The organism is Arthrobacter sp. 3Tela_A, from assembly GCF_049311025.1.
GTDB lineage: Bacteria > Actinomycetota > Actinomycetes > Actinomycetales > Micrococcaceae > Arthrobacter_B.
Genome location: NZ_JAXIOM010000035.1, coordinates 1 through 41875, shown reverse-complemented (window position 1 = coordinate 41875; position 41875 = coordinate 1). Strand labels below are relative to the sequence as shown.

The 41875-nt window shown below is 66.3% G+C and carries 39 protein-coding genes, 2 tRNA genes and 1 riboswitch; of the genes, 18 read left to right on the top strand and 23 right to left on the bottom strand.

All coding sequences use genetic code 11. The annotated features are described in order from the left end of the window. Positions 1–77: 77 nt before the first annotated feature. A complete protein-coding gene (locus TVC13_RS11415; RefSeq protein ID WP_422401320.1) occupies positions 78–566 on the bottom strand; it encodes a pyridoxamine 5'-phosphate oxidase family protein in 489 nt (162 codons plus the stop codon). 68 nt (positions 567–634) lie between these two features. Then, on the bottom strand, positions 635–1123 hold the full coding sequence (gene tadA / locus TVC13_RS11410; RefSeq protein WP_422401319.1) for a tRNA adenosine(34) deaminase TadA: 489 nt from the start codon (positions 1121–1123) through the stop codon (positions 635–637). Positions 1124–1202: 79 nt separating this feature from the next. On the opposite strand from tadA, the gene upp reads away from it, so the two are divergent. From upp to TVC13_RS11395, 3 genes are all read left to right on the top strand, one after another. After that, the gene (gene upp / locus TVC13_RS11405; protein ID WP_325791317.1) at positions 1203–1838 is read left to right on the top strand and encodes a uracil phosphoribosyltransferase; all 636 of its coding nucleotides are present in this window, start codon (positions 1203–1205) and stop codon (positions 1836–1838) included. Between the two features lie 513 nt (positions 1839–2351). Next, on the top strand, positions 2352–3206 hold the full coding sequence (locus tag TVC13_RS11400; protein ID WP_422401318.1) for a winged helix-turn-helix domain-containing protein: 855 nt from the start codon (positions 2352–2354) through the stop codon (positions 3204–3206). A gap of 142 nt (positions 3207–3348) precedes the next feature. Next, a complete protein-coding gene (locus tag TVC13_RS11395) occupies positions 3349–3876 on the top strand; it encodes a SixA phosphatase family protein (RefSeq protein ID WP_422401317.1) in 528 nt (175 codons plus the stop codon). A gap of 4 nt (positions 3877–3880) precedes the next feature. Here the strand turns inward: TVC13_RS11395 and TVC13_RS11390 are convergent, their stop codons facing one another. Further along, positions 3881–5305, bottom strand: coding sequence for a dihydrolipoyl dehydrogenase family protein (locus TVC13_RS11390; protein ID WP_422401316.1), 1425 nt, complete (start codon positions 5303–5305; stop codon positions 3881–3883). Positions 5306–5419: 114 nt separating this feature from the next. Between TVC13_RS11390 and TVC13_RS11385 the strand changes: the two genes are divergently transcribed. Then, entirely contained in the window at positions 5420–6217 is a 798-nt protein-coding gene (locus TVC13_RS11385; protein ID WP_422401315.1) for an alpha/beta fold hydrolase, read from the top strand. Between the two features lie 106 nt (positions 6218–6323). On the opposite strand, the gene TVC13_RS11380 is transcribed toward TVC13_RS11385, so the two are convergent. Continuing rightward, positions 6324–6399: transfer RNA gene (locus tag TVC13_RS11380), tRNA-Arg, on the bottom strand. A gap of 304 nt (positions 6400–6703) precedes the next feature. On the opposite strand from TVC13_RS11380, the gene TVC13_RS11375 reads away from it, so the two are divergent. Then, complete coding sequence (locus TVC13_RS11375; RefSeq protein ID WP_422401314.1) at positions 6704–8599, top strand: phosphoenolpyruvate carboxykinase (GTP); 1896 nt, start codon at positions 6704–6706, stop codon at positions 8597–8599. A 65-nt stretch (positions 8600–8664) separates the two neighbouring features. On the opposite strand, the gene TVC13_RS11370 is transcribed toward TVC13_RS11375, so the two are convergent. Together TVC13_RS11370 and TVC13_RS11365 are read right to left on the bottom strand one after the other, a co-directional pair. Further along, entirely contained in the window at positions 8665–9135 is a 471-nt protein-coding gene (locus TVC13_RS11370; RefSeq protein ID WP_422401313.1) for a hypothetical protein, read from the bottom strand. A gap of 4 nt (positions 9136–9139) precedes the next feature. Next, a complete protein-coding gene (locus tag TVC13_RS11365) occupies positions 9140–10546 on the bottom strand; it encodes a phosphomannomutase/phosphoglucomutase (RefSeq protein ID WP_422401312.1) in 1407 nt (468 codons plus the stop codon). A gap of 144 nt (positions 10547–10690) precedes the next feature. Between TVC13_RS11365 and TVC13_RS11360 the strand changes: the two genes are divergently transcribed. After that, a complete protein-coding gene (locus TVC13_RS11360; RefSeq protein ID WP_422401321.1) occupies positions 10691–12826 on the top strand; it encodes a RecQ family ATP-dependent DNA helicase in 2136 nt (711 codons plus the stop codon). 11 nt (positions 12827–12837) lie between these two features. Here TVC13_RS11360 and TVC13_RS11355 read toward each other — a convergent pair whose 3' ends face one another. After that, positions 12838–13509, bottom strand: coding sequence for a FadR/GntR family transcriptional regulator (locus TVC13_RS11355; RefSeq protein ID WP_422401311.1), 672 nt, complete (start codon positions 13507–13509; stop codon positions 12838–12840). A gap of 122 nt (positions 13510–13631) precedes the next feature. Further along, positions 13632–14456, bottom strand: coding sequence for a crotonase/enoyl-CoA hydratase family protein (locus TVC13_RS11350; RefSeq protein WP_422401310.1), 825 nt, complete (start codon positions 14454–14456; stop codon positions 13632–13634). 99 nt (positions 14457–14555) lie between these two features. Between TVC13_RS11350 and TVC13_RS11345 the strand changes: the two genes are divergently transcribed. Continuing rightward, on the top strand, positions 14556–15248 hold the full coding sequence (locus tag TVC13_RS11345) for a hypothetical protein (RefSeq protein ID WP_422401309.1): 693 nt from the start codon (positions 14556–14558) through the stop codon (positions 15246–15248). On the opposite strand, the gene TVC13_RS11340 is transcribed toward TVC13_RS11345, so the two are convergent. Continuing rightward, positions 15245–16264 carry an aldo/keto reductase gene (locus tag TVC13_RS11340; RefSeq protein ID WP_422401308.1) on the bottom strand — a complete coding sequence of 340 codons (1020 nt, stop codon included), beginning with the start codon at positions 16262–16264 and terminating at the stop codon, positions 15245–15247. The genes TVC13_RS11345 and TVC13_RS11340 overlap by 4 nt on opposite strands. 95 nt (positions 16265–16359) lie before the next feature. Then, complete coding sequence (gene lhgO / locus TVC13_RS11335; protein WP_422401307.1) at positions 16360–17565, bottom strand: L-2-hydroxyglutarate oxidase; 1206 nt, start codon at positions 17563–17565, stop codon at positions 16360–16362. Between the two features lie 138 nt (positions 17566–17703). Between lhgO and TVC13_RS11330 the strand changes: the two genes are divergently transcribed. Continuing rightward, the gene (locus TVC13_RS11330; protein WP_422401306.1) at positions 17704–18135 is read left to right on the top strand and encodes a serine O-acetyltransferase; all 432 of its coding nucleotides are present in this window, start codon (positions 17704–17706) and stop codon (positions 18133–18135) included. Between the two features lie 145 nt (positions 18136–18280). Here the strand turns inward: TVC13_RS11330 and TVC13_RS11325 are convergent. After that, a tRNA-Ser gene (locus tag TVC13_RS11325) sits at positions 18281–18371 on the bottom strand. 72 nt (positions 18372–18443) lie between these two features. Further along, on the bottom strand, positions 18444–20558 hold the full coding sequence (locus TVC13_RS11320) for a prolyl oligopeptidase family serine peptidase (protein ID WP_422401305.1): 2115 nt from the start codon (positions 20556–20558) through the stop codon (positions 18444–18446). Between the two features lie 173 nt (positions 20559–20731). Between TVC13_RS11320 and TVC13_RS11315 the strand changes: the two genes are divergently transcribed. From TVC13_RS11315 to TVC13_RS11305, 3 genes are all read left to right on the top strand, one after another. Beyond that, complete coding sequence (locus tag TVC13_RS11315) at positions 20732–21361, top strand: trimeric intracellular cation channel family protein (RefSeq protein ID WP_422401304.1); 630 nt, start codon at positions 20732–20734, stop codon at positions 21359–21361. A 125-nt stretch (positions 21362–21486) separates the two neighbouring features. Next, positions 21487–21903: a hypothetical protein gene (locus TVC13_RS11310; RefSeq protein WP_422401303.1), complete on the top strand. Its 417-nt coding sequence runs from the start codon at positions 21487–21489 to the stop codon at positions 21901–21903. Between the two features lie 87 nt (positions 21904–21990). Further along, positions 21991–22662, top strand: coding sequence for a DUF6766 family protein (locus TVC13_RS11305; RefSeq protein WP_422401302.1), 672 nt, complete (start codon positions 21991–21993; stop codon positions 22660–22662). A 21-nt stretch (positions 22663–22683) separates the two neighbouring features. Here TVC13_RS11305 and TVC13_RS11300 read toward each other — a convergent pair whose 3' ends face one another. From TVC13_RS11300 to TVC13_RS11285, 4 genes are all read right to left on the bottom strand, one after another. Then, complete coding sequence (locus TVC13_RS11300; RefSeq protein WP_422401301.1) at positions 22684–24237, bottom strand: bifunctional hydroxymethylpyrimidine kinase/phosphomethylpyrimidine kinase; 1554 nt, start codon at positions 24235–24237, stop codon at positions 22684–22686. Further along, on the bottom strand, positions 24225–24908 hold the full coding sequence (thiE, locus tag TVC13_RS11295; RefSeq protein WP_422401300.1) for a thiamine phosphate synthase: 684 nt from the start codon (positions 24906–24908) through the stop codon (positions 24225–24227). The genes TVC13_RS11300 and thiE overlap by 13 nt, the downstream gene beginning before the upstream one ends. Further along, positions 24905–25714 carry a hydroxyethylthiazole kinase gene (thiM, locus tag TVC13_RS11290; protein ID WP_422401299.1) on the bottom strand — a complete coding sequence of 270 codons (810 nt, stop codon included), beginning with the start codon at positions 25712–25714 and terminating at the stop codon, positions 24905–24907. Before thiM ends, thiE begins: the two co-directional genes overlap by 4 nt. After that, positions 25706–25795: riboswitch (TPP riboswitch) on the bottom strand. Its footprint overlaps the gene before it by 9 nt. Positions 25796–25841: 46 nt before the next feature. Continuing rightward, positions 25842–26324, bottom strand: coding sequence for a MarR family winged helix-turn-helix transcriptional regulator (locus TVC13_RS11285; RefSeq protein ID WP_422401298.1), 483 nt, complete (start codon positions 26322–26324; stop codon positions 25842–25844). Positions 26325–26514: 190 nt separating this feature from the next. On the opposite strand from TVC13_RS11285, the gene TVC13_RS11280 reads away from it, so the two are divergent. Genes TVC13_RS11280 through TVC13_RS11265 form a run of 4 tightly spaced genes read left to right on the top strand, consistent with a single transcriptional unit; the run spans position 26515 to position 28796 of the window. After that, a complete protein-coding gene (locus TVC13_RS11280; RefSeq protein WP_422401297.1) occupies positions 26515–26856 on the top strand; it encodes a PadR family transcriptional regulator in 342 nt (113 codons plus the stop codon). Next, positions 26846–27226 (top strand): DUF1048 domain-containing protein, encoded by a 381-nt coding sequence (locus TVC13_RS11275; protein WP_422401296.1) that lies wholly within the window; start codon positions 26846–26848, stop codon positions 27224–27226. Before TVC13_RS11280 ends, TVC13_RS11275 begins: the two co-directional genes overlap by 11 nt. Further along, positions 27223–28017, top strand: a complete 795-nt coding sequence (locus TVC13_RS11270) for an ABC transporter ATP-binding protein (RefSeq protein WP_422401295.1) — start codon at positions 27223–27225, stop codon at positions 28015–28017. The genes TVC13_RS11275 and TVC13_RS11270 overlap by 4 nt, the downstream gene beginning before the upstream one ends. Beyond that, positions 28014–28796: an ABC transporter permease gene (locus TVC13_RS11265; protein WP_422401294.1), complete on the top strand. Its 783-nt coding sequence runs from the start codon at positions 28014–28016 to the stop codon at positions 28794–28796. The genes TVC13_RS11270 and TVC13_RS11265 overlap by 4 nt, the downstream gene beginning before the upstream one ends. A gap of 12 nt (positions 28797–28808) precedes the next feature. Here TVC13_RS11265 and TVC13_RS11260 read toward each other — a convergent pair whose 3' ends face one another. The 6 genes from TVC13_RS11260 to TVC13_RS11235 are packed head-to-tail and all read right to left on the bottom strand — an operon-like array spanning position 28809 to position 36518. After that, complete coding sequence (locus TVC13_RS11260; RefSeq protein ID WP_422401293.1) at positions 28809–29483, bottom strand: response regulator; 675 nt, start codon at positions 29481–29483, stop codon at positions 28809–28811. Next, positions 29480–31984, bottom strand: a complete 2505-nt coding sequence (locus TVC13_RS11255; protein ID WP_422401292.1) for a DUF4118 domain-containing protein — start codon at positions 31982–31984, stop codon at positions 29480–29482. The genes TVC13_RS11260 and TVC13_RS11255 overlap by 4 nt, the downstream gene beginning before the upstream one ends. 3 nt (positions 31985–31987) lie before the next feature. Next, on the bottom strand, positions 31988–32584 hold the full coding sequence (kdpC, locus tag TVC13_RS11250) for a potassium-transporting ATPase subunit KdpC (protein WP_387011478.1): 597 nt from the start codon (positions 32582–32584) through the stop codon (positions 31988–31990). Between the two features lie 16 nt (positions 32585–32600). Next, positions 32601–34766: a potassium-transporting ATPase subunit KdpB gene (gene kdpB / locus TVC13_RS11245; RefSeq protein ID WP_422401291.1), complete on the bottom strand. Its 2166-nt coding sequence runs from the start codon at positions 34764–34766 to the stop codon at positions 32601–32603. A 1-nt stretch (position 34767) separates the two neighbouring features. Continuing rightward, the gene (gene kdpA, locus TVC13_RS11240) at positions 34768–36429 is read right to left on the bottom strand and encodes a potassium-transporting ATPase subunit KdpA (RefSeq protein ID WP_422401290.1); all 1662 of its coding nucleotides are present in this window, start codon (positions 36427–36429) and stop codon (positions 34768–34770) included. Beyond that, entirely contained in the window at positions 36429–36518 is a 90-nt protein-coding gene (locus TVC13_RS11235; protein ID WP_422401289.1) for a potassium-transporting ATPase subunit F, read from the bottom strand. The genes kdpA and TVC13_RS11235 overlap by 1 nt, the downstream gene beginning before the upstream one ends. A gap of 340 nt (positions 36519–36858) precedes the next feature. Between TVC13_RS11235 and TVC13_RS11230 the strand changes: the two genes are divergently transcribed. Both TVC13_RS11230 and TVC13_RS11225 read left to right on the top strand, forming a co-directional pair. Then, positions 36859–37044, top strand: coding sequence for a hypothetical protein (locus TVC13_RS11230; RefSeq protein ID WP_055239846.1), 186 nt, complete (start codon positions 36859–36861; stop codon positions 37042–37044). Positions 37045–37108: 64 nt separating this feature from the next. Then, positions 37109–39109 carry an FAD/NAD(P)-binding protein gene (locus TVC13_RS11225; RefSeq protein WP_055239847.1) on the top strand — a complete coding sequence of 667 codons (2001 nt, stop codon included), beginning with the start codon at positions 37109–37111 and terminating at the stop codon, positions 39107–39109. On the opposite strand, the gene TVC13_RS11220 is transcribed toward TVC13_RS11225, so the two are convergent. Then, complete coding sequence (locus tag TVC13_RS11220) at positions 39072–40553, bottom strand: aldehyde dehydrogenase family protein (protein ID WP_387011484.1); 1482 nt, start codon at positions 40551–40553, stop codon at positions 39072–39074. The two genes, TVC13_RS11225 and TVC13_RS11220, sit on opposite strands and share 38 nt — an antisense overlap. A gap of 765 nt (positions 40554–41318) precedes the next feature. On the opposite strand from TVC13_RS11220, the gene TVC13_RS11215 reads away from it, so the two are divergent. Then, a complete protein-coding gene (locus TVC13_RS11215) occupies positions 41319–41798 on the top strand; it encodes a hypothetical protein (protein ID WP_387011486.1) in 480 nt (159 codons plus the stop codon). The last annotated feature ends 77 nt before the right edge of the window (positions 41799–41875 follow it).

The window sequence follows — 41875 nt, the reverse complement described above, 5'->3', positions numbered from 1 at the left end:
AACTTTCGGGGGTGTTGGCCCCCCCCCCAAACCCCCCGGGGCCGGGGGGCGGCCGGGGCGGGGGGAACGGTTGCCGGCTAGAGGTCGACGACGTCGTTCTTGCCGATATTCGGGGTCTGGCCCGTCACTGCGCTCTTGCCGATCTTGAAGATGCTGGCGATCTTGGGCTCATCCGAAACCCAGTACTCGGCCGTCTCGCTGTTGACCTTGATCAGGGCGATGGATGGATCTTCCCGGCCCTGCTCGAACCAGGCTGCGGCCGACGCCTTCCACAGCTCCTGGATCTTCTCCTGGTCATGGCTGATCTCCGCGCGTCCGCTGACGGAGAGATAGCCCTCCTTGTCCTCCACTGACACGTTCACGTTCGGGTTGGCCCGGATCTCGTCCGCCTTGGGGGAGGGGTCCTGGGTGAAGAACCACAGGTTGCCGTCCGAATCGGTCTCCTGCAGTTCCAGCGGACGGCTCACCAGGTTGCCCTGCAAGTCGACGGTAGTCAGGTTGCCGATCTTCGCGTGTTCAAGAATCTTGACTACGCGGTCTACGCCCTCTTGGTGCTCTGAAGTCATGCCTGCTCCTAACTGTGGGGTTCCACGAAACTGTGAGGTTCCACGAATAAAAGCAAGCCTACTTATGGTTAAGTGCCCTGTGAACCGCGCGGCGTACGCCGTGAGCCGAAAAACTCGCGGAGCAGCCGGGCGCACTCTTCCTCGCGGACGCCCGGAAACACCTCGACCCAGTGATTCAGCCGTGGTTCGCGCAGGATCTCGAAGACCGAGCCGGACGCGCCGGCCTTCTCGTCCCACGCGCCGAACACCACCCGGGGAATCCGGGCGAGCACGATCGCCCCGGCGCACATGGCGCAGGGCTCCAGAGTGACCACCAGGGTGCAGCCCTCCAGCCGCCATTCCCCTAAGGCTGCGGCGGCTTCGCGGATCGCCACGACCTCGGCGTGGGCAGTAGGGTCCCCGGCCGCCTCCCGCTCGTTCCGACCGGTTCCAAGGATGGCCCCGTCGGGACCCACGACGACGGCGCCAATAGGGACGTCGGCGGTGTCCAGGGCGGCGCGGGCCTGCTCCAGGGCAAGCCCCATCCAGGTCTTATGCGCGGCTGTGGGGGATTCCATACGGCTATGGTCCCTCATTCACGCTGCCGGTCCGCAAATCCGCAGGGGTGCGGAGATGCCTCGATGGTAGTTTGGATGCATGCGCGTACTAGTAGTGGATCATCCCCTTGTTGCCCACAAATTGACGGTACTCCGGGATAAGGACACCCCTTCGCCGGTCTTCCGACTGCTCACCGAAGAACTCGTGACCCTGCTGGCGTATGAAGCCACCCGGAACGTCCGGGTTGAGCCCGTCAACATTGAAACCCCCGTCACTTCTACCGTCGGTACCGGGCTGGTAAAGCCCACCCCGCTGGTGGTTCCCATCCTGCGTGCAGGTCTGGGAATGCTCGAAGGCATGACCCGGCTGGTTCCCACCGCCGAGGTTGGTTTCCTCGGTATGGCCCGCAACGAGGAAACCCTCGAAGCCATTACCTATGCCGAGCGCTTGCCGGACGATCTGACCGGGAGGCAGGTCTTTGTCCTGGATCCGATGCTCGCCACCGGCGGCACGCTGCGCGAAGCCATCAAGTTCCTGTTCAACCGTGGCGCAGCGGAGATCGTCTGCATCTGCCTGCTGGGCGCCCCTGAGGGACTGAGCGTCCTGGAAGAGGAGCTGGCGGACGCCAACGTCACGATCGTCCTCGCCTCGATCGACGAGCGCCTGGATGAAAAGGCCTATATCGTGCCCGGCTTGGGAGATGCTGGAGATCGCCTCTACGGCATCGTCCACTAGCCTAAACAGTCCAGTAAAGCTCCCCGATCGTCTCACTATGTGGACGTTTTGGGTTGACTTGACTTCCGGCGGTTCGTAAGCCTGCTTACGAACCGCTGTCGTCGTTAATTGGCCGGTCAGAAAAAAATCCTTGTAAATCCGGCATTTCCGATGATTGGCAAACCCCAAGTGCACTCGAGGATCCGCGGTATGGGAGGTGATTTCTCTCACAAACTGGCTGGCAGTGTCCACATTCTGAGATGTGAGAACCATTGTTACTTGTGCGTAGGGCTTTGTTACATGCAATAATCCGTAACGTGAACATCCACACGACAGCATGTGTCGCAGATCTTCTTTTTGGCAGCAATGCCGGCGGGAAGAGCTGCTGTCGTCGAATGCAGGCCTAGGGAAAACCACCCCCCATCCCCGGGCAACACACCAGTCCATTTGATGGGCGCGACCCCTGCGCCACTCGTCTGGGCACACTCCCTGCATAGTGCCGTGCACGCGGCAATTCACCACTGAGGTCCCAAAATGTCAGTAGCATCCGGGTACGTCCACATCTCCCTCCGCAATGCCCAGAGCCGGGCAGCAGGAATGCCTGCACGTCCGGCCGGGTTCCCCCGCCCATTTGGGACACCCGCCACGGGACAGCAGTTCCCGGGCCAGGTTGTTCCCACCGGGATGCGTTCCCCGCGGTCCCCGCTCGGTGAGGGAACGCCGCTCACCGCCCCGACTCCAGTTCTGGCTCCGTCCGGAACCCCCGGACCGCAGCCGGTGGGCAGCGACACCGTTGCCCGTGGCTTCGTGATTTACGTCGGCCTTGACGAAGGCGCGGCAGCAGCCAGTGGAACCACGCTGACGAAACTCGCGCAGGAAATCCGCGCCCATGTCCAGACGCTGGTACCGGGTGCCCAGAGCCACGCTGCCGTTGCGCTGGCACCGGCCGGGGCCGTCGGCTCGGACATCGACGTCGTCCGCCAGGCCCTGGGTGACCCCACGGTCAACCGTGCGCCGCGCCCGGAAGTCTCCTCGCCGTCGCCCATCCAGCAAAGCGCCCCGCGGCCGTCCGGCGTGCTCATTGACCTCTCCCGCCGCGAGGTGCACCTCGACGGCGAGACCCTGAACCTCACGTTCAAGGAGTTCGAGCTGCTCAACTACCTCGTGGAGAATGCCTCCCGCACCGTGGGCCGCGAAGAGCTGCTCTCCGGACTGTGGCGCAATGCCGAGGAAGTTCCCAACGAACGGACCATCGACGTCCATATCCGCCGCCTGCGCTCCAAGCTGGGGCGCCTGGCCAACACGGTCCGTACCGTCCGAGGCCAGGGCTACCGCTTCTACGAACACCCCGAGGTTGTTGTCTGGGCTGCACCGGAGTACAGCATCTAGCTGCTGCGGCGCCGCATCGACATTACAGAAAGTGCTGGTTTGGGACCCAAAACCAGCACTTTCTGTCATCTCGGTGAAGGCGGATCCAGCCTAGGGGGGGACGCGGGCAGGACTGGAGCCCCTGCGCCGATAGACTTGGCCCATGAGCGGCCACCACCGGAAAAAACTTATGCTGCTGCGGCATGCCAAAGCAGACTGGCCGCGCGAGGTCACCTCGGACCATGAGCGTCCGCTTTCCGGGCGCGGCCACCGCGATGCGCCGCAGGCCGGCATCTGGATGCGGGAGAACGACGCCGTTCCGGACTTCATCCTCTGCTCCTCGGCGCTGCGCACCCGGCAGACCTGCACCTGGGTCTGCGACGAACTGGGGGAGAAGGCGCCGACCGCCAAGCTCGAAGACCGGCTCTATGACGCCTCAGCTGCCGAAATCCTCGCCGTCATCAACCATGTCCCGGAGACGGTCACCAGCCTGCTGGTCATCGCGCACATGCCGGGTGTCCAGGAAGTGGCCATGCGGCTGGCCTCCGTCACTTCGGACGAGGACGCCGTGATGGAAATGGCCACGCACTATCCAACCTCCGGGCTGACCGTCATGGAGGTTGAACTGCCGTGGGCGGAACTCGACGGCCGGGACGCACGCATCACGGACTTCGTGGTTCCCCGGGGCTGAATCCTTACATCCCGTACTTCTCCAGCAGACGCAGCCAGACCTCGCTGATGGTGGGATAGGCCGGGACCGCATGCCAGAGCCGGTCCAGCGGCACTTCGCCAGTGACCGCAATGGTGGCAGCGTGCAGCAGTTCAGCGACGCCCGGCCCGGCAAAGGTAAAGCCCACGGGAATCCCGCGGTCCTCGTCCACCACCATCTGGGCCCAGCCTCTGTACCCGTCGGCGAACAGAGATGAGCCGGCAACGCTCAGCGGCAGGGACGTTTCGCTGGCACGTATTCCCCGCTGTACCGCATCCTTATGGCTCAGGCCCACCATGGCCACTTCCGGATCGGTAAAGACCACCTGCGGCACCGCGGTGTGGTCCGCCGTCGCGGCGAAGCGGCTGTACGCCGGCGGCTCGCCAAAGCCGATCTCACCGCGCGCCCGGGCCGCAATCGCCGAGCCCGTGGCACGCGCCTCGTACTTGCCCTGATGGGTCAGCAGCACTTTTCCGGCCGCGTCGCCGACGGCGTAGAGCCAATTGCCGGCGCCGGCCACCAGACCCGCGTCATCGGTCTGCAGTGAGCCCGGGTCCAGGCCCAGGTCCTCCAGGCCAAGGCCGTGCAGCGCCGGACGGCGGCCGGTGGACACCAGCAGCCGGTCACCGCTCAGCGACCGTCCGTCCGGGAGCTCCATTACAATTTCTCCGGAACTCTCAGCGAAGATCCGCTGCGGGGAAGTGTTGGTGTAAATCTCAACACTGTCCGCCTCCAGAGCCTCGACCACCAGCTGAGCCGCCGGCGCAGGAACCGAGTCCAGCACACCATGCCGGGCCACCACCGAGACCTTGGATCCGAGCCGGGCGTACGCCTGGGCCAGTTCCGTGCCGGCCACCCCGGCACCCAGGACGAGCAGCCGCGCAGGAACGTCCGGCGAGGACGTCGCCTCCCGGGTGCCCCAGTAATCCACGTCCGCCAGTCCGTCCACCGGCGGTTCCACGGGTGCCGAGCCGGTGGCCAGCACCACGGCCTGCCGGGCGGTGATGCTCACCCGGGTCCCGGCGTCGTCCGTGATCTCCACGGTACGTTCCCCGGTCAGGCGTGCGCGCCCGCGGATCAGCCCAATGCCGGTGTCCTTCACCCACTGCACCTGCGAAGCGTCGTCCCAATCGGAGGTGAAGGAATCGCGGCGCCGCAGGACAGCGGGAACGTCCAGACTGCCGGTGACAGCTTCGCGTGAGCCGTCTACGGCGCGGGCCTCGGCGAGTGCGGTGCCCGGGCGCAGCAGGGCCTTGGAGGGCATGCAGGCCCAGTAGGAGCATTCTCCGCCCACCAGAGCTGACTCGATGAGGATGGCCTCCAGGCCGGCGCCGACCACCCGGCCGGCGGCATTTTCTCCGGCGGCTCCGGCACCGATGACTACGACGTCTGTCTCCATGGATTCGGCCATGCGACTGAGCCTTCCACCTGTACCGGCCGGGGGCAAGGGCGGCGCCGAATCAGGATCACCGGAAACTCACCGGAACGGCCCGCCGCTCTTGGGCACGAAGCGTAGCGTAGGAATATGGACACCGAGCTGTGGACCCTGAAGCTGCGAACGGGAATCACAGTCGCATGCCGGGTCCAGGGCGATCCCGGTTCGCAGCCGGTGCTGCTGCTGCACGCGTGGGGTGAATCGGGCGGCAGCTTTGACCGGCTCATGCCTGGACTCTCCAGCTTCCGCGCCTATGCTCCCGATCTGCGGGGACAGGGGGATGCGGACAAGCCGCAGGACGGGTATTCGCTGGCGGAACAGGCGGAGGACGCAGCGGCCATTCTGGATTCCCTTGGTGTGGACCGGGCGTTCGTGCTCGGATCTTCCAGCGGAGGTTACGTTGCCCAGCAGCTGGCAGTTGACTACCCCGATCTGGTTGCGGGGCTGGTGCTGGTGGGATCGCCGCTGAGTCTTCGTGGCCGGCCTCCCTTTGCCGACGACGTCGAAGGGCTTACCGACCCTGTCCGGGAAGATTGGGTCCGAGGCTCATTCTCCTGGTTTCCCCTGATCCACGATGTTCCTGAGCGGTTCGTGGCAGAGCGGGTGCGTGACGGCACCAAAATGCCGTCGAATGCCTGGAAGCGGATCCTTGCTGGTTTGTGCTCGGCCGAAGCGCCTACCGAGTCTGGAACCATTCGTGCCCCGGCACTGATTCTGTGGGGAGCGGAAGACAACGCTCTGCCGCGTTCGGACCAGGAAGTGCTCGCGGAACGAATGCAGGATGCCCAGCTGAAGGTCTATCCGGGAGTGGGGCATCTGGTGTTGTGGGAGTGCCCGGAGCGGGTTTCCAAAGATGCAACGGAGTTCTTCAGTCTCCTGCCCGGTTGAGGTCCGGGCGGATGATGCAGCGCGTTACGTGCTGGCTGCTGGAAGATCCTGGCAACGCAAAAACCCGGCCCGACCGCATTCCTGCTGGTCGAACCGGGTTTCTCAGTGGTGCGCGCGAAGGGATTCGAACCCCCAACCTTCTGATCCGTAGTCAGATGCTCTATCCGTTGAGCTACGCACGCATTTAGGAATATTCTGGAAGTTGCCGGGTTTCCCCTGCTTCTTTCAAGTTCTTCCGTGGCTGTTTGGCCGTGAATAACTATAGCGGGGTTTTGGGGGGAACGCCAATCGAGCTCCGTTACGGTCAGAAACTAGACCGGTCTATATGACCTTCGTCACACAAAATGGTGACCTGGCCTGAATATTCCCCGAAATCTAGGCAAACTTGGAGTCGTGCGCCACATAGGTAACATCTTTCCGCCCCAATAGCCCCGGACCTTGGAAATAGCATCAAAAAACACCACTGACCCAACGAAGGGAAGAGTCATGGGCGATGACGCGCGTCAGCTAGTTCTCGATGAGAGCGGCAACGCTGCTCCTAGCCAGTTGCAGGACAGCAAGAACCGGGGGACCTCCAGCGAGGCACCCACCACCCACAGTGCCCTGCTCGCCTGGGTCCAGGAAGTGGCAGAGCTGACGCAGCCCGCCGATGTGTATTGGGTCGACGGCTCCGAAGCAGAGAACAAAGCGCTCACGGATGAGCTGGTTGCGGCCGGCACCCTGACGCGCCTGAACCCGGAAACCTTCCCGAATTCCTTCGCGGCGTTTTCCGATCCCAAGGACGTGGCCCGTGTGGAGGAGCAGACCTTTATCTGCTCCGAAAAGAAGGAAGACGCCGGCTTCACCAACAACTGGATGGATCCCGCCGAGATGCGCACCAAGCTGAACGGGCTCTTTGCCGGTTCGATGCGCGGGCGCACCATGTATGTCATTCCGTTCGTCATGGGACACCTTGACGCTGAAGACCCGAAGTTCGGCGTCGAAATCACCGACAGTGCCTACGTGGTCGCCTCGATGCGCATCATGGCACGCATCGGCACCGATGTGCTGCGCAAGATGGAAGAGCTGGACGCCTTCTTTGTGCCGGCGCTGCACTCCGTGGGGGCTCCCCTGGAAGAGGGCCAGGAAGACGTCGCCTGGCCCTGCAACGAGGAGAAGTGGATTGTGCACTTCCCCGAAGACCGCTCCATCTACTCCTACGGCTCCGGCTACGGCGGCAACGCCCTGCTGGGCAAGAAGTGCTACGCCCTTCGCATTGCCTCCGTCATGGCACGGGACGAAGGCTGGCTGGCCGAGCACATGCTCATCCTGAAGCTCACCAGCCCGGAGAAGAAGGACTACTACGTTTCCGCCGCGTTCCCGTCCGCCTGCGGCAAGACCAACCTGGCCCTGCTGGACCCCACGGTCGAAGGCTGGAAGGTCGAGACCCTCGGTGACGACATCACCTGGCTGCGTTTCGGCCATGAGGGTGAACTGCGCGCCACCAACCCCGAAGCCGGCCTCTTCGGCGTCGCACCGGGCACCGGCTGGAGCACCAACCCGAACGCAATGCGCGCCATCGCCAAGGGCAACTCCATCTTCACCAACGTGGCCCTGACCGACGACGGCGGAGTCTGGTGGGAAGGCATGACGGATGAGACGCCGGCCCACCTGATCGACTGGCGCGGCAACGAGTGGACTCCGGAGTCCGGCACCCCGGCCGCACACCCGAACTCCCGTTTCTGCACTCCGATCGACCAGATCGACATGCTGGCCGAGGAATACCATTCCCCGAACGGCGTGCCGATTTCCGCAATCCTGTTCGGCGGCCGCCGCAAGACCACCGTTCCCCTGGTCACCCAGGCACGGGACTGGACCAGCGGCATCTTCATGGGTTCAACGCTCTCCTCGGAAACCACGGCCGCGGCCGCCGGTGCCGTCGGTGTTGTGCGCCGCGACCCGATGGCCATGCTGCCGTTCATGGGTTACGACGCCGGCGACTACCTCAAGCACTGGATCACCCTCAGCGGAAAGGCCAACCAGGAGAAGCTGCCCGCGATCTTCCTGGTGAACTGGTTCCGCCGCACGGCCGACGGCGGCTTCGCCTGGCCCGGGTTCGGCGAGAACTCCCGTGTGCTCAAGTGGGTCATCGAGCGCCTCGAAGGCAAGGCCGACGCCGTCGAGACCCCGATCGGCTTTGTGCCGACCGGCGATTCGATCGACCTCAAGGGCCTGGACATGACCCCGGCCGACGTCGAAGCCGCCGTGCGCGTGGATCCGGCCGAATGGGAGACCGAGCTGGCCGGCATCGACGAGTGGTACGCCCGCTTCGGCGCGTCCCTGCCCGAGGAGCTCTCAGCCAAGCTGGCAGAACTCAAGGAGCGCTTCGCCGCAGCGAAGTAAGTGCCAAACAGGCAGGGCCCCGCACTTCACAGTGCGGGGCCCTGCCTGTTTAAGCTCTGCCGGGTTTAGGACTCAGCCGGTGCTTCGGTGTCCTCAGCCCAGACGACGGGCTCGCCGGACTCCCAGATGGGGTCGTTGAACGTCCACGTACCGTCCTGTTCGGAGTAGGTCTGGATAGCCGAGATGCACACGCCCTCGGAGTGCTCCGCCACCACGTGGATGGCGTCGGTGCCCTCATCCGGGAGGGTGATGTCGGAGAACACAGCCACCGCGCGGTTCTGGTCCTTCTGGTCGCGCAGGACGGTGTAGAGGTCATCGATCATGGCCTCTGCGTCAAGATCCTCATCGCTCTCCTCGGGGGAGACGGCAACCATGCGCAGCTCGCCGTCGGCCTGCACCACCAGCGCGGCGGGCAGGAAGGCGCCCTGCGCCTCGAGCTGTTCCTGCGTGACACCGAGGGCGGTGCCCAGCAGCGAGTTCAGGTCATCCTGTACCTGGGCGGAAGGTTCCCCGCCGGTCAGTTCAACATCAGCCATGAGCTCATTTCCTTACTAGTTCAAGAACACGGTCGCGGACCATTTCCATAGTGGAAAGGTCCTCTGCCTCGGCGTTCAGCCGGAGGAAGGGTTCGGTGTTGGACGCGCGGAGGTTGAACCACCACTGTCCGTCATCTGAGGTGAAAGTCAATCCGTCCAGCTCATCCACGGTGACGCCGGCGCGGTCGTATTCGTTGCGGACACGGTCCACGGCGGCCTGGACGTCGTCGAGCTTGGAGTTGATCTCGCCGGAGGAGAAGTAGGGCTCGTATTCGCGGGCCAGGTCCGAGAGCGGCAGTTCCTGCTCGCCCAGGGCAGCCAGGACGTGCATGGCGGCCAGCATGCCGGTATCCGCGTTGTAGAAGTCGCGGAAGTAGTAGTGCGCGGAGTGCTCGCCGCCGAAGACGGCGCCCTCGGACGCCATCAGCGCCTTGATGAAGGAATGGCCCACGCGGGTGCGCACTGCGCGGCCGCCGGAGGCCTCCACCAGTTCGGGGACGGCCCGGGAGGTGATCAGGTTGTGGATGATGACCGGGCGCTCCTCGCCGGAGGCCTGCGCGCGGAGGATCTCGCGGCGGGCCACCAGGGCGGTGATCGCCGAAGGGCTCACCGGTGCGCCGAGTTCGTCGATGACAAAGCAGCGGTCCGCATCGCCGTCGAACGCCAGGCCCAGGTCAGCGCCGTGCTCGACGACGGCGGCCTGCAGGTCGCGGAGGTTCTCGGGTTCCAGCGGGTTGGCCGGGTGATTGGGGAAGGATCCGTCCAGCTCGAAGTACAGCGGGACGATGTCCAGGGGCAGGCCCGGAAGAATCGAGTCGCCCAGTACTGCGGGGGTGGTGAGGCCGGCCATGCCGTTGCCCGCGTCCACCACTACCTTCAGGGGGCGGATGCCGCGCAGGTCCACCAGTTCGCGCAGGTACGCGGCGTAGTCTCCCAGGACGTCGCGGACGCTGATCTGGCCCGGCTTCTCCACCGAGTTGATGACGCCGTCGTTCAGGTAACGCTCCGCAGCGGCCTGGATTTCCTTCAGCCCGGTTTCGGAGGAGATCGGAATCGCTCCGGCCTTGGACATCTTGATGCCGTTGTACTGGGCCGGGTTGTGGCTGGCGGTAAAGGTCACGCCGGCCGCGTTGAGCGAGCCGCAGGCGTAGTACAGCTCGTCCGTGGAAATCAGGTCCAGCAGCAGCACGTAGGCACCGCGTGCGGTGGCTCCAGAGGCGAAGTCCTTGATGAACTCGGGTGAGGACTGGCGCATGTCGCCGCCCACCAGGACGGTCTCCCCGGCCAGGCCAAGGACGTCGACGAAGGCAGCACCAACAGCCTTCACGATTTCCGGGGTGATGGTCTCGCCGACAACGCCCCGCACATCGTAAGCCTTGAAGGACGCAGAAAGATCGTATGCAGTAGTCACGCCTTGCAGTCTATAGGTGGTGCGCAGCGGGCCGGGGCAGGCAGGGCGGGGTGAGGTCTTCTCCACAATCTCTCCCCGCGGCGTCGAAACCTGTCCGTGGCGGCTGGAATAGTGGAAGCTATGGAACCTGTATCCGCCCAGAACATGTCTGCTCCCCTCGCTTCATCGGACGACGCCGCTGCACTGCGTACGGAGGCAACGGCCCTGCTGCGTGCACTGGTGGGCCGGGACAACGCCGAGTTCCACGAAGGCCAGTACGAGGCGATCGAGGCGCTGGTGCGCGGCGGACGGCGTGCGCTGGTGGTCCAGCGCACCGGCTGGGGCAAGTCCGCCGTGTACTTTGTGGCCAGCCTGCTGCTGCGGGCGCGGGGCGCCGGGCCCACCCTCATTGTTTCCCCGCTGCTGGCCCTGATGCGGGACCAGGTTGCTGCCGCCGCCCGGGCAGGCGTGCGTGCCGCGGCCATCAACTCGGCCAACCAGCTCGAGTGGCAGGACATCTCCGCGCAGCTGGAAGCGGACACCGTGGATGTGCTTCTTGTCTCCCCGGAACGGCTGAACAACCCGGGTTTCCGGGAGAACCACCTGCCCGAACTGGTTCGCCGGTCCGGCCTGCTGGTGATCGACGAAGCGCACTGCATCTCCGACTGGGGCCATGACTTCCGGCCGGATTACCGCCGCATCCGGCACCTGATCGAACAGCTGCCGCACTCCGTGCCTGTGCTGGCAACCACCGCCACGGCCAACTCGCGGGTCGTCAAGGATGTGGAGGAGCAGCTCGCTGCCGGCGGCGAAGAGGTCTTCACCATCCGCGGCGCGCTGGCCCGGGACTCGCTGCGGCTGGGAGTGCTGCGGCTGCCCAGCCCGCGCAGCCGGCTGGCCTGGCTGCTGACCCACATCAACGACCTGCCCGGCAGCGGCATCATCTACGCGCTGACCGTCTCCGCCGCGGAGGACACCGCCCGGCTGCTGCAGAAGGCCGGACATCCGGTCCTGGCCTACACCGGCCGGACTGATCCGGCGGACCGGGAGCAGGCCGAAGCTGCGCTGAAGAACAACGAGGTCAAGGCACTGGTCGCCACAAGTGCCCTCGGCATGGGCTTCGACAAGCCGGACCTCGGCTTTGTGGTCCACCTGGGTGCTCCGTCCTCGCCGGTGGCCTACTACCAGCAGGTGGGCCGTGCCGGCCGCGGCACCCCCAACGCTGACGTGCTGCTGCTGCCGGGCGCTGAGGACCGCGATATCTGGGAGTACTTCGCCACGTCCTCCATGCCCGCTGAAGGGCCCGCCAATGCGGTGCTGCGCGAACTTGCCGACGGATCGGTGCTCTCCACCGGCGCGCTCGAAACCCTGGTGAACCTGAAGCGCTCGCCGCTGGAACTGCTGCTGAAGGTTCTGGCCGTGGACGGCGCCGTCGAACGCGTTGCCGGCGGCTGGCGGGGGACCGGACAGCCCTGGACCTACGATCAGGAACGCTACGAGCGGATTGCCGCAGCGCGGGTTCGGGAACAGCAGGCCATGCTGGATTACGAGAACACGGACGGCTGCCGGATGGAGTTCCTCTCCCGGCAGCTGGATGATCCCGCGGCCGCGCCCTGCGGCCGCTGCGACAACTGCGCCGGGCGGTGGTACTCCGACGACGTCGCCACCGACGCCGCAGACACCGCCGGGCAGGCGCTCTCCCGCGTGGGTGTGGACGTCGATCCCCGCGGGATGTATCCCACCGGAATGGACCGGCTGGGGGTGCCGGTGAAGGGCAAGATCAAGCCGGACGCGGCTGTCTCCACCGGACGTGCACTGGCTCGCCTGACCGATCTGGGGTGGGGCGGGAGGCTGCGGGAGATTTTTGGTCCCGGAGCCGAGGATGCCCCGGTGGACCAGGCGCTGCTGAATGGCTGCGTCCAGGTGCTGGCACAGTGGGGCTGGTCCCAGCGGCCCGTCGCGATTGTCTCCGTACCCAGCCGGTCCCGGCCGCAGCTGGTGGGATCCCTCGCCCAGGGGCTCTCCGAGCTGGGCCGCATTCCGTACCTGGGTGCCCTGCAGCTGCCGCATGGGGGACCATCCGGAGGCCCGGGCGGGAACAGTGCGTTCCGGCTGGCTTCGGTCTGGGAACAGTTCGCAGTGCCGGCCGAGGGTGCTGCCTGGTTCGCTGCCAACCCGGGGCCGGTGCTGCTGGTGGACGACTTTGCGGACAGTCGGTGGACGCTCACCGAAGCCGGACGCACACTGCGCCTGGCCGGGGCGGAATCCGTGCTGCCGTTTGTGCTGGCGCTGAAGGCGTAGGGCAGGTTGAGCTAGGCGGCGGCGCGGATCCGGGACTCGACGCCGCTGACATGCACGGTCATCAGGGCGCGGGCCAAATCCGGGTCCCGCGCGGCGATGGCCGCTGCGATGGCGGCGTGCTCGGCGAGGGTGGCGGATACGGCCCTGTCCTGCATCAGGCCGGTCCAGATGTGGCCGCGCAGGGTGCCGGCGGAGAGCCCTTCCAGCAGGCCGTGCAGGTAGGCGTTGCCGGAGGCTTTGGCAACGAGGGCATGGAACGCGAGGTCGTGGGCAATCAGGTCCTCCACGCTGGAGTCCTCCTCCACAGCCGCCACGCACGCTTTGAGCTCTGTGGCCGCGTCTTCGGTGATGCGGCGGGCGGCCAGGGAGGCAGACCCGGGTTCCAGGATGCGCCGCACTTCCAGCAGTTCCGCCGCAGCTCTTTCCTGGTGCAGGTCCACCACGAATGACATGGTTTCCATCAGGATGGCCGGTTCGAGGCTGGTGACGTAGGTGCCGTCGCCGCGGCGCACGTCCAGCACCCGGGCCAGTTCCAGGGCCTTGACCGCTTCGCGCAGCGAACTGCGGGAGAGACCAAGGCGCTCGCTGAGATCCTTCTCCGGAGGAATCCGGTCACCGGCCTTCAGCTCACCGCTGATGAGCATTGCCTTGATTTTGGTGATCGCCTCGTCCGTTACTGCCATGCCCCAAGTCTAGTTTCCGGGCAGCCCGTCCAGTTCCCGCCAGCACCGCCCGCCGAGAGGGCAGTTACGGCTCCTTTCGCGGCCCAAAAGAGCCGCAACTGTCCTCTCAGGGGTGGGGGGAGCTAGTCCCCGGTAAAGACCGCGGGACGGCGCTCGGCGAACGCCGTTCCGGCCTCCGCGAAGTCACGGCTGGGGAGGAACGCCGTGTTCCACACCTGGACGTAGTCAAGGCCGGCCTGCGCGGCAGGCTCACTGCCCTGGTTCAGCACCTGCTTCACGCCCTGCACCACCAGCGGCGGGTTCGCCGCGATCTGCGCGGCCAGCTCTCGGCCCCGCCCGACGACGTCGTCCGCCAGTTCGGTGACCAGGCCCAGTTCGCGGGCACGGACGGCGTTAAAGTCCTCACCAGTAAGTGCCAAATGGCGGGTGGCACCGGCGCCGATGATGGCTGGAAGCCGCTGCAGCGATCCGAGGTCCGCGACGATGCCGACGCGGACTTCCCGGATGCTGAACCGGGCACCGGGGGAGGCGATCCGCACGTCGGCAGCGGTGATGACATCAATCCCGCCGCCGATGCACCACCCCTGCACTGCAGCCACCACGGGCTTGCTGCACCGGGCCAGCGAACTTACGGCATCCTGAAGGGCCTTGATCTGCCGACGGAACTCAGCACGCAGGCGGGCATCTGTACCCCGGGACTGCAGCAGCGGGCGGAACACCGGTTCCATGCCCGGCAGGTCAAGGCCGTAGCTGAAGTTCTCTCCGGAACCGTAGAGCAGGACGGCGCGGACGTCCTCGTTCGTGTCCAGCTCTGCAAAAACCTGCGGAAGCTCGGCCCAGAAATCCGGGCCCATGGCATTGCCCTTCGCCGGGCCGAGCAGCTGCACCTCGGCGACCGGACCGTTGAGTGTGACGCGCAGGGAACGCAGGTCGGATTCGGTTTTCATGGCGTCCTTACGTGGTTGGTGGGCAGCGGCGCATGTGTCCTGCGCGCCAATATACCGGCGGCGCTCCTTGGGCTAACGGGAAAAAGCTAGGATCAAGGTATGGAGTTTGTGGTCATTGTCCTGTTCGTCGCTGCGATCGTGCTCGTGAACTTTCTGGTCGGACGCGCCCAGCGCAAGCGCGCCGGCCGTCCGGCAGCCGAGAAGCCGAAGCAGTCCAGCGCCGGCAACTCCGCCAAGCCGCTCCGCACCCCGGCAGGAACATCCCTGGAAGCTGCACGGGAAGCCGTGGCCCAGTTGGACGAAAAAGGCCACCAGCAGGTTTACGCCGCAATCGCCCAGGGACAGCCGATCCGTGCCATCCAGATCTACGCCCAGAACACCGGCTGCGGCCTGCGCGCCGCGAGTGCCGCAGTAGCCTCCATGGCCTCGCACCCGGTTCCGTTCACCCGTCCGGCCCGGCAGGAGCAGCCTCCGGTTCCGGATGCTGCTGAGGCCGCACCCGTAAAGCCGGCGCCTGCTGAACCCGCCCCCGCTGAAAACACGCCCGGCGCAGCCACCCCTGCAGGCGCAGATGACGCGGAGCCTGTGGACGAAGCGGCTCCGGAAGACCAGTCCGGACGGGAATCCGCCCGGGACGCTGCCTCCCGCAGCGCCGCCTCCCCGGCAGCGTCAGGCACCGGCGCAGCCGGCAAGGACAAGCCGCAGGAGAAGGCCAAGGACAAGGAGCCTGCCGCACCCGACGACGCCGAGATCAGCCGCTGGGCACAGAACCTGCGCCCCGAGGACTTCTAAAGCTTCCGGGCGCGCTGGTTCAGTCCGTCATGGCCGTAGGGGTAGTTGCCCACGGCCGGGGCGCTGGCATCATTCAGCCGCCGGATCTCCGCCGCGGTCAGTTCTAGCCTGGACGCCTGCAGGTTCCCCTCCAGCTGGTCCGGGGTCCGGGCTCCCAGAATCACGGAGGTGACGCCGGGGCGCCCGGCAAGCCAGGCCAGGGACACCTGCGCCGGCGTCGCACCGTGGGCCGAGGCGATCTGGTGCACGGCGTCGAGGACTTCCCACGTCTGCGGGTTGGAGCTGCGCAGTTCCCAGCCCTGGAACTGCCGTGCCGGGTTCTCACCCACACGGGTGTTGCCTGAGGGAACGGTCTCCCGGTGGTATTTGCCCGTCAGCCAGCCGCCGGCCAAAGGTGACCAGGGGAGCAGGCCCAGTCCGGCGTCGAGCGCTGCCGGCACAATCTCGGACTCTATTTCCCGCTCCAGCAGGTTGTACTGCGGCTGAAGGGTGGCCGGAGCCTGCCAGTTGTGCAGTTTTGCGGTCCAGACGGCCTTGGTGAGCTGCCAGCCGGTGAAGTTGGAGAAACCGTAGTAGCTGATCAGCCCGGAGGTGACAGCGTCCTGCAGGAAGCCGAGGCTCTCCTCCAGCGGCGTGAGCGGATCCCAGGAGTGCAGCTGGTACAGGTCGATGTGGTCTACCCCGAGCCGCCGCAGCGACGCTTCGAGCGCACGGCGCAGGTGCCGGCGGGAGTTGCCGGCGTCGTTCGTGTCTTCACCGGTGGGGAAGCGGGCCTTGGTGGCCAGCACCATGGTGTTCCGGGCTGTCTGGTTGGCATGCAGCCACTTGCCGACGATTTCCTCCGAGGCGCCCTCGTTGTAAATGTCTGCCGTGTCGATGAAGTTGCCGCCGGCTGCCAGGTAATCGTCCAGCATCCGGTGCGAGGTCTTTTCATCCGTCTCATTGCCGAACGTCATGGTGCCTAGGGCGTAGTTGCTGACGGCGGTGCCGCTGTTGCCCAGCAGGCGCATCTCCATGGGTATTTCCTTCCGGGCGGTACGTGGTGGTGCGCTCCAGCCTAAGCCCCATCCGGCGCCACGGAACAGGTGACGTGCCTGCGGACAGCCGGGTCTCAGGCTCCCGGGACCAGATAGTGCCTGATCAGATAGTCGGCAATGGCCAGGGACGACGTCGCTGCCGGCGAGGGCGCATTGCGCAGCAGGGTGACCGGCCCGCGCTGGTCCACGGCGAAGTCGTCGACGAGGGACCCATCGCGGCCCCACGCCTGCGCACGGACTCCGGCTGCCGTCTTGGCTGTGAGGTCGGAGGGTCTCAGCTCGGGGATGAACCGGCGGGCGCGGGAGAAGTAGACGGGCTTCAGCAGTGATTCGCCCACGGAGTCCAGGCCCATCTTCCAGTACTGCTTTGCCAGCGGCAGCGCCCCGGGCCAGCGCAGCGACTCCAAGGTGTCCCGGACGGAGATTTTGCCCCAGCTGTAGCCCTCACGGGCCAGCGCGGGGACGGCATTGGGCCCCACATGGATGCCGTCGTAGACCCCGCGGGTGAAGTGCACGCCCAGGAAGGGGAACGCCGGGTCAGGGACCGGATAGATCATCCCGTTAACCAAGTGGTTCTTCTCGGCGCTGAGTTCCCAGTACTCGCCGCGGAACGGCAGGATTTTCGGCGACGGATCCGCTCCCGCGAGCCGGGCCACGACGTCGGACTGCAGCCCCGCGCAGGCGATCACCCGGTCGAAGACCTGCTCGGAGACCGCTGTCCGGAGGCGGACCCGGCCGCCTTCCGTGCGGAGGGCGGTGACTTCCTGGCCCAGCAGGATGGTGCCGCCGGCAGCTCGCACGTCCTGGGCCATGGCTTCGGTGATGGCGGCGTAATCAACGATGGCGGTGTGCGGCGAGTGAACGGCGGCAATACCCGCCACATGGGGCTCAACGTCCCGCAGTTTCGCGGGGTCATCGATGCGGGCCAGGCCGGGAACGCCGCTGGCAATCGAACGGGACTCGATGTCCGCCAGGGCCGGCAGGTCCGCCTCATCTACGGCCACCACCAGTTTGCCCACCTCGCGGTAGGGCAGCGATTTCTCCAGGCAATAGTCCCTGATCCGCTGCCTGCCCTCGGCGCAGAGCCGGGCCTTCAGCGAGCCGGGCTTGTAATACAGTCCGGCGTGGACCACTCCGGAGTTGTGGCCGGTCTGGTGGGCGGCCAGCCGGGCTTCCTTTTCGTAGACGGTGACTTCCGCCAGCCCGCGAAGGGTTAGTGCCCGGGCAAGGGCTATGCCGACGATTCCGCCTCCGATGATGGCTATGGATTGTTCGCGCACTTCAGTGTCCTCCCGCTCAGGGCTTCCCCAGAGTGTAGACCCACGATTCATCCCCCTGTACCGCGTCCCTCCCCCAAACAGGCGAGGGTTCGGGAGCTCATTTGGTGTGATGCGCACCACAGAAATATGGTTGGCGGCATGAGAATTGTTGAAAGGCTCGTATACCGCCGCAAGTCGCGTCTCGTCCGGGCTTTCCTTGTCGGCGTTTTTGGTATCGATTTTCCCGCGCAGGCCAAAGTCGGCAAGGGGCTCGAAATGCCCCACCATGGGATGGGAACGGTTATCCACCCCCGTGCGGTGATTGGCAACAACGTGAAGGTCTTCCACCAGGTGACTATTGGGCGGAAAGATGCCCACCTTCCCATTGAAGATTCCGCTATGGAGCGGGTCGAGATTGGCGACGGTGTGTTGTTGTTCCCGGGGGCCAAAGTCCTTGGCGGTGCCGGGGTGACGACCCTTGGCGCGGGAACCATCGTTGCCGCTAACGCCGTGCTAATGAACTCAACTGGCGAGAACGAAATATGGGCGGGCATCCCGGCGAAGCTCGTTGGGAAACGGGCTGAGGTATAAGCACCAGAGCTCCACGACCGCCCGCTCGGCCGCAGGCTGTGCCATGACGAATCGCGGACCGGGTCACCTGATGGGCTGCTGCGTACCTGCTCGGGGTAGGCCAGACAAAGAAAACACCCCGGTCCGAAGACCGGGGTGTTTCCATTGGCGGAGACGGGGGGATTTGAACCCCCGGTGGGCTTTAGGCCCACACTTCATTAGCAGTGAAGCCCATTCGGCCGCTCTGGCACGTCTCCAATTGCCCTGGCAAACTCACGCTGCCAGCCTGTCAAGACTACCCACAACGGGGGGCTTTCGGCAAAACAGGTTCAGGACAGGCGGCCGGTCAGCGCTTCCCAGAGGAACTCGTAGGACATGGCGTGCATCCGGGCGGACTGGCGGTTGTCCGCAGCGCCCGCGTGGCCGCCCTCCAGTGCTTCGTGGAACCAGACCCGGTCCACGCCCAGCGCCTTCATCCGGGCAGCCATTTTCCGGGCCTGGACGGGACCCACCCGGTCATCGCTGGTGGCAGTCCAGATCAGGGCCGGCGGATACTGCACGTCTTCACGGAGCAGATGGTACGGGGAGAACGTCTTGATGAACTCCCACTGTTCCGGATCATCCGGGTCGCCGTACTCGGCGATCCATGAGGCACCCGCGGAGAGCTTGGTGTACCGGCGCATGTCCAGCAGTGGCACACCGCAGGACACGGCACCGAAGAGCTCCGGGTACAGGGTGAGCATGTTGCCCACCAGCAGGCCGCCGTTACTGCGCCCGGTGCAGCCCAGGTGCTCGCGGGAAGTGACACCGCGCGAGGTGAGGTCCTGCGCCACCGCGGCGAAGTCCTCGTAGGCCCGGTGCCGGTTCTGCTGCAGGGCTGCCCGGTGCCAGTCCGGCCCGTACTCGCCGCCGCCGCGGATGTTGGCCAGCACATAGACACCGCGCCGAAGGACACCGGATTCGTCCGTGTAGCTGCGCTCGAGCCAGCCGCGTCCCACCACGCCGGAGTAGGCAGGGGTGAGTGCCTGCTCGAATCCGCCGTAACCGGACAGCACAGTGGGGTTCCCGCCGTCGAGCACCATGCCCTTGTGGCCCACCTGGAAGTACGGAACCCGGGTGCCGTCCTTGGACACGGCGAAGTGCTGCTCCACCGTGCAGCCGGAGGCATCGAAGAAGGCCGGGGAGGTCTTGACCGGGGAGGCGGCTTCTCCTGGTTTGCCCAGGGTGCCGCGGGACAGTGTGGACGGGGTGGTGAAACCGGTGCTGACCAGCCAATAGTCGTTTCCGGCTGCCTCGTCTTCATCGTCCACGGCGTAGGCATCCACGGAGTGCAGGGGCGGGCAGGCATCGAGTTCCGCCGCCGCCCAGTCCGCGGCCGGATCCAGTACCTGGATCTCGGAGGAGACGTCGCGCAGCAGGTTCAGCAGCAGGTAGTCGCGGGTCCAGCTCCAGGACTGGAGCGACACCGTGGGCTCGGGGGTGAACAGGGTGCGCAGGTTCCGGTTGCCCGCCAGGAAGTCCGCCAGGTCCGCAGCCAGGAGCGAACCGGCCTTGTGCAGGGTTTCGCCCACCAGCCAGTCCGTGCGCGGGCGCATCACCAGCCATTGGCGGTGCAGGTCCACGCTGACGTCCAGCGGCACATCGATCCGGGTCCAGTTCCCGTCCTGCCGCAGGTAGGTGATGCTGTCGTAGAAGTCGATGATGTCCACAGCCACGTCCCGCTCGAAGCCAGGGGTCTGGTCGTGGTGGACGTAGCCCATCATGTGGTCCTCGGGGACCTCGAAGTACAGTGCGGCAGCGCCCGGTTCTTCGCCTCGCTGCAGGGTACGGACCGTGCGGGGGTAGGAGGAAGTGGTCATGCTGCCGGGGCCGAAGTCCGAGGCGACGTACAGGGTGTCCGGTCCGGCCCAGGACACCTGGGTCTTTGCTACGGGCAGGTCGAAGCCGCCGGGCACGAAGGCGCGGTCCACGACGTCGTACTCCCGGTAGCGGGAGGCATCCCCGCCGTCCGGGGAGAGGATCACCAGGGCGCGGCGGTAGGACGTTCCGTCCTCCGGGCGGAGGAACCGTGCCCCTCCCCAGACCCAGTCCGTGCCTTCTTCGGTGCTGAGGCCGTCTACGTCCAGCAGGACTTCCCACGCGGTGGCGGCACCTGTGTAGCTCTCCCAGGTGGTGCGACGCCAGAGGCCCTTGGGGTGCTCCGCGTCCCGCCAGAAGTTGTAGTACCAGTCCCCGCGCTTGACCACCATGGGGATGCGGTCGGTGGAGTCCAGGACTTCAAGCAGCCGCTCTTCGGTCTGTTCGAAGCCGGTGGCGGAAAGCAGCGCTTCGGTCTCGGCGTTCTGCGCCTTTACCCAGTTCAGCTGCCTGTCCCCATAGATATCTTCCAGCCAGAGGAATTCGTCCTCGGTGTCCTGTGGGGTTTCTGCGCTCGCGGAAGTCATGAGCCCATCCTAGGGGCGGATGGTGACACAGGTCTCCGCGGGTGCCACGGTTGAATGGCCTGCGCGCCTGCAGGCGTTCCTGCGGGCATGATGGACTCCATGCCGTTCCCGGTGCGAGAAAGGACCCACATGTCTCTTGTTAGCCGCCGGCGCCGCAGCTCCGAGGTCCGGGCATGACGCTGCTGATTCTTGACCTGGCCGGGGTCTTCTTCTTCGCGGTCTCCGGATCCCTGCTGGCGGCCCGGCGAAACTTCGACATTGTTGGCTCGCTGATGCTCGGATCCCTGGTCGGACTCGGCGGCGGAGTGATGCGGGACCTGATCATTGGACAGGGTGTCCCCCAGGCCTTCATGAATCCGGTGTACCTGGCTCCGCCCGTGCTGGCCGCACTGCTTGTTTTTGTCCATGCACTGGGAGTCCAGCGTTACCGCCGCACGCTTCTGGTTTTCGACGCCGCCGGCCTGGCCCTCTTCTGCGTTACCGGAACACAGACTGCACTCGCCGCCGGACTGCCCCCCGTGTCTGCCGCCCTCCTGGGTGTCACGACGGCCGTAGGCGGAGGCCTGCTGCGCGATGTGGTTGCCAACGAAGTACCGCAGGTGTTCAACCCCAACGGCGTCTACGCGATCCCTGCCCTTCTGGGGGCTGGCCTGGTGTCCTTCTTCTCAGCCGTGGGCGTCTATAACGCGGTTGTGGGCATGTCGGTGGCTGCGCTGGTCTTCACCCTGCGGATCCTTTCGCTCCGCTACGGCTGGCGGATACCGCTGGCAGGCCGCACCGCTGCCGTTACGGACGAGTCCTAGCCCCGGTTCTGCTCCGGTGAAAAGTCCGCCGCGACGGCGGTCAGCCACGCCATCTTCCCGGACCGTCGCAGGCCCGCAGCGCGGTGGCCTAGGGTAATTGCAGGAATCGAGAAGCGGGAGGATCCGTGTTTCGCACCCTGGTGAAAGCTGTGCCCGGTCTGGTGCTCCTGCTGGGCGTTGCCGCCTGCAGCGGGGAGGGCGCGGGGCCTCCCGGCGCGGAGCAGGCTGCAGAAAAGTTCTATTCCGCTGTACAGGCAGGGGATTACGCACAGGCATGCAGCATGCTGGCCCCCGCCACGCTCGAGGACAGCCAACAGGCAGAAGGCGGCGGGGAACAGCCCTGCATCGACAAACTCGCTGCTGTGTCCCTCGCTTCTCCTGGGATGCCGGTCACAAGCCAGGCCTTCGGGCGGAACGCCCAGGTGGTGTTCGAAGCGGACACCGTATTCCTGACACTCTCGAACGGCACCTGGAAAGTCATGGCCGCAGGCTGTACGCCGCGCGGAGAACGCCCCTACAGCTGCCTGATCGAGGGAGACTGAGATGCGCGCACGGTGGGCGTTCATCCTTTGCCTGGCCTTTATCGCCGCCGGGCTTGCCTACATGATCACGGTGGGGGTGCTGCAGCGGTGAAAACACTCAAGCACAACGGGCTGTTCATCGTGTTCTTCGTGCTGTTCCTGCTTTCGCTTGCCGGTCAGGCGCTCGCAGGTGTGGCACTGTTCAATGAACAGCAGACCGCAGCTGGACTGGAACATGTCAGTATCTGGCAGTACATCACTACGTCCAGCTTTGCCGTCGATGTGGCTGAGAACTGGCAGTCAGAATTCCTGCAGTTCCTGCTGCTGATCGTGGCAGCTGTCTGGTTTGTGCAGAAGGGTTCCCCAGAATCGAAGAAAATCGGCAGGGAAGGCCTTGAAACAGACCAGGACCAGCAGATGGGGGAGCACGCCCACCCCGATTCGCCGTCGTGGGCACGTGCCGGCGGCTGGCGTACCCGGCTGTATTCGAACTCCCTTGCTGCCGTGATGGGCGGAATCTTTCTGCTCTCCTGGTTTGCCCAGTCGGTAGCGGGATTCAGTGCGTTCGCGGAACAGCAGCTCGGGAATTTGCAGGACCCGGGGACATGGGGCGAATACGTGCTGTCCCCGGAATTCTGGGGGAGGACCCTGCAGAACTGGCAGTCGGAGTTCCTGGCCGTCGCCTCAATGGTCATCCTGGCTGTCTACCTTCGGCAGCGGGGCTCACCGGAATCGAAACCGGTGGGTGCCGCCCACACGGAGACGGACGTTGAAGGCTAGCAGGCGCGTCTCAGCCGCCGGTTAGCCGGCTGCGAAGAAGTCATGTTCCCACTGCACTGACAATACGAACGCTTCCTCAGCCGCACGCCGCTGGACATCGTCCCCGGAAAGCACATCCTCCAGAATGCCAACCGCACGGGCAGTAGCGGCCGCAAACGCCGGATCGGCGTAGGTGTTCAGCCACTCCCGATAGGGATGGGCCAGGTGGTTTCCGGCGGCAAGCGCCGCGCCCGCGTCCGCGTAGACCCAGAAGCAGGGAACCACCGCGCCCACCAGCCGTGCGTACTCGATCCGGTTCCCTGCATTCCGGCCAGGTCCCAGCAGATGGTCCAGGTAACCCCGGGTCACCGGCATCGCGACCAGGCCCTCGGCGGGGTCCGCAGGAAGATGCCCGACGGCGCCGCCGCGTCCAGCATTGGCATGAAGCCAGTTCCGGTGAAGATCCAGTTCAGCTTCCAGCGCGCCGCTGGCACTTTCTGCCCAGAACAGCTGCTCCTGGAGCGTTGGAGCCAGCTCGCTGGCACGGGCCAGGGCACGGGCATATCCCCGCAGGTAGATTGCGTCCTGGGCCAAATAGCGGGAGAAGGCCCCGCGGTCCAAGCTCCCGTCGCCCAGACCGCGGACGAAGTCCAGGCGGGCGATCCGCGCCCGCACATCCGCGGTCCCCGACCAGAGGTCCGCGGTGCGCTCGCCGGCCGGCGGAACACCGGATCCTGCCGGCGCAGGCAGTGGTACGAGTCCGCGCTCCCAGACCCCGTGGAAATGGTTCACCGGACCATGCCCGGTTCCCACCTCCAGCAAGTCAGCGGTTTCAAGGGCTTCCTGCAGCCAGGCTTTGGCGCCCTCCAGCGCGTGTGCCCAGTTACCGGTCCGGGCGAACAGGGTAGCCAGTGCGGCAGAGAGCGAGCAGCCGGTGCCGTGGGTGTTCTTGGTGTCTACCCGCACGGAACTGAACGCCGAGATCGTGAATCCGCGCTCGCCGTCGGGCATTACCAGCGCATCCGGTGCCGCAGTTCCCGCCAGGTGCCCACCCTTCACCAGCACAGCCGTGTCATACTCGCCGGCAAGACGGCGTCCCTGCTCCAATGCCTCGTCCCAGTTCTGCGCCGGCTCTTCCTCCAGCAGCGCAGCCAGCTCCGGCAGGTTCGGCGTCACGAGGTCCACCTGGTGCAACAGCCCGCGAAGGGCATCTTCGGCGTCGGGGCTGAGCAGGCGGTCACCGCTGCTGGCCACCATCACCGGATCCAGCACCACGGCCGGCTGCCGGACGTCCGCCAGCCAGGAACCCACCATCCGGGCGACCTCGGCGCTGCCCAGCATGCCGATTTTCACCGCATCGATAATCACGTCATCGCTCACCGCGTCCAGCTGTTCGCGAAGGAACCCGGCAGGCGGGGTATGCACGGAGCGGACCCCGTGGGTGTTCTGCGCAACAAGTGCCGTGACCACAGCCATGCCGTATCCGCCGTTGGCAGCGATCGACTTCAGATCCGCCTGGATCCCGGCCCCGCCCGTGGGATCCGTTCCGGCGATGCTCAGGATCCGAGGGACATTCCGGACGCTCAGCTCTCCCATGCCGCCACCAGTTCCTCGGCGCTGCGGCGCGGATCGGCGGCGGTGCAAATAGCGGAAACGACGGCGGCGCCGGACGCTCCGGCGGCCCGCAGGTCCCGGATGTCGGACAGACCGATCCCGCCGATTGCCACGCACGGGACCGGAGCCGCAGACGCAAAGGACCGGAACCCGTCCACGCCCAGCGGGGCAGGATGGTCCGGCTTGGTGCTGGTGGGATGGATGACTCCGGCGCCGAGATAGTCCACCGTTCCCGGTGCCAGGTCCCGTACGGAGTCGAGGTGGGCGGGCGTGTTGGCGGTGAGGCCTACGACGGCGCCGGGGCCGACCAGTGAGCGGACGGAGGCGGCGGGCAGGTCGCTTTGACCAACGTGGACTCCGTGCACCCGGGCGCCGGCTGCCCGGGCGGCGAGGTAAATGTCCACCCGGTCATCGACGAGCACAAGGGCGCGGTCACCGACGGCGTGTGCGACGGCCAGCACCTGGGCGTAGAACTCCGCGGCGGAGGCGTGCTTTTCCCGGACCTGCACGGTGCGCACCCCGACGGCGGCTGCGGCAACAGCGGCGACGCCCCGGTCCCCGCACTGCGCCGCATCAGTGACCAGGTAGATGCCGGTGTTCCTGGCCAGGGCCCGGGGCCGCCGGAGCAGTTCGGACTGCATGCCGGCGCTCATGCCGTCACCAGCAGGTTGTGGATGTCTTCGGCGGAGAGGCTGGCCAGGGCGTCCAGGAATGCCGGGGCAAACGACCCCGGTCCTGCCGACACGGGTGCAGCCTGCTGCGCGGCGATCGTGTATGCGGCGGTGGCTGCCGCCGTGGCGGTGAGGTCGCCGCCGTCGTCCGCGGCGGCGAGGAACGCGGCCGTCACGGCGCCGAGGGCGCAGCCCCCGCCGGTCACCTTGGTCAGCAGCGCGCTGCCGTTGCTGATCCGAAGGGTTGATTCACCGTCGGTGATGACGTCCGTGGGCCCGGAGACCGCCACGACGCAGCCGTACTTCGCCGCCAGGAGTTCGGCTGCGGGAAGGGCATCCTCCGGATTGTCCGTGGCGTCCACGCCCCGTCCGCCCGCGCCCAGCCCGGCCAGGGCCATGACCTCGGAAGCGTTGGCTCGTACGGCGGTGGGACGCAGTGCCAGCAGCTCGGCGGCGAGGGCAGTGCGGACCGGGAGGCTGCCGACAGCCACGGGATCCAGGACCCAGGGTGTGCCGGCATCGTTTGCCGCTGCTGCGGCCTCCAGTATGGCCGTGCGCTGTTCGGCATGCGGGGTGCCCAGATTGATCAGAACCCCCGAGGCGATGCGGGCAAAAGGCCCGGCTTCACCCGGAATGTCCGTCATGGCCGGGGCTGCGCCGAGGGCGAGGAGGACGTTGGCGGTGAAGTTGGTGACCACTGTGTTGGTCAGGCACTGCACCAGCGGCGGTTCGCTGCGCACGCGGGAAAGGAGGGTGGATACAGAAAATGGTGTCAGGCCAATAGTCATCGGCGACATCCCTTCGCTAGTTCTAACTAGATCAGGTTCGACGGGTCTCATCTCAGCCTTGCGGCACCCCGTGTCACTACAGCTGACTCTACGAAGTCAGCGGGCAAATGGCCAGCCGGACGCGGAGCTAGACAGTGTCCATGGCTGCGCAGGGATTACTGCCCGACGCCGGCTGGTGGGCCTGGCCTGCCAGGCGGTGCAGGAGGGTGCGAAGCAGGCTGGCGTCTGCGGGTTCCAGTCCGGCGAGCATGCCGGACTCCGCAGCGGCGACCTGCTCCTCGCAGGCGGCCAGGCGTTGGCGGCCGGCCTTGGTGGCGACGACTTTGCGGGCCCGGCGGTCCGCGGGATCAGGAACCCGTTCCACGTCCCCGGCCTCCGCCAGCTCGTCAATCAGGTAGGTCAGCACAGTCCGGTCGATTCCCAGATGTGCCCCGAGTGCCTGCTGGTTCGGCGGGTCAAAATGAACCACCGTTGAGAGCACCTGAAATCCGCGCAGCCCGCCCGGTGTCCCCTCCAGCGCTGACTGCAGGCGGGCTTGGTAACAGCCCGCCACCACGGCCAAATCCCATCCGAGGCCTCCGGGTATTGCTGTGGTGCTGCCTGTAGTCATGGGGAACATCCTAGCCCGGTAATGCTGGCCCGTAGATGTTCTACACGGCCACTGTTCTGTCATGTCACCTAATGTGTTGGCAGGGTCTGGGCCGGATGCAGGGAAAAATTACCCGGAACAGCTTGCATTCCAGTGAGTACTCATTCCTACTAGGTAGTGGTAGTCAGCAACGCTAGGTAGTGAGGGTTCGATGGGCAGGCAGGCGACGGAAATGCTGAAAGGGGTACTGGAGGGCATTGTGCTTGCTTTCCTCTCCGGCCGATCCGCCTACGGGTATGAAATTACCGCCTGGCTGCGGGACGAGGGCTTCACAGACATTGCCGAGGGCACTGTTTATGCGCTGCTCATCAGGATTGAGCAGCGCGGGCTTGTGGACGTGGTGAAGGTCCCCTCTGAAAAGGGACCCCCGCGGAAAATGTACTCACTCACCGGCCCGGGGCAGGACTACCTCAACGAGTTCTGGAGGACCTGGAGCTTCCTCTCGGAACGGCTGGAACAGCTCCGCGAGGAGGGAAACACTCATGTGGGTTGAGAAGATTCTTGGGGACTTCGGCGACAAGCGCCGCTGGCGGGAGTACAAAAACCGGGTAAAGGCCCTGCCGCCGGGATACCGCACGGCGGCCGAGGCTGTGGAACGGTACCTCATGTACGCCGGTGCCCTGACCCGGGGTGACGTCATGGTTGCCATGTACGAGGACCTGGCCGATCTGTTCGAGCAGGGCGCAGCAGACGGAACCCCGGTCCGGACGATCGTGGGCGAAGACCCGGTGGAGTTCGCGGAGGTCTTCCTGCGGAACTACTCCGACGCCCAGTGGATCAACAAGGAGCGGGAGCGGCTTAACCAGGCCATCGAGAAAGCTGAGCTTGAGGGCGGGGGCAGCACCGGGGGAGGGGAGCCATGAGTGGGCAGCCCGCGGTGCAGGCCGTTCGCGTCCAGGACCTCCACAAGGCTTTCAAGGACCTGCAGGTTCTGCGCGGAGTGGAGTTCGAGGTGGCTCCCGGCACTGTCTTCGCCCTGCTCGGCTCCAACGGGGCCGGGAAGACCACCCTGATCCGGATTCTTGCCACGCTTCTGCGCCCGGATTCCGGTACCGCGGAAGTGGCGGGGTTCGACGTCGCAGCCCAGGCCGCAGAGGTCCGCGCAGCAATCAGCCTCACCGGCCAGTTCGCCGCCGTCGACGACGTTCTCAGCGGACGGGAAAACCTGATGCTGGTAGCCCGGCTGCGGCAGGTTCCCAAGCCGGGCCTGGTAGCGGACGAGCTCCTGAGACGCTTCTCCCTGGCTGACGCCGGAGGGCGGAAAGCTGCCACGTACTCCGGCGGCATGCGCCGGCGGCTGGACATTGCCATGAGCCTGATCGGGAGCCCGGAGGTGGTTTTCCTGGACGAGCCAACAACCGGACTGGATCCGGAGGGGCGCCTGGAGGTGTGGGAGACAGTTCGGCAGCTCGCAGGGCAGGGAACCACGGTGCTGCTCACCACGCAGTACCTGGAAGAAGCCGAACAGCTGGCAGACCGCATCGCGGTCCTGCACGGCGGGGAAATCATTGCCAACGGCACCCTCGCGGAACTCCGGCAGCTCCTTCCTGCGCCGCAGGTCGAGTACGTGGAGAAACAGCCGACACTCGAGGACGTTTTCCTGGCACTTACCGGCTCCGCGGGTGCCGCAGGACATGAGAGGGAAAGACGATGACGGCGGCAGCGAATTTCTACGGCAATACCACTGTGCTGACGGGGCGCTCGCTTCGCCACATTCTGCGCAGCCCGGACACCATCATCACCACGGCTGTCATGCCGGTGGCCATCATGGTGCTGTTCGTCTACGTTTTTGGCGGTGCCATCAACACCGGCGCTACGGAGTACATCGATTACATGCTGCCCGGAATCCTGCTGATAACCGTGGCTTCCGGGGTGGCCTACACCGCGTTCCGGCTGTTCACAGACCTGCAGAGCGGCGTCTTTGAGCGCTTCCAGTCAATGCCGGTCGCCCGGTCGAGTGCGCTCTGGGCCCACGTGCTGACCTCACTGGTGGCCAACCTGCTGTCCCTGGCGCTGGTGATCGGAGTGGCCCTGCTGATGGGCTTCCGTACCGGAGCCGGTCCGGCGGGATGGCTGGCCGTAGCCGGCATGCTGACGCTGGTCACGCTCGCACTCACCTGGGTTGCGGTGGTCGCGGGCCTGGGCGCTAAATCAGTGGAGGGCGCCAGCGCGTTCTCCTATCCGCTGATCTTCCTGCCCTTTGTCAGCTCCGCTTTTGTTCCGACGGACACGATGCCCGGACCGGTGCGCTGGTTCGCGGAGAACCAGCCGGTGACCGCGATCGTCAACACCATCCGGGACATCTTCGCCGGGCAGCCGGTGGGGCCGGACATCTGGACCGCCCTCGCCTGGTGCCTGGGCATCCTTGTTGCGGCGTGCGCCGTTTCAGCCGCGGTGTACCGGAGGCGGATCAGCCGGGGAGCTGCAGCCTAGAACCGGAACCCCCTAGGGCTGGAACCGGTAGCCCATACCGTGCTCGGTCAGGAAGTGGACCGGATGGGACGGGTCCGGCTCCAGCTTCCGCCGCAGCTGAGCCATGTACAGGCGCAGGTACCCGGAATCCGAGGTGCCCGGACCCCACACATCGGTCAGGAGCTGGCCCTGGGTCAGCAGATGGCCCGGGCGCCGGAGCAGCGCCGCGAGTAAATGCCATTCAGTAGGTGTGAGCCGGATTGAGCTTCCGTCGCTGATCCGGGAAACCCGGCGGGCAGCCAGGTCCACCGAGACGTCACCGAAAAGAACAGCCGGGCTGTCCGGTGCGGAACCGGTCCGCCGTTTCAGGGCACGGATCCGTGCCAGCAGCTCTTCGGCGGAGAAGGGCTTGGTCACGTAGTCATCGGCGCCCAGATCCAGCGCCCGGACCTTCTCCGCAGAGTCGGACCGGCCGGAGATCACCAGGATCGGCATGGTGCTCCAGCCACGGACCGCTTCAATGACTTCCATGCCGCTGAGCCCGGGCATCCCGAGGTCCAGGACCATGAGGTCGGGGTGGCAATCCACCGCCCGCCGCACGGCAGCCGCGCCGTCCGAGGCAGCCACCACTTCATAGCCGTACGCTGCCAGGGTAATCTTCAGGGCACGGAGGATCTGGACGTCGTCGTCCGCCAGCAGGATCCTCACAATGCCGCCGCCGCAGCATCTGCAGGCTGGTCCGCCTGTGCAGCCGGCAGGCCCAGGACCATAGTGAGTCCGCCGCCTGGTGTTTTCTCCGTTTCCAGGGTTCCGCCCATGCCTTCCATGAATCCCTTTGCGACAGCCAGGCCCAGCCCCAGTCCAGTCTGGTTGTCGGTGTCTCCCAGCCGCTGGAAGGGAACGAACATTTCATCTCCGCGTTCCGGGGAAATCCCAGGTCCGCAGTCTATGACGCGGATTTCAACTTTCCCGCCGAACTCGCTCGCGGCCAGCACCACCTTCTCCTGCGGTGGGGAGAACCGCATGGCGTTGGCCAGCACGTTAACCAGCACCCGCTGCAGCAGCACGGCGTCGCCCAGGATTGGTGGAAGGCCCGCCGGGAGGTCCAGCTGCACCTGCCCCGGACCCAGCCGCAGTTCCTCCAGCGCAGGCAGGACGGCATCCGCGGCCTCCAGCGGCGCGAGGGAAACTGCCAGCACTCCGGCCTGGAGCCTGCTGACGTCCAGCAGGCTGGTGACCAGAGCGGAGAGGGTCTGCAGCGATTCTTCAGCGGTGGCCAGCAGTTCCTCCCTGTCCTGTTCGCTCCAGGCCACATCCTGGGCCCGCAGGCTGGTGACGGCCGCGGTTGCGGCCGTCAGGGGCCGGCGCAGGTCGTGCCCGACGGCGGCAAGCAGTGCCGTGCGGACCCGGTCGGCTGCTGCCAGCGGCACCAGTCCTTCGGCCCGGGCGGAGAGGTCGCGGTAATCGAGTGCCGCGCCGAGCTGGGCCGCGATGACTTCGAGCAGCCGCCGGTCCGCTGCTGCCGGAACACTGCCGTACAGCTCCAGGACGGCAGCGCCGACGGGTACCTTATGCGCGGGCTGGCCGGAAACGCTGCCGGCCACCGCCAGCTCCGTGTCGTCGGACCGCAGCCGGGCGGCGTCGAGGTTGAAGGCCTCCTGCACCCGGCCCACCAGGGCTTCCACGGCGTCTTCGCCGCGCAGGACATTGCCGGCCACGGAAGCCAGCAGGTCCGATTCCGACGCCGCGCGCCTGGCTGCCCGGGACCGGCGGGCGGCACGGTCCACCACAAAGGAGACCAGCATGGCGTTGGCTGCGTAGAGCACCAGGGCGAACAGGTGAAGCGGTTCTGACACTGTCACGGTGTGCAGCGGCTGGATGAAGAAGTAGTCCAGGGTTACCCCGGAGAGGAGTGCGGCGAACAGTGCCGGCCAGATCCCTCCGGCCAGTGCCACCAGGATCACCAGCAGCTGGTAGGCCAGCACGTCGCTGGTGATCGACTCCGGGGTGCTGACCCCTACCAGCAGCCAGGTGAGCAGCGGGCCTCCGGCCAGGGCAAGGGCAAACCCGGCCGCACGCCGTCGGGCACTCAGGGCGCCGCCCAGGCGCGGCAGCCCGCGGTGCCCGCCCGCGGCACCGTGGTTCACAATGTGCACGTCGATGTCTCCGGACAGGCGGATCACGGTTGCACCGATGCCGGGCCCGCCGAACAGTGCCTTCAGCCTGTCCCGGCGGCTGACGCCGATGACCAGCTGCGTCGCGTTGGCAGAGCGGGCGAAATCCACCAGCGCGCCCGGGATGTCGACGCCAACCACCTGGTGGAAGCTGCCGCCGAGTTTCTCCACCAGTGCCCGCTGCACGGCCAGTTCCCCCGGGTGGCTTTCGCGCAGCCCGTCCGGGTTGGTCACATGCACGGCCAGCAGCTCCCCGCCTGCGGAGCGGGCAGCGATCCGGGCGCCGCGCCGCAGCAGGGTCTGCCCCTCCGGTCCGCCGGTGAGCGCCACGACCACGCGCTCGCGGGCCTCCCATTTGCTGCGGATGCCCTTCTGCGTCCGGTACCGGTTCAGGGCACTGTCCACCTCGTCAGCCAGCCACAGCAGGGCCAGCTCGCGCAGTGCGGTCAGGTTTCCCACGCGGAAGTAGTTGGACAGGGCTGCATCCACCCGTGCGGCCGGGTAGACAATTCCCTCAGCCAGGCGGCCGCGCAGCAGTTCCGGGGCAATGTCCACCAGTTCAATCTGGTCGGCTGCCCGCAGCACGCTGTCCGGCACCGTTTCGCGCTGAACAGTGCCGGTGATGCCTTCCACTACGTCGTTGAGCGACTCGATGTGCTGGATGTTCACCGTGGAGAGCACATTGATCCCGGCGGACAGCAGTGCCTGGACGTCCTGCCAGCGCTTGGCGTTTTCCAGCCCTGGAGCGTTGGTATGCGCCAGTTCATCCACCAGCGCGTACTCCGGCTGCCGGGCCAGCACGGCGGACAGGTCCAGTTCCTCCAGCACCAGGCCCCGGTGCTCCACGTTGCGCCGGGGCACCTGTTCCAGGCCCCGGACGACGGCGGCGGTGCCGGCGCGGCCATGGGTTTCCACCACGGCCACCACCACGTCCCGGCCCTCGCCTGCCAGGCGGTGGCCTTCCTCGGCCATGGTGTAGGTCTTGCCCACACCAGGGGCTGCGCCCAGGAACACCCGGAGCTCTCCTCGTGTCATCCGTTAAGTGTCCAGCTCCTGCAGGGCGATGTTCAGTTCCAACACGTTTACGGTTGGCTCGCCCAGGATTCCAGCGGCGCGGCCGGCGACGGCGGCATCCACGAGGGCGCGGACGGCGTGCTCGGGCAGCTCCCGTGTTTCCGCCACCCGCGCCACCTGGAGGTAGGCGTAGTCCGGGCTGATGTGCGGGTCCAGACCGGACGCGGATGCTGCGAGCGCATCTGCGGGGACATCCCCTTCCGGCACCGATTCCAGTGAGGCAACGGCCTCCCGGCGTGCCTGGACCGTCTCGGCCAGCTGGGGGCTGGACGGGCCCAGGTTGCTGCCGCCGGAGGCAGCGCCGTCGTACGTCCCGGGCCTGGACTGGAACCATTCGGGCAGGGCCGCGCCGGAGCTGTCCGTAAAGGACTGCCCGAGCAGGGCGGAGCCGGTGACATTTCCCCCGGCGCTGACGGGGGAACCGTTGGCCAGGTGTCCGGCGGCGGTCTGGGCCGCTGCGGTGGCGAGCAGCGGGTAGGCGATGCCCAGCAGCAGGGTGAAGAGTGCCAGGGCCTTGGCGGCAACGGCGAACTGCCGGCCTGTGGAACGAAGCATGGTCATAACGGGTCCTTTGGTTCTAGAAGCCGGGAAGCAGGGAAACGGCAAGGTCAATCAGCTTGATGCCGAGGAACGGGGCCACCACTCCGCCAACGCCGAAGACCAGCAGGTTGCGGCTGAGGATGCCCGAAGCCCCGGCGGCGCGGTACTTCACACCGCGCAGGGCCAGCGGGATCAGGGCCAGGATCACGACGGCGTTGAAGATCACCGCGGAAAGGATCGCCGAGGCGGGGGAGTGCAGGCCCATAATGTTCAGGACCGCCAGCCCGGGGAATAGCCCCATGAACATGGCCGGAATGATCGCGAAGTACTTGGCGACGTCGTTGGCGATGGAGAAGGTGGTCAGCGCGCCGCGGGTGATGAGCAGCTGCTTGCCGATCCGCACAATGTCGATCAGCTTGGTGGGGTCCGAATCCAGGTCCACCATGTTGCCGGCTTCCTTGGCCGCAGACGTGCCGGTATTCATGGCGACGCCTACATCGGCCTGGGCCAGTGCGGGTGCATCGTTTGTGCCGTCGCCGGTCATGGCCACCAGCCGGCCGCCTTCCTGCTCCCTGCGGATCAGGGCAATTTTGTCCTCCGGTGTGGCTTCGGCCAGGTAGTCGTCCACCCCGGCTTCGGCAGCAATGGCTTTGGCGGTGCGGGGATTGTCGCCGGTCACCATCACCGTTCGGATGCCCATCCGGCGCAGCTCGGCAAAACGTTCCTTCAGGCCCTGTTTCACCACGTCCTTGAGGTAGACCACGCCGAGGATCCGGGCCACGCCCGCTGCGTCCCGCTCTGCGACCACCAGCGGGGTGCCGCCTGCGGCGGAGACCGTGTCCACCCGGTACGTGAGGTCGGAGAGGACGTCGACGGCGATGCCTCCGGACTCGGCCGCCCAGTCCAGAACCGCAGACCCGGCGCCCTTGCGCACACTGGAGCCGTCCTCGAAATCCAGTCCGCTCATTCGGGTCTGGGCTGTGAACGGGATCCCCGCCGCGCCGGGGGCCGGTTCTGCCGCCACGCCGCGGGAGGCAGCCAGCTCCACGATGGACCTTCCCTCCGGAGTGGGATCCAGTGCCGAGGACAGTGCGGCAGCCCGGATCAGTTCCTCCTGCCGCGCTCCGGCCACCGGGTAGAACTCGGCGGCCTGGCGGTTGCCGTACGTGATGGTGCCGGTCTTATCCAGCAGCAGGGTGGTTACGTCTCCGGCAGCCTCGACCGCACGGCCGGACATTGCCAGCACATTGTGCTGCACCAGGCGGTCCATGCCGGCGATTCCGATGGCCGAGAGCAGGGCACCGATGGTGGTGGGGATCAGGCAGACCAGCAGGGCGGTGAGCACGGGAACACTGATCACGGCTCCGGCGTATCCGGCCATCGGATTCAGGGTCAGCACCACCAGCAGGAAGACCAGGGTGAGGGTGGAGAGCAGGATGTCCAGTGCCACCTCGTTGGGGGTTTTCCGGCGCGCGGCTCCTTCCACCAGGGAGATCATCCGGTCCACGAAAGTCTCACCCGGGCGGCTGGTGATCCGGACGACGATCCGGTCCGAAAGCACCCGTGTACCGCCGGTGACCGCCGACCGGTCGCCGCCTGATTCCCTCACCACCGGAGCGGATTCGCCGGTAATGGCCGACTCATCGACGGAGGCGATGCCTTCGATGATGTCTCCATCACCGGGAATGACTTCACCGGCGGTGACTACAACGACGTCGCCCAGCACCAGGTCTGCCGACGCCACGTCTTCCACAGCGGCGTTCAGCGCGGCCGGGTCTGAGGCCGGATCGTACCCGCTGACCCGCCGGGCAGCCGTGGTGCTGCGGGTGGCCCGCAGCGAGGCCGCCTGTGCCTTGCCGCGGCCTTCGGCCACAGCTTCCGCGAGGTTCGCGAACAGCACGGTCAGCCAGAGCCAGATAGCAATCAGCCAGGTGAATCCGGCGGGCACCGGGGAGCCTCCGGATTCCGGGGACCCGCCGGTGAAGGATTCAGCAATGGCGATCACGGTGATGAGGGCTGCGCCGGCTTCGACCACGAACATGACCGGTGTGTGCCACATCCGGCGCGGATCGAGTTTGGCTAAAGCAACAGGGAAGGCCTTCGCCGCCTGCTGCCAGCTGAAGCCGGCTGGGGCAGCCGGGCGGGGTGTGGACTGGGCCGGGACGCTGCCCGGTTCGGGGCGGTGTTTGGTGAGGATGGACATGTCAGATCAGTCCTTCTGCCAGGGGACCCAGCGCGAGTACGGGAAAGAACGTAAGAGCAGTGACGAGCACGGTAACGCCGCTGAGCATCAGCACCGACTGGGGCCGGTGCGTGGGAAGGGTTCCGGCTGTCACCGGCACCTTGCCCTGCACGGCCAGGGTTCCGGCGAGCGCCAGGACGAAGATGATCGGCAGGAAGCGGCCGAGCAGCATGGCCAGGCCCAGTGCAGTGTTCAGCCACGGTGTATTGGCGGTCAGCCCGGCGAAGGCCGAACCGTTGTTGTTGGCCGCGGAGGTGAACGCGTAGAGCACCTCACTGAAGCCATGCGGGCCGCTGTTCAGCATGGAGGTGTTTTCGATTTCCGCGCGGATGCCGGGCAGGGCGAAGCTCAGGGACGTACCGGCGAGGACCAGCGCGGGCATGGTCAGCACGTACAGGCACGCGAGCTTGATCTCCCGGGGCCCGATCTTTTTGCCCAGGTATTCGGGAGTCCGGCCAACCAGCAGCCCGGAAATGAAGGCCGCGACAACGGCCAGCACCAGCATGCCGTAGAGCCCGGAACCCACACCGCCCGGGGCAATCTCGCCGAGCATCATGTTCAGCATGGCCATCATGCCGCCGAGGGCCCCGAAGCTGTCATGCATGGAGTTCACGGCACCGGTGGAGGTCAGGGTGCTGGTGCTGCCGAACAGGGTGGAGCCGGCGACGCCAAAGCGGGTTTCCTTGCCCTCCATGGCACCGGCGGTCCCGTTGGCTGCAGCGAACTCAAACGCCGTCATGGCAGCCAGGGACAGGACGAAGATGCCCGCCATGGCGGCGAGGATGGCGTACCCCTGCCTGCGGTCACCGATCATGGCGCCAAACGTGCGCGGCAGCGAGAACGGAATGATGAGCATCAGCAGCACGGAGACCAGGTTGGTAAACGCGGTTGGGTTCTCGAACGGGTGGGCGGAGTTCGCGTTGAAGAACCCGCCGCCGTTGGTGCCCAGCAGCTTGATGGCTTCCTGCGTGGCCACCGGGCCGCCCGGGATGCTCTGGGTGCCTCCGGCCAGGGTTGAAACCTCGGTGAAGCCGGTGAAGTTCTGGATGACCCCGCCCAGCAGCAGAATCACGGCTCCCACTGCCGCACCCGGCAGCAGGATGCGGGTGAGGGACCGGGTCAGGTCCACCCAGAAATTGCCGATGGTCACGGCCCCGCGGCCAGCGAAGCCCCGCACCAGGGCAATGGCCACGCAGAGCCCGACGGCGGCGGACAGGAAGTTCTGGACCGCCAGGCCCGTGGCCTGGACGGCGTAGCCCATGGTGGCTTCGGGCGAGTAGGACTGCCAGTTGGTATTGGTTACGAAGGACACCGCGGTGTTGAAGGACAGGCCCTCCGGAACAGCGGGCAGTCCCAGGGAAGCGGGAAGCAGCGGCTGGAGCCGCTGCAGCAGATAGAGCGCCAGCACACCCAGCGCCGAGAACACCAGGACCGACCGAAGATAGGACTGCCAGGGCTGCCCCGAGCGCGGGGCGACGCCCAGCACCCGGTACACGCCGCGTTCGGCAGCCAGGTCCTTCTGCGAGGTATAGGCGTGAGCCATGTAGTCGCCCAGCGGACGGTGTACCAGGGCAAGGAACAGGGCGACGGCGAGGAACTGGCCGAGCGCCAGCCAGCCCGCCATCAGAATTTCTCCGGCCGCAGGAGTGCAGCCAGCACGTAGACCGCCGAGACGGCAGCCAGGATCAGCGCAGCGTAGTCGAAGACGTTCACAGCTTCTCCACCGCCCGCGCCAGCAGGGCCAGTCCGGCGAAGAACGCCGCCGTTCCCGCGACTATCAGTACATCCAGCAAGGGGTGCCCCCAACAAACTCGTTCGTGCTCCCACCGGTCCGGAAGGAGGGCGCCGTGAAGCGCCGAAACGAGTAGAAACCCCGTGCCGGGGTGTTTGGGGAATCCTCACGGATTCCTAACGCCAGGCAGGCAGACCATAACGAATTCCCTGCGGTTCGGGCCCTGGGAGGTCGGCTGGCCGGTGCTGCCGTTCCGCGGGGCATGGCACAGCCCGTAGTGTTTTCCGCACCCGGAGCCGCTAGTTTCCCCTTGGAGTCATCGTGTCGATCCTCACCCTGCTGCTCCCGCTGGCCGGGATCATCGCCGCCGTGATCCTGATAGTGCTCATCTTCCGCGGCTCACGTATCCCGGTGGAGGATGTCCAGGGCCGCAAACGGGTCAACCGCTGGTTCTGGATCCTGGGAGTGTTCGTGGCGGCAGTGTTTGTTTTCCTGACGTTCGCATGAGCCGGACCTGGTCCGGGACAAAGGTCCGCGCAGGTCAGCGCTGGCCGGCGGATACCCTAGAAGGATGGACAAAGGCCAAACCCTCCGCGTTGCCGTGATCGGTGCCGGTCCGCGCGGTGTCTCGGTCCTTGACCGGCTGCTTGCCCGCTACCTGGAACTGCCGGCTGCGGACCGGCCTGTGCTGCAGGTCAGCATGGTTGATCCGTTCAACCCGGGGCCCGGGCATGTGTGGCGGACCAGCCAGTCCCGGCAGTTCCTGATGAACACCCCCTGCCTTTTCCCTACGGTGGTCCCCGCTGGGCGGACAGCCGAAGAACTCGCTCCCTCAGCCACAGGGCTCTCGCTGGGACAGTGGGTGCGCCTGATGGCCCAGGACCCGGCACCTGCGCTGAGCGCCGGGGACCGGGAGGAAATCGCCTGCCTTGGCCCTGCCGACTTCCCCAGCCGCGCCCTGTACGGCAGGTATCTGGAATGGACCTACGCGCATCTGGCGGATGCTGCCGCCCAGGCGGGCGCCGTCGTTGTCCATCACCGGGCCGAAGCCCTGTCGCTGCAGCGTCTGGGCACCGGGTTTGTCATTGAACTGGCGGGGGAGGACCCGCTGGCTGCGGACGCCGTGGTCCTCGCCCTGGGCCATCTGCCGGCAGCCCTCACGCCCGAGCAGAACCGGCTTAGCGATGCCGCCTCCCGGCTGGGGCTGCAGTACCTGCCCCCGGCCGTTCCCTCGGACGCGGACTTCTCCGTGCTGCCCGCCGGGGAACCTGTGCTGGTCCGCGGCCTGGGACTGAACTTCTTTGACATCATGGCGCATGTGACCCTGGGCCGCGGCGGAGTGTTTGTGCCAACCGGGGAGCCCGCGGGCCGTGCCCTGCGCTACGAGCCTTCCGGCCGGGAACCGGTGCTGGTGGCCGCCTCGCGCCGCGGCACCCCGTACCGTGCCAAGGCAAAACTCGAGAGTTATGTGCCGCGCAGCGTGACCCTGCGCTGGTTTACCCAGGAAACTGCCGGGAGGTTTGCCGCGGAAGGCATCCAGCCCGGGTTCGACCACGACCTCTGGCCGCTGCTGCACCGCGATGCCGTGTGGGCTTACTACTCAACCCTGGCGCGGACCACCCCGGACTGCCTCACAATCCCGGCTGACGACTTCCTCGCTGAGCTGGAAGCCGCGCTCAATGTGGCCGGCCCGGACTGGGATGCCGCAAAGGAAGAAGTCCTGGCGCGCTGCGTGCCGTCGGACCAGCGGGCCAGCCTGGAAGCTTTGGCCCAGCCGCTGGGCCGGCGTCCGTTCGCCGGTCCCGAGGACCTGGACGCAGAAATCCTGCGCTATCTGGAGGACGACGCTGCCGGCTCCGCGAAGGGCGAGGACGACCCGCTGAAGATGGCCATCGGTGCGCTGAACGCCGGCCGTTCCCTGCTGAAGGCAGTAGTGGCCGACGGCGGACTGGCGGAGGAATCCTGGCTCACTGAACTGCGCGGCTGGTTTGAACCCCTGGTGGAGGGGCTGGCCTCCGGGCCGCCGCCGGAACGGATCGAACAGCTCGCCGCCCTGGTGCGCGCAGGGCTGGTCCACTTTGTGGGTCCGGACCCGCGTTTCGACGTCGATGAAGCCCGCGCCGTCTTCACCGCGTCTTCTCCCTGGGTAGCAGGTGAGTACGCGGCCACCACCCTCGTGGAGGCGATGATGCCGCCCAACCGGGTCAACGCAACGCTCTCACCACTGCTGGCGGATCTGCTGCACCGCGGGGAAGCCCGGCCCAAGGTGATGATGGCGCCCAACGGCACGCCCGTCCTTACGCCGGGGCTGGATGTTTCACTGCCGCCGTACCGTCCGCTGGACGTCAAGGGCAAACCCCAGGAGAACCTCTACGTCCTGGGCCTGCAGCTCTCCTCGGTGCAATGGGGCACCGCGATCGCCGCGGAATCCGGAGCCCCGGCCTCAGCCGGTTCCCGGACCCTGCGCGACGCCGATGACATTGCTGCGGCGCTCCTGGCCGGCCCCGGACTGCCCCGGGACCGGCAGGAGCCCGCTAGAACGGGTACTGACGCGGTTCGTGCTGGAGCGTGACTGTCTGGTCCTGAGTGAACTCCTCGACGGCCCACTCGCCGTTGAACCGACCCAGGCCGGAGTTCTTCACCCCGCCGAAGGCTACGTGCACTTCATCATGGACAGGCATGTCATTCACGTGGGCCATGCCCACCTGCAGCTTCCGGGCGAACTGCAGCCCGCCCTCGGCTGAGGCGGTGAAGACTGCGCCGGAGAGGCCCTGCGGGGTGGCGTTGGCCAGTTCCAGTGCATGAGCGGCGTCGCGTGCGCGCTGGATGCCTGCGATCGGGCCGAAGATCTCCTCGCGTGCCAGCTCCATGTCCTGGGTGACGCCGGTGAAGATCCACGGGCTGAGGACCTGCCCGTTGGTGCTGCCTTCCAGGACGGTTTCAGCACCTTCTTCCTTGGCCTGGTTGATCTTGGTTTCCAGGCCTTCGAGCTGCTTGGCGTTGATGATCGGGCCGATCACGGTCTTCGGATCCGAGGGATCGCCCACGGGCAATGACCGTACGTGCTGGGTGAACTTCTCCACGAACTCGTCATGGATGGAGTCCTCAAGGATGATCCGGTTGATTGCCATGCAGATCTGTCCCTGGTGCAGGAACTTGCCCATTACCGCGGCACGGACGGCCTGGTCCACATCGGCATCAGCCAGGACCACGAACGGGCCGTTGCCGCCGAGTTCAAGCGCCGTGTACTTGAGGTGGTCACCGCTCGCGGCGAGGGCGCCCACGTTCTTGCCCACCGCCGTCGAGCCCGTAAACGAAATCAGGGACGGGACGGGGTGCTCCACGAAGGCATCACCGATTTCGGAGCCGGCGCCGGCCACTACGCTCAGCACGCCGGCCGGCAGCCCTGCTTCCTCAAAGACCTTGGCAATCAGCAGGCCGCCGGTGACCGGTGTGTCGCTTGCCGGCTTAAGAACGACGGCGTTGCCAAGTGCAAGGGCGGGTGCCACGGAACGCTGGGAGAGGTGGAGCGGGAAGTTCCAGGGACTGATGACGCCGACGACGCCGAGCGGGCCGCGGTAGACGCGGTCTTCCTTGCCGGGGATATCGGAATCAAGGATCTGGCCGTGGACGCGGTGGGGAAAGGACGCAGATTCTCGGGTGATGGCAGTTGCCGAGTCGATCTCGATCGCGGCCTTTACCGCTGTGCTGCCGGATTCAGCTGCGAGCCAGGCGGCGATTTCATCGCGCCGTTCTTCCAGGATGTCGGCGGCACGCTCCAAGATGCGGCGGCGTTCGGCCGGGGGAGTGGCGGCCCAGTCCGGCTGGGCTTCCTGCGCGCTGCGGTATGCATCGTCGAGGTCTTCGCTGGAGGCCAGCTGCAGGGTCAGGAGTTCTTCGCCGGTGTAGGGGTTCGTGTCCGGGGATGCTTTGTGTGAACGGCCTTCGCGCCATTCTCCGGCGATGAACTGCTTGGCCGGGATCCAGCCGGATGCTGCGGGGTTGGCGGCGGTCATGGGCGTTCTCCTTTGTGAGGGTACGTTTCTGACGATGCCGGGTATAACCAAGCATACTTACTTCTTGTTCCCTGTTTGGTCCGGGAATCTTGGCCTGTTTGGTCCGTTCCAGCCGGTGCATGACCGCGGTGCGGAACCTGGCTCGGTGCAGGGGCCTTCAAGCTTCGGGGAGTAAACGTCGATTTGGGCCTGGCTGCCGAAACCTTCGGGGAGTAAACGTCGCTTTGGGCCTGGCTGCCGAAACCTTCGGGGAGTAAACGTCGATTTGGGCCCACTTTAGCGACGTCAAGTCACCTAGGGTTTGCGTAAATGGAGGCTAAACGACGTTATGTCACCGAGGGTTTGGCGGGCTGGGCCACAGGTCGCGCGGGTGGCCAATCCGCAGCAGCCGGCCAACGAGTAGGAATTCAGGTACTGGCTACAGCAGACAGCCAGAGGTTTGCGGGCTAGATTCGGTCCGCCGGGGCGCCCGTTCCGGCACAGTCTCGTATCCCGGGGGATTCTGGTGGAGGCAACGACTCAGGTGAGCCTGCCTGCAAGGACCGGGGTGCCGCCAGTGCGGGTCGGGCCATGAGCTGGAAGCGGTTCTGGACCATCACGGCCGTCTGCCTGGCGCTCATGGTACTGGCGATAATGCTCGTGCTGGATGGCGGCGACATCAATGACCCGGACTTCATGTGCAGGTTCGGCATGGGCCGCAGTTCGTGGGTATGCGACCAGTCTTGACTGTCCATCGCGCAGCCATCCAACAACGAGGAGTGATGAGTGGACATTTCCTGGCCCGGACTGATCATCGGAACGCTGATGACCGCCGCCTGTATTTTCGCTTTTCGCAAGAGGGACGCCATCAGCGGTTTCGCCAGCTCCCAGCCTGAGTTCTTTCTGGGGAAGAAGATCGCGACGAAGGTGGACACGGGCCCGGAGCGTATGAAGGCAGCTCTCCTGTTGCCGATCCTCGGCGGAATCGTGATGGGAGCAGTGTTGGTCATTCTGTCCCTGACCGGGGTTATGGCACGTTCTGCCCACGACGGGCCTGATCCTTTGAGTCAGGGATTCGACCCGCTGGTGCTCGTTTTTATTGTGCTGGTGCTGATAGCCCTGGGGTTCGGCGCACTCGGGCTTATCCAGACTGTCGTCCGCAGGACAAACCCGCCAACCCCCGCACAATTGAGGGGCCTGGGGCTGGCCGGCATGGGCTTTATGGTGGCAGCGGGTGTGGTCTTCTACTTCATAACCAGCAGCTAGCCACCCAAAAAACCACGACGGGGCCCCGCCCCGGGATGGGGCGCGGGCCCGACCGGGAAAACCGGCGAGGAAACCAA

Coding starts and splice junctions, on each gene's coding strand:
- TVC13_RS11415 (WP_422401320.1), bottom strand. CDS start 566: ATGACTTCAGAGCACCAAGAGGGCGTAGACCGCGTAGTCAAGATTCTT.
- tadA (WP_422401319.1), bottom strand. CDS start 1,123: ATGGAATCCCCCACAGCCGCGCATAAGACCTGGATGGGGCTTGCCCTG.
- upp (WP_325791317.1), top strand. CDS start 1,203: ATGCGCGTACTAGTAGTGGATCATCCCCTTGTTGCCCACAAATTGACG.
- TVC13_RS11400 (WP_422401318.1), top strand. CDS start 2,352: ATGTCAGTAGCATCCGGGTACGTCCACATCTCCCTCCGCAATGCCCAG.
- TVC13_RS11395 (WP_422401317.1), top strand. CDS start 3,349: ATGAGCGGCCACCACCGGAAAAAACTTATGCTGCTGCGGCATGCCAAA.
- TVC13_RS11390 (WP_422401316.1), bottom strand. CDS start 5,305: ATGGCCGAATCCATGGAGACAGACGTCGTAGTCATCGGTGCCGGAGCC.
- TVC13_RS11385 (WP_422401315.1), top strand. CDS start 5,420: ATGGACACCGAGCTGTGGACCCTGAAGCTGCGAACGGGAATCACAGTC.
- TVC13_RS11375 (WP_422401314.1), top strand. CDS start 6,704: ATGGGCGATGACGCGCGTCAGCTAGTTCTCGATGAGAGCGGCAACGCT.
- TVC13_RS11370 (WP_422401313.1), bottom strand. CDS start 9,135: ATGGCTGATGTTGAACTGACCGGCGGGGAACCTTCCGCCCAGGTACAG.
- TVC13_RS11360 (WP_422401321.1), top strand. CDS start 10,691: ATGTCTGCTCCCCTCGCTTCATCGGACGACGCCGCTGCACTGCGTACG.
- TVC13_RS11355 (WP_422401311.1), bottom strand. CDS start 13,509: ATGGCAGTAACGGACGAGGCGATCACCAAAATCAAGGCAATGCTCATC.
- TVC13_RS11350 (WP_422401310.1), bottom strand. CDS start 14,456: ATGAAAACCGAATCCGACCTGCGTTCCCTGCGCGTCACACTCAACGGT.
- TVC13_RS11345 (WP_422401309.1), top strand. CDS start 14,556: ATGGAGTTTGTGGTCATTGTCCTGTTCGTCGCTGCGATCGTGCTCGTG.
- TVC13_RS11340 (WP_422401308.1), bottom strand. CDS start 16,264: ATGGAGATGCGCCTGCTGGGCAACAGCGGCACCGCCGTCAGCAACTAC.
- TVC13_RS11330 (WP_422401306.1), top strand. CDS start 17,704: ATGAGAATTGTTGAAAGGCTCGTATACCGCCGCAAGTCGCGTCTCGTC.
- TVC13_RS11320 (WP_422401305.1), bottom strand. CDS start 20,558: ATGACTTCCGCGAGCGCAGAAACCCCACAGGACACCGAGGACGAATTC.
- TVC13_RS11315 (WP_422401304.1), top strand. CDS start 20,732: ATGACGCTGCTGATTCTTGACCTGGCCGGGGTCTTCTTCTTCGCGGTC.
- TVC13_RS11300 (WP_422401301.1), bottom strand. CDS start 24,237: ATGGGAGAGCTGAGCGTCCGGAATGTCCCTCGGATCCTGAGCATCGCC.
- thiE (WP_422401300.1), bottom strand. CDS start 24,908: ATGAGCGCCGGCATGCAGTCCGAACTGCTCCGGCGGCCCCGGGCCCTG.
- thiM (WP_422401299.1), bottom strand. CDS start 25,714: ATGACTATTGGCCTGACACCATTTTCTGTATCCACCCTCCTTTCCCGC.
- TVC13_RS11285 (WP_422401298.1), bottom strand. CDS start 26,324: ATGACTACAGGCAGCACCACAGCAATACCCGGAGGCCTCGGATGGGAT.
- TVC13_RS11280 (WP_422401297.1), top strand. CDS start 26,515: ATGGGCAGGCAGGCGACGGAAATGCTGAAAGGGGTACTGGAGGGCATT.
- TVC13_RS11275 (WP_422401296.1), top strand. CDS start 26,846: ATGTGGGTTGAGAAGATTCTTGGGGACTTCGGCGACAAGCGCCGCTGG.
- TVC13_RS11270 (WP_422401295.1), top strand. CDS start 27,223: ATGAGTGGGCAGCCCGCGGTGCAGGCCGTTCGCGTCCAGGACCTCCAC.
- TVC13_RS11265 (WP_422401294.1), top strand. CDS start 28,014: ATGACGGCGGCAGCGAATTTCTACGGCAATACCACTGTGCTGACGGGG.
- TVC13_RS11255 (WP_422401292.1), bottom strand. CDS start 31,984: ATGACACGAGGAGAGCTCCGGGTGTTCCTGGGCGCAGCCCCTGGTGTG.
- kdpC (WP_387011478.1), bottom strand. CDS start 32,584: ATGACCATGCTTCGTTCCACAGGCCGGCAGTTCGCCGTTGCCGCCAAG.
- kdpB (WP_422401291.1), bottom strand. CDS start 34,766: ATGTCCATCCTCACCAAACACCGCCCCGAACCGGGCAGCGTCCCGGCC.
- kdpA (WP_422401290.1), bottom strand. CDS start 36,429: ATGGCGGGCTGGCTGGCGCTCGGCCAGTTCCTCGCCGTCGCCCTGTTC.
- TVC13_RS11225 (WP_055239847.1), top strand. CDS start 37,109: ATGGACAAAGGCCAAACCCTCCGCGTTGCCGTGATCGGTGCCGGTCCG.
- TVC13_RS11220 (WP_387011484.1), bottom strand. CDS start 40,553: ATGACCGCCGCCAACCCCGCAGCATCCGGCTGGATCCCGGCCAAGCAG.